This is a genomic window from Glutamicibacter sp. BW80 (assembly GCF_002332385.1).
In the GTDB taxonomy this organism is placed as follows: domain Bacteria; phylum Actinomycetota; class Actinomycetes; order Actinomycetales; family Micrococcaceae; genus Glutamicibacter.
Genome location: NZ_NRGV01000067.1, coordinates 1 through 55,230 on the forward strand (window position 1 = coordinate 1; position 55,230 = coordinate 55,230).

The following is a 55,230-nucleotide window of genomic DNA, read 5'->3' on the forward strand; positions in this document are numbered from 1 at the left end:
CCGATGTCCAGAACCCTGAGATCTCACTCTGCTGATGTATATACCACATCAATTCTAGTGAAATTAAGGGAAATGTTGATAGTATTCCAATTCTCTAGAGACTCGGAACTACAAAATCAGATTCAATACTGCAAATGAAATAATTTACGAAAGACCACCATCTAGCTTAAGCTGTCCATGATTCTTTCAAATCTTGACCGTTCAACTGAATTCATTTGCTCGCGTTTGGCTCGGAAGTGTTCATCTTGCCACAATCTGAGCATGTCGGAAGAATGAAGTTTGAAAAGACTGATTGTTTTCTTTCCTTTTTCGGAAATCCCAGAAATTGGTTCTGGCTTAGATAGTGGTGACGGGTATCCGCCCTCGAAATGATCAGATGCCTCATCCATATATGGGTGAAATATTTCGAATATCAAGTCAGTGTAGCGCCTCATTGGTCTAATTCGGCTTGAAGTTGAAAGTGTGTCCTCGTCACCTTTCCTGTCCTCATTACAAGTGGGGCACGATAAGGTGAAATTCCGAGGTTCATATGTCCATTCTGGATATTTTTTCCATGGCGCAAAATGATCAATTTGCGGGACGCGATGCGCGGAATCATTTCCCACAGGAAGTAAGCAATAAGCACAGCGACCAGTCTGCGCGTGGTGTAGTTGTTGCCGTGCTATACGTTTGAATTCTTTTACTTTTGGTGTGGAGGATGTCCATTTTCTTCTCATACCCTTCTGAGCACCTGCTTGCAGGGTAGAGATCGAGGGGTCTTCCATAAGCCCTATAATGGGGAAATTTCGCAAAGTACTTAGATCTCTCGTGCAATAGCCTGCAAAACGCTATTCAGCTCTACAGTGTCAGAATCCGCTATTTTAGATAATCTTTCATATGAATTCTTAATCAGATCCTTGTCATGGCTTTCGATACCCGCAATTTGTTCTAAGAGAACTTGAACGTCGCGCTGCACAGCCGTGTTACCCGCGACAGTGGAGCCAAATACACGATATAAAATATCATCTATTGAACGAGCTGCGACGGAGTCTGGATACTCGATAAACTCACCCCATTTGCTGCCGGGGATCAAAATGTCGTGCGCCTCGGAAGCGACGAATGGGGAATGGGTCGCGAGAAGAAAGTGGCACTTGTAGGCGGCGGGGATAATCTCCGAAATCATAACTATGATTTTTTGTTGCCAATTGGGGTGTAATCCAACTTCGGGTTCATCGATTAATACGAGGGATTGCGGTTCGATGTTTGCCGCAATTCGAGCTATTGTGGAGAGCAATAATTGCTCACCGGTGCTTAGTTCTTCTACTGGAAAAGATCCAAATTTTTTTGAAACCAATAATTCTATAGAAGCGCTATTAGTTTGCCTTAGCATTCTATAAACAGTCGAGGGTTTAACGTTAAAATTTTGGCATATTGAAAGAAGTTCCTGAAGGGAAATGCTAGACAGTCGAAATCGACTTGAAATGTCGGATCCATAAGAGATAGCCTTATTTGCCCATTCTGAAATATCGAGTGCAAATGAGTCAACCAAAACCTCGGAAGAGATCGATTCGAACCCTGGCTTATGAACTCTACGGGTATTTTCGGCATGTTCTTCGTTGCGGCTTGCAAGGTAATTGGATATTGTCTTCTCTAGATTTATTGAAACCTTCCCATTTATCATGAAATTTATTTCTCCTAGATCAAGATATTTCTTGATCATACGTGTATATGAGGAGAATAAATTAGGGTACAAAAGTAAGTCCAGCAACGAAGACGTCGTGAGGTAATTCAAAGACCCCGTTGTGAACATATTGTTATTTCGTTTGTGGCCGAGGTATTTATAACGCTCGTCAACCTTGCGGGTGAAAGGGAACGTGTCCGTGAGTAAATTTGACACGACAAGTAGAGCGGGATGGTTTTTCATCGTTTGTCTAGTTGGCAACGATGGTTGAACTTTTCCAGTTTCCTTTCGAGATGGGCTGATGTCTTCGTGAGACTGTAAGTAGCTAGATGCGATGTCAGTTAGGAGGCGGCTCTTTCCGCTACCGTTTGCACCGATAATCGCCGTGAAACGATTTTTCGATTCCGTGGCTATACTGCTTAGTTCGAAGGAGAACCTTTTGGTTTTATAAATTGTTAACATGGGACCTACTTATGATGCTAGAAGGTAGTTGTTCATTTTCAGATGCTGTTCTGGTGAATAGTGGTACGGAAGATGAGCTTCTAAAATCGATCAGAGGTCGTGAAGACTAGGGCTTTCTCCTTGAATTCAAGGCTGGTCACCGCGTTGGCGTGATTGCGTCCGGCGAGCCACAGCACCTCATTGGTGGTACCCGCATCCTTCAGCAGTCGGCGCAGATGCGGCATGGTCGTGGCCAGCTCATCGCGATCCCCGGCGACGAGCAACGTCGGAACCGTGGGCACCTTGGCGGCTGGCTCGTACGGCTCGGATTTGATCGCTTCGATCAGCTCGAATAGCGCGGTGAGATCGTTGCTGGGCTCGGCCGCGGCAATCTTCATGATGGTGGCGGTGTAATCATCATTGATTTCCTCGCCGGTAGCCTGGTTGGCGCGAGCCTGATCCAGGGCGAAGGCGGCCAGCGGATCACCGGCGCCGGGGCCGCCGATCACCAGATGCTCCACCAGGTCCGGGTTGTAGGCGGCGAATTCCCAAGCCAGGCGTGAACCCAGGGAATAGCCGATGACATCGACCGGACCCTCATCGCGTTCCATGACGATCGCGGCCAATGCCTGGCGAATCTGGCTCGGTGCCCAGCTGCCGCTATTGCGGCGGGGGTCCTCGCCGTGGCCCGGCAGGTCGATGAGCAGTACGTTACGTCCGGCATCGGTGAAATATTTCAGCCAGCGAGAACGCGCCCAATTCAATTCGCCGGATGAGGCGAAACCGTGGATGAAAAGCACGGATGGGCCGTTCACCTCAGTCTTTGCGGGAATCACTCGAAGATTAAGATCCAGGGTCATGCCTTCGATCATAGGTCATTTTGATCCGCGACTGTGATCTGGAACTAGCGCGGCAATGCTGTTAATGTCAGAATGACTCTAACCAATTCTGCAGCACTGGAAATGAGGCAAGGCATAGATGTCATCGGCACCCGGTTGGGCCAACGTCGACGAGCGGCGCAATCTCCCGCCTGCCCTCGCGGTTTCCACCGTGATCCTCGGGATCCGGGAGGGGCAAGATGGCGGACCGGACAAGCTCTGCCTGCCGCTGGTGCGCCGGATCCGCCAGCCGCACGCCGGAAGGTGGGCGTTGCCCGGTGGTCCGGTGGAACCCCGCGAATCCCTGGGCCAAGCCGCCGGACGGAGCCTGGCCGGCACCACCGGCCTGCGGCCCAGCTACCTCGAGCAGCTCTACACCTTCGGGGATATCGACCGCTCGCCCACCGGGCGGCTGGTGACCATCGCGTACTTCGCGCTGCTCAACGCCGACCAGGTGGGGGCCACGGTGCGCGACGAGAACGTGGCCTGGTTCGATATCGATGACCCGCAGATCGCCCAGCTGGCCTTCGACCACCGCAAGATCGTGGACTATGCGCTGTGGCGGCTGCGAAACAAGACCGAGTACGGGCAGATCGCCCACCGGCTGCTCGGCGAGCGGTTCACCCTGGCGGCCCTGCGCGGAGTGTACGAAGCGATTCTGGGACGGCGCCTGGACCCGGCGAACTTCCGGCGCACGCTGAAGAGCACCGCGACCATCGAGGCCACCGACGAATACCTCGCCGGCGGGCAGCACCGCCCGCCGCGGCTCTACCGCTATGTGGGCCACGGGCCGGATCCGCTGGAAGTCGACCCGCAGCAAAGCTAAGCACCCCCGACTCACCGATTTTTTGGCAAGGAATGGACAACACACCATGAGCACGCAACTCACCGAAAACAACTCCGGATCCGTGGCGCAGAACATCACCCGGCTGACCCTGCTGGCCCCGGGCTCCACCTGCTCCACCGAACTGGCCTCCAATCCCTGGGACACCCCGGCCGGATACGGTCCGGGCGCCTCGCAGGAGGACAAGATCCCGTCCGGCTACCCGGTGCAGGGCAGCCTGCCGGAGGAATACCTCAAGGCCAGCGATGCCGAACTCGATACCCGCATCCGCGCCGCCAAGGAAACCCTGGGAGAGCGCGCGGTGATCCTCGGGCACTTCTACCAGCGCGACGAAGTGGTGCAGTATGCGGACTTCGTGGGCGACTCCTTCCAACTGGCCAATGCGGCGCTGACCCGTGACAAGGCCGAGGCGATCGTCTTCTGCGGCGTGCATTTCATGGCCGAGACCGCCGACATACTTTCCAAGCCCGAGCAGGCGGTGATCCTGCCGAATCTGGCCGCGGGCTGCTCCATGGCCGATATGGCCGACGGCCCCAGCGTCCAGCAGTGCTGGGATGAGCTCACCGAGCTGTACCGGGATGAAGAAGATGACGGCCGGATGCCGGTGATTCCGGTGACCTACATGAACTGCTCGGCCGAGCTGAAGGCCTTTGTGGGACGCAACGGCGGGCTGGTGTGCACCTCCTCGAACGCCGCGACGGTGCTTGAATGGGCCTTCGAGCGCGGGCGCCGGGTGCTGTTCTTCCCGGACCAGCACCTGGGCCGCAATACCGCCAAGGCCATGGGGGTGCCGCTGGAAAACATGCCGATGTGGACCCCGCGCAAGGCGCTGGGCGGAAACAGCGAAGAAACCATGCGCGAGGCGCAGGTGATCCTCTGGCACGGGTTCTGCTCGGTGCACAAGCGCTTCAACACCAACCAGATCGCCAAGGCCCGTGAGGACTACCCGGGCGTGCGCGTGATCGTGCACCCCGAATGCCCGATGGAGGTGGTGGATGCCGCCGATGAGGCAGGGTCCACCGACTACATCCGCCGGGCCATCGCCGAGGCCACCGAGCCGACCGTGTTCGCCATCGGCACCGAGATCAACATGGTCAACCGGCTGGCGGCCGAATACCCGCAGCACACCATCTTCTGCCTGGACCCGGTGATCTGCCCCTGCTCCACGATGTACCGCATCCACCCGGGCTACTTGGCTTGGGTTCTTGAAGAGCTCGTGGCCGGCCGCGTAGTCAATCAGATCCGCGTGCCTCAAAACCAGCAGGCAGACGCCAGGATCGCCCTGGACCGCATGCTCGCGGCCAAGCCATGAATGAAAGCACCGGGAAGCGGATCGTCATTATCGGTTCCGGGGTCGCCGGGCTGAGCGCCGCACTGGAAGCCGTGCGCCTGGGCTTGACGGTGACGGTGCTGACCAAGGACGCGCTCGGGGACGGGAACAGCAAGCTCGCCCAGGGCGGGCTCTCGGCGGTGACGGCACAAGGTCTGGCCGCCGGGGACAGCGTGGAGACCCACGTGGCGGACACTTTGAAGGCCGGGGCCGGGCATTGCGGGCACCATGCCGTGCAGGAAATGTGCGGCGCGGCCGGGAGCCTGGTCGCCAGCCTGGAAGAGCACGCGGTGGCCTTCGACAAGAACACGGATGGAAGCTACCAGCTGGGGCTGGAGGCGGCGCACAGTGCGCACCGGATTCTGCACGTGGATGGGGACGCCACCGGTGCGGGGTTGATCCAGGCGCTGCGACGGGCCGTGCGCTCCGCCCAGGCGGCCGGGCAACTGGAGATCATCGAGCACGGGCTGGCCGCCGAGCTCGAATTTTGCGCCCAGCGGCTAAGCGCGGTCCGCTACCTGCATGGCGAAGAAGAGCTAATGCTGGAAGCCGACGCGGTGCTGCTGGCCACCGGGGGATTGGGCACGCTCTACCAGGCGAGCACCAACCCGAAGGGCGCCACCGCGGACGGGATCGCTCTGGCCGCCCGAGCCGGCGCGGTGATCACCGACGCCGAATTCATCCAATTCCACCCGACCCTGGTGGACCCCTCGGCCTACCCAGGCGCCGGAATGATCAGCGAGGCGGTGCGCGGCGAGGGAGCGGTCCTGATCACCGAAACCGGTGACCGCTTCATGCCGGGGATGCACCAGCGGGCCGAGCTCGCCCCGCGCGATGTGGTCGCCCGGGCGATCCACGCGCAAAACCTTGCCGGGCACCGGGTATTTCTCGACGCGCGGGGTGTGGAAGCCGCGCGCGGAGCCGGGTTCCTGGCGCGGCGTTTCCCCTCGATCTCTGCGCGGCTGAAGGACGCCGGGCTGGACCTGGCCGCGGAGCCGATTCCCGTGGTGGCCGCCCAGCACTATGCCATGGGCGGGATCCACACCGATACCCACGGACGCAGCAGCGTGCCCGGGATCTATGCGGCGGGGGAATGCGCGAACACCACCGTGCACGGGGCGAACCGGCTGGCGAGCAATTCGCTGCTCGAAGCGATGGTCTTCGCCCGCAAGGCGGTGGCGGCCATGGCCCGGGACGAGCCCGGAAGCGCCTGCGAGCTGGATAACGTGGAGCTCGGCGCCTTGCCGCCGGGGCGCAACGACGCGCCCTTGGAACTGCCGCAGCTGCAGGCGCTGGCCAGCGTGCACCTCGGCGTGCACCGCACCGGGCAGGGCCTGCAAGCCTTGATCCGGGTGCTGGGCTCCAGCGCCCCGGTGGCCCAGGGGCGGCGCGAACTGATCGAACTGGGCAACCTCTGGATCACCGCGCGGATAGTCGCCCAGGCGGCCGCCGCGCGCGGGGCCAGCCTCGGCGCGCACCATCGGCTCGACGGCGCGAGCCCGGGCGAGCACACCACCACACGATACGGCTGGGTTCTGGATGCTGCGCAGCACACCGGCAGCCGGCCACAAAGCAAGGAAGTCAACGCGTGAACCAGCCAATCCACCCGGTGCCCACCGCGGCCATCGACCGCATCCTCGAATTCGCCTTTGCCGAGGACAATCCGCGCGGGGATCTGACCGCTGATACCATCGTGCCCGCCGGGGCCAAGGCCACCGCCGCGGTGCGGGCCCGCGAGGCAGGGGTCATGGCCGGCGGCGCCGTCTTCGCCCGGGCGATGAAAATGGTCAACCCGGAGATCCACGTGGTCCAGCTGGTCAAGGAGGGGCACGTCTTCGAGACCGGGGATAGGCTGCTGACGGTGGCCGGTCCGGCCGCCTCGGTATTGACCGCCGAACGGGTGGCGCTGAACCTGCTGCAGCGGATGAGCGCGATCGCCACCGCCACGCGTCAGCTGGTGGACCTGGTGGCGCACACCAACGCAAGGATCGCCGATACCCGCAAAACCACCCCGGGGCTGCGCGTGCTCGAACGCTATGCGGTGCGCTGCGGCGGCGGAGTGAACCACCGCGACAACCTCTCCGAGGCGTTCATGGCCAAGGACAACCACCTGGCCTTGCTGGATGACGGCGAGGAACTTACCACGGCGTTGAAATCGGTGCGCGCCCGGCTGGGGCACACCACCGCCATGGAGGTGGAGGTGGACTCCATCGACCAGCTTCCGGCGGTGCTGGCGGCGAAGGTGGATGTGATCATGCTGGATAACTTTGCGCTGGCGGATCTGCCGGCGGCCATCAAGCTGATCGACGGGCAGGCGATCATCGAGGCCAGCGGCAATGTGCGCGCCGAGACGGTGGCGGGCATCGCCGAGACCGGGGTGGATATCATCTCCTCCGGGGCGATCACCCACTCGGTGCAGGCCATCGACCTGGGGCTGGATATGGTGGTTGCATGATCTACATGGATGCCGCCTCCACCGCTCCTCCGCGCCAGGAGGTGCTGGACCTGGTCACCCCGCTGCTGACCAGCAACTTCGGCAATCCCGCCTCGCTGCACGAGCTGGGGCACCAGGCCAAGCGCGCCAACGACTGGGCTCGCGCGCAGGTTGCGGCCGCATTGGGCGTCACCGAGCCGGAAATCTACTTCACCTCCGGCGGTACCGAGGCGGATAACACCGCGATCATCGGCGCCGCGCTCGCAGCGGCGCGCGGCAAGGTCGTGGTGACCAGCTCCATCGAGCATCCGGCGGTGCTCGAGGCCTGCGCCTATCTGGTGAACTTCCACGGATTTGAGCACCGGATGATTCCGGTGGATGCGTATGGGATGGTGCGCCTCGATGAGGCGGCGGCGCTGATCGACGAGCAGGTAGCCGTGGTGTCGGTGATGGCGGTGAACAACGAGGTGGGCACGATCCAGCCGATCGCCGAAATCGCCCAGCTGGCTCGGTCAGCCGGGGCGCTCATGCACACCGACGCGGTGCAGGCCGCCGGCTGGCTCGATCTGGCGCAGCTAGCCTCGCAGGTGGATGCCTTGAGCCTGTCCGGGCATAAGATCGGTGCGCTCAAGGGCAGCGGAGTGCTGTACTTCTCCAAAGATCACGCGCTGGTGCCGCTGCTGCACGGCGGCGGGCAGCAGGGCGGGATGCGTTCGGGCACCGAAAATCCGGCCGCCGCGGTGGGCATCGCCCGCGCCCTGCAGGTCTGCGCCGAACAGCGCCTGGCCGGCACAGGAGACGGCTACGGCGAGTACCTGATTGAACGCATCAGCAAGGGTCTCAACTCCAAAGAAGAAGGCCTGGTCCAGCTGACCGGGCATCGAGCGCAGCGTGTGGGCGGGATCGTTTCCTTCGTCTTCCCGCGCACCGCGGGGGAGACCGTGCTGATCGAATTGGAACGCCGCGGGGTGCTCTGTTCCTCGGGCTCGGCCTGCTCGGCTGGAAGCACCGACCCCTCGGCGGTATTAACTGCAATGGGCTACGAGGCGCAGCTGGCGCACACCGCCGTTCGGCTGTCCTTCACTCGGGGGATTAAGGAAAACGAAATCAGCCAGGTAGCCAGCGCCGTGGTGGCCACGGTCAAGGCGCTGGTGGGCAACTGATCGCCCGGATCATCCGATCCCGAGCGGGCTTGGGCGAACTATGGCGGCTGTGATTCCACGACTTCATGAGGATCGTGCTGGTCGAAGGTGAAAGTGACGCGGTGGCGGTGCGGACGTTGGCCGCGAGACTGCAGATGCCCGTCCCGCAGGTGCTGCCGGTGGGCGGATCCAAGGGCGCCCGCCGTGCCGCCGTGCAACTGGAGGGCGCGCAGTTGTTCGGCCTGGTGGACGCCGCCGAGCGGCGCGATTTCGAACGCGTACTGGCAACGGTGTTCGTCTGCGACCCCGATCTGGAATTCGAATTCATCCGGGCGCTCGGACCGCTGGGCGTCGAAGCGGTGATCGCCGGGCAGGGGGAGCTGGGGTCCTTCTGCCGCCTGCAGGCCCAGCCCTACCAGCGGAACCAGCCACTGGAACGCCAGCTGGCCCGATTCTTCGGCGGGCGCAGCGGCAACAAGGTGCGCTACGCGCGGCTGCTGGCGCAGGCGGTGCCGCTGGAGGACCTCCCGGCTCCGCTCGCGGCCTTGCTGGAGCGTCTTTGTTCCCCGCTTCCAAAGGGCGAAGTCTGAGGCAACGAGCGCGGCGGAGATCTTTCAACCGCAGCGCGACCCGGCGGAGGTTTACTCAATAGCGCCGCATTGAGCGGCGTAAATTGTGCGGGTTTGTTCGGAATCGAGCAGCATCGGTGATTTTCGTACACTGGGCACCAGTTTCTCGTTACCTTGATGAATAGGTGCTGACTGGGGCGCTTATTCAATGAGAAGGTTTGCGGAAGGGAACAGACGAACGATGGCTATCACTCGTGAGCTGTATGCGAAAAGTTTGGAAAGCGAGCACGGAACGTGGGCCGTGTGGGGCGATGCGTCGGGAACGGCACCGGTTACCGGGGAGAACTTGCATTTTCCCTCTGAAGATCCGGGAATGCTTGACGTGTTGCATGCCGAGGTCGTTGTGGTGGCGCTGAACCGCGGCAGCAAGCGTGCAGCCGGAGGACCTCCGAATTTTCACACCAGTGTGAAATCCAATGACCATATTCTGGGAGAGGCGTTCCGCGGAACCGCTGTCTGGGGAGCCTACATGACCGATCTGGTCAAGGATGTCTTCGACCCCGATGCCAGTCAGGCAGTGCCTGCGGCATCCGATTTCGACGCGCTGCTGGCCGAAGTGCACGCGCTGGGGGCCACCAGTCCGACCTTACTAGTTTTGGGAAAACAGGCCCATGACTTTGTGCAGCAGCTGGCGCTCGAGCGCGGCTATCCTGGCAAGGTAGTTCTGCTGCCACACTACTCCGGCGCGAACAATGGCAATATCTCGCGATACTACAACGAGAGATTCGGGCCAGGGACCGCCTCGGAAGTGACCCATGGAGAGCGATACCGCAAGGTCGTCCAAGGCATATTGGACGGGCACGTAACCGCACCCCAGTAACGACGGAGGACTACTATTCGCTCGGCGGTGACATCCGCTTCGGGATCCGCATTCCGGAGCATGGCTAATCAATAAAGCATCAAGGCAGATCCTCATAAACGCTGGGGTCTGCCTTGATGCTACCGGGATTATTGTGTGCCGCGAGGGATCCTACCTAAGATAAGTTCCCGAGACCCAGCCCGTCTTCGACTTGTACTTCACCGGGTACCAGCCGGACTTCTTCGAACCGGTGACTTCGACCTTTTTGCCCTTCGGGATGGTCAGGATGATCTTTTTCTTGGTGCTGTTGCCGGTGCGCATATTCAAGTTCGCCGTGGTCTGCTTGGTGCTGGACTTTTTCTTTGGCGTGCTTTCGGCCTTCGGCTTGGACTTCTTCGGCGCGGAGGTATTGGCCACGTACGTCCCGGAGACCCAGCCGGTTTTCGACTTGTAGGTCACCTGCAGCCAGCCGGAAGTGCTCTTGCCCGTGGCCTTGACGCTCTTGCCCTTCGGGATCGTGAGGATGACGCGGTTGCTCGTTCCGGCACCGGTGCGCATGTTCAGATTTGCGGTGGTCTTCTTCGCCGAACCGGTATTCTTCTCCGGCGCCGGTTTCTTCTTGGTTTCGGTTTTGGGCTTCGAGGTCTTCGGCAAGGACACGTTGCTCAGGTAAGTGCCAGAGACCCAGCCGCTCTTCGAGTTGTAGCTGACCTGGTACCAGCCGGATTTCTTCGAGCCGGTGAGCTTGATGGTCTTGCCTCGCGGGATCGTGAGGACAACTCGATTGCTGGTCCCCACTCCGGTGCGCATATTCAGGTTCGCGGTGGTTGTTGCGGTGCCCTTGCCGGACTTGGGAGGGCTCTTCTTGGTGGCGGCCACACCGTGGAAGTGCTCCAGGGTCTTGGCGCCCGAATTTGTGTAGGACTTGGCCAACGAGGTGCCGACATAGCGGAAGTGCCAGGGCTCGTACGCGTATCCGGTGACCGCCTCCTGGCCTTTGGGGTAGCGCAGGATGAAGCCATACTTGTGGGCGTTTTTCTTCGTCCATTTGCCGACGGGGGTATTTTCGAAGCAGGACTGCAGGGCGCAGGCACCATTGCTGTTTCCTACGTCTGCGGCTAGTCCGGTCTGGTGCTCGCTGGTGCCGGGCCTAGCGGAGATGCGTTCGGCATACTTCTTGCCATACATCCTGGTGTATTGATTGAACAGCTGCGCTTGGCGGTCATAGGAGCGGTAGCCGCTGATCAGCTTGATGTGGACCCCGGACTTCTTGGCATCCTTGACCATCTTGTTGTAGGCGTTGGTCGCCTCCGGGCGCAGCCTGATGCCGGTTCCCGGCACCTTGCTGGTCTTCGGTACGTACTTCGCTGGCTTCAGCGGGTAGCTCTTATTGACGAAGACATCGAGGTGGCTTGGATTCCGGTCCAGCGTCCTGGCCGCGGCCACGGGCACCGAGGTGTAGCTCGCAGCGGTCTGAACCGCGCTTGATTGGCCGGAGGCCATGGCCGGTCCGGGCAGTACTCCGAGCGCGAGTACCGTGCTGACGGAAAGAGCCATTAAAAGCTTCGTGCGAGAATATTTGGGCATCTCGTGTCGCTCCGTTGTCCGAGTGATGATAATTCATTCGACCATCCTTGACCATGTGTGGGCAAGGGTTCAAGCGACTTATTGCGCGAAGTTCGTCTGCCGATTGTTGTTTATTGCGACGAGTGACAATGCAAAATTCACCTATAGGGCATGGATTTAATCTGCGTGATCCCACATGGACGTGAGATCCTGTGAACTATCGAGTCTTCATCGGACCCACAATTTTGGTAAGTTATCCATCATGCAGATCAGGCAAGAAGTCTTTGATGACAGGGCGGGAATCTACGCTGTGACGCATGCGGCCTTCAGTAAGGACGACCATTTGGTCGAGCCGATTGAGGTCGGATTAGTGCAGCGGCTTTTTGATTGCGACGCCTATTCGCCGACCTTTTCGCTGGTGGCGACGAACGACAAAACGGTGATAGCACATGTGATCGCCACCTGGGGTTCGGTCGATGGCAAACATAGCCTGCTGGGTCTCGGGCCTCTTGCTGTAGCTCCCGAATACCAGAATATGGGCGCCGGGACCGCGCTGATGCAGGCCATCGCGGACCGCGCGGAAAACGAACGCATTTCCGGGATTGTGTTGCTGGGAGCGACGAAGTACTACCAGCGCTTCGGCTACGAGCCGGCCATTGCCCGCGGCATTATTCCCACGCAGCCTTCGTGGGGAGATAACTTCATGGTTCGCGTTTTTGATGAGCGAAGCTTGCCCGCCGGAAAATACCGGTACGCCTCCCCATTTGGGTGTTGAGCTAGCTCTTGAGTTCCAGGGTCCGGGCTAGTTCTCCCAGGGCTCCGGGAACCACGGAGTAATAGGCCCAGACTCCGCGCTTCTCACGGTGCAAGAGGCCCGCGTCCACCAAGATTTTCAGATGGTGGGAGACCGTGGGCTGCTTGAGCGCCAGCGGTTCGGAGAAGTCGCAGACGCAGGTTTCGGCTTCGGCGCTGGAAGAAATGATGGACAGGATGCGCAGCCGGTTTGGATCGGCCAGCGCCTTGAAGCGCGCGGCCAAGTGCTCGGCATCGGACGCGTTCAGCGATGGTTGGCCGCTTTCGGGCACGCAGCAACCGGGGCCCTGTGCCGGGTCGGTGCGGTTGGTTTCGAGTACGACGTTTTGTGGCATCCCTGTGTTTCTTCCTGAACGGCTACGGCAGATCGATCATATTGACAACCTTCGATACACCTCATCATACTAGGTATATCGATATTCTTCGATGTCTAATGATTTGGATGTACACGTGAGTCAATCTGCAGCGCCCGTTGACACCGCCAAGGTGGCAGCAAAAATGTCCACCCTTGATCGCTATCTAGCCGTCTGGATCCTCGCCGCAATGGTCCTGGGCCTGGCTCTGGGGCGCGTGATTCCCGGGCTGGGCGAGGCATTGGACTCCCTGCAAGTCGCCGGAGTTTCACTGCCTATCGCCATCGGCTTGCTGGTGATGATGTATCCGGTTTTGGCCAAGGTGCGCTACGACCAGACGCATCGGGTGATCGGCGATAAGAAGCTGATGATTACCTCGCTGCTGATCAACTGGATCCTTGCCCCGGCATTCATGTTCGTGCTGGCCTGGGTATTCCTGCCCGATTTGCCCGAGTACCGCACCGGCCTGATTATCGTCGGCCTGGCCCGGTGCATTGCCATGGTGCTGATCTGGAACGATCTGGCCTGCGGTGACAGCGAAGCGGCCGCGGTGCTGGTGGCGATCAACTCGGTGTTCCAGGTATTCGCCTTCGGCGTGCTCGGCTGGTTCTACCTGCAGGTGCTGCCGGGCTGGCTGGGGCTGGAAACCACAAGCGCCGAATTCTCCGTCTGGGCCATTACGCTCTCGGTGCTGGTCTTCCTCGGCATCCCCCTGCTCGCCGGATTCCTCACCCGCACGCTGGGCGAAAAGGCCAAGGGGCGCGAATGGTACGAGTCGCGCTTCCTGCCGAAGATCGGCCCGTTGGCGCTCTATGGCTTGCTGTTCACCATTGTGCTGCTCTTCGCGCTGCAGGGGGATACCATCATTTCCCGTCCGTGGGATGTGGCCCGCATGGCGGTGCCGCTGCTGACCTACTTCGTGGTGGTCTTCGGGGCCAGCATGCTGATCGGCTGGACGCTGAAGCTCGGATACGCGCGCACCACCACCTTGTCCTTCACCGCGGCCGGCAACAACTTCGAACTGGCCATCGCGGTGGCCATCGCCACCTTCGGTGTCACCAGCGGCCAGGCGCTTGCCGGTGTCGTCGGACCGCTGATCGAGGTGCCAATTCTGGTCGCCCTGGTCTACGTGGCGCTCTGGTCACGCAAATTCTTCCCCACCCAAGTCCTCGCCAACTCGGCACCTAGCAAAGGCTAAGATCTTGTCTACTTCTCTAAAGAAGCCATCGGTCCTGTTCGTCTGCGTGCATAACGCCGGCCGCTCGCAGATGGCAGCAGCGTTCTTGTCCAACCTCTCCGATGGACGCATCGAGGTCCGCTCGGCCGGCTCGGCTCCGGCCGCGGAAATCAACCCGTCCGCCGTGGCCGCAATGACCGAGGTGGGCATCGACATGTCCGCCGAGGTGCCCAAGGTGCTGACCACCGAAGCGGTCAAGGAATCCGACGTGGTCATCACCATGGGCTGCGGAGACACCTGCCCGGTCTTCCCGGGCAAGCGCTACGAGGACTGGGTGCTTGAGGACCCTGCAGGGCAGGGCATTAATGGGGTGCGTCCGATCCGCGACGAGATTCGCGCACGCATCGAAAACCTCATCACCGAATTGCTCGAAAACAAAGCCTAGAGTTTGTAGCGAAGGAACATCATGGAATCCCAGTTCCCCGTTGCCGTCATCGGCGCCGGCCCCATCGGCTTGGCGGCCGCAGCACACCTGCTCGAACGCGGACAGGCGGTGCGCATCCTGGAAGCCGGAGCATGCGCTGGAGCCGCCATCAGGCAGTGGGGGCATATCAAGCTGTTCTCCACCTGGCGCTACAACATCGATGAAGCCAGCCGCCGGCTGCTTGAAACTCCGACCGAACACTACGCTGGCGACTGGGAGGCACCGAATCCCAAGCGCCTGCCTACCGGGGACGAGCTGGTCTCCGATTACCTTGAGCCGTTGGCTGCCCACCCGCAGCTGCGCGAAGTCATCGGCTACGGGCAGCGGGTCACCGCGGTCAGCCGGGTGAGCGCCGAGGGCAGTGGGCTGGACAAGGGACGCTCGGCGGACCGCGATGATTCGTTGTTCCTGGTCCGGGTCGAAACCGCGGACGGCGAGTCCGAACTGATAGCGCGTGCGGTCATCGATGCCTCCGGCACCTGGGAAACTCCAAATCCGATTGGCCGCGCTGGGCTCAGCGCGCTCGGTGAGGACGCGGCGAGAAGCGAAGGTTTCATCACCTCGCCCTTGCCGGATCCGCTGGGCGCCGACGCGCAGCGCTTCGCGGGCAAAAGGGTGCTGGTCCTCGGGGCCGGGCATTCGGCCGCGAACACGTTGATCCTCCTGGGGCGGCTGAAGCAGCAGAATCCGGAAACCCAAATCTTCTGGGGACTGCGCGGGCAGGCTAATCCGGTGCGCCTCTATGGTGGCGGCTCCGCCGATGAACTGCCGGCTCGCGGCCAGCTGGGCACAAGCCTGCGCCGCCAAGTGGAGACCGGACAGGTGACCTTGCTCGAACACGTCTCGGTGCGCGCGCTGCACGCGGCAGAGAATTTGCAGGTGCTGCTTGCCGATGGGCGCGAGCTCGAAGTTGACTTCGTGGTGCCTGCCACCGGCTTCCGTCCGGATCTGGGCATGCTTTCCGAGCTGCGCCTGGACCTGGATCTCGCGGTGGAAGCGCCGCGTGAACTGGGCCCGCTGATCGATCCCGAGTTCCATAGCTGCGGCACCGTCTCGGCCCACGGGGAACGGGTGCTGGCGCACCCGGAGAAGAACTTCTACATTGCCGGCATGAAGAGCTACGGCCGTGCCCCGACCTTCCTGTTGGCCACCGGCTACGAGCAGGTTCGTTCTCTGGCCGCCGCCCTGTCCGGGGACCGCACCGCGGCGGATCAGGTGGAACTGGATTTGCCGGAAACCGGAGTGTGCTCCACCGACACCGGCAACTCCTGCGATGTGCCTGCGGCCTCCGCCGCCGAAGCGCCAGCGCAGGAGGACTCCTGCTGCTCGGCTCCTGGGCCGGTGGCTTTCGGGTTAGCCACCGGAACCCAGCACGGATTCGCAGAACTGGTTGAACGCCAATAACCTCAACCGTTGACGTGCGCGGGGCTGCGGGGTAAGGATGCAGTATGGAAACTAATCTGCCCTCTGAACCGCTGTCCTTCGACGTTACCGGCCGCATCTCCACCTCGTGCCACGAGGTCTATGAAGCCGTGGCGGATCCGGAAAAACTCTCCGCCTACTTCACCACCGGAGGTGCGCAGGGACGCTTGGAAACCGGTGCCGAAGTCAGCTGGGATTTCCACGATTTCCCGGGCCGCTTCCCGGTGCAGGTGCTCGAGGCCATCCCGGACGAGCGCATTGTGCTGAAATGGGCGGGCGAGGGCGTCGCTGCGGATGACGGATTGAACACCGTTACCTTCGAATTCGAGTCGATCGACGGTGATGCGCGAACCAAGGTGAAGATCACCGAGTCGGGATGGCTCTCCTCGCCGCAGGGGCTCACCGGGGCCTTCGGCAATTGCGAGGGCTGGACCGGGATGCTCTGCGCGATGAAGGTCTGGCTGGAGCATGGAATCAACCTGCGCGAGGGCTTCTACAAGTAGACGCGGCTACTCCATCAACGGCCGGATCTCCACGCTCCCGTAGGGCAGATGCGGCATGCGCCGGGCAATTTCCTGGGCCTGCAGTTCACCGGAGACCTTGATCGCGTGCACGGCGAAGACGATCTCCGCGTCGGTATCCAACTCGGCGTTGGTTTCCTGCGAGCACACCGAGCCGCGGTCCTGGAGGGCGTAGGCCGAGATCAGGATGTCTTCGGAGCGCAATTGGGCATCCAGCGATTCCCACTGGAGCATTTCCGCATCGAACTCTTCGCTCGGCGGTTGCGGGCCGCTGCCCGGAAGATAGCGGTGGATGAGAAGGTGCGTTGCGATGTTCATGAGAACTCCTGCACGTCAGTTGGTTGCTGCCACAGACGATACCGGATCGGGCCTGCAGATACAGGGGGAGGTGTTCCGGTTGGGCAAATCGTCGCCGGGAATTCACTTCTCGATGAATGCTGGGCTTGGCCGCGATCCGTCGTTGCTGCCGGCTGCGAGAACCGATTGACTATGCCAAAAGGGCTGCCAGTGCAACCCTGGCAGCCCTTTTGGCATGAACCTGTAGTCCTTACTCCACCGCGTTGCGCAGTTTGGTGCTCAGCCGCTGGAGCTCGATGAATTCTTCCTCGCTCAACGCCTCGCCCATCAGCTGGTGCAGCTGTTTGACGTGGGCCCGGCCGATGTCCCGCTGCGTGGCCAGGCCTGCTTCGGTGAGCCTGATCCGGCTTGCCCGCTGATCGGTGGGATCGGTGCACCGGGAGACCAGCCCGCGCTCTTCGAGGCGGGTGATCATCCGGCTCAGGCTGGGCTGGGAGATCAGCAGGTGCTTATTCAAATCCACCAGTCGGGTCTCGTTCTCCGGTGCGTGGCGCAGGTTGAACAACACGTCGTACTCCCGGATGGAGAGCTTGGCGAATTCGGGCATCGCGGTGATCTGGCGCATCACCGCGACCTGCGCCCGGAACAGCGCCTCCCACGCGTCGGTGGTGACCTTCAACGAGGCCTGGGTGCTACTGGTCCCGGTCACTGACTTCTGGCTCCTTCGGGGCGTTGGCTTGCTCGGCTTCCAGTTTAGCCTTGCGGGCAGCCACGCGGCCTGGGTGGGTTGGGGCGTCGGCGATATCCGGGGCCGCCCGCGATGCCATTTCCTTTTTCAGCTCCGGCAGCACGTACTCGCCGAACATATCCAGCTGGTTCAGCACGGTCTTCAGCGGCAACCCGGCATGGTCGATGAGGAACAGCTGGCGCTGGTAGTCGCCGAAGTACTCCTGGAAGCTCAGGGTCTTCTCCAATACCTGCTGCGGGGAGCCGACGGTGAGCGGGGTCTGCGCGGTGAAGTCCTCCATGGACGGGCCATGTCCGTAGACCGGGGCGTTGTCGAAGTACGGACGGAATTCCTTGACCGCCTGCTGGGAATCCTTGGCCATGTAGAACTGGCCGCCCAAGCCCACGACCGCCTGGTGCGCCTTGCCGTGGCCGTAGTGCTCGTAGCGCTCGCGGTAGAGGTCGATCAGCTGCTTGTAGTGCTCCTTGGGCCAGAAGATGTTGTTGGCGAAGAAGCCGTCCCCGTAGTAGGCGGCGATCTCTGCCACCTGCGGGGTGCGGATCGAGCCGTGCCAGACGAACGGCGCCACGTCGTCCAGCGGGCGCGGGGTGGAGGTGAAGTTCTGCAGCGGGGTGCGGAATTTGCCTTCCCAGTTCACCACGTCTTCATCCCAGAGGCGGCGCAGCAGGTTGTAGTTCTCCACGGTGAGGTTCACCGAGTCCTGCATGTTCTTGCCGAACCATGGGTAGACCGGACCGGTGTTACCGCGGCCCAGGACCAGATCCACGCGTCCGTTGGACAGGTTCTGCAGCATCGCGAAGTCCTCGGCGATCTTCACCGGGTCGTTCGTGGTGATCAGCGTGGTCGCCGTGGAGAGGATGATGCGTTCGGTCTGCGCGGCGATGTAGGCCAGCGTGGTGGTGGGCGAGGAGGAGAAGAATGGGCGGTTGTGGTGCTCGCCGATGGCGAAGACATCCATGCCGATCTCTTCGACCTTCTTGGCGATGGCTACCGAAGCGTCGATGCGCTCTTTTTCGGTAGGCATCTTGCCGGTGGTCGGGTCGCGGGTGATGTCGCTGACTGAAAAGACTCCGAATTGCATGTCCGCTCCTAAGTTGTCGAGATAGGCTGTGTGCTTACCTCTAATTTATATGCGTATGCATGTAATAACAAGTTGATGCGTCAAATATTCCCTGAGGTGGAGTGTGGCGTCGGGCACGCGCCTGTGCGAGAGTTCGGAAAATTGCGCATTCGAAGCAGTGCCACCCTATGCGGATTGAATGCTTGGTAGTTGCCGGCGAGTGCGGGTCGCGGTGGTGGGTGGCGTGTTGACCGGGGATCCGTGGCCCGCATTTCCGAACCTCGGTAGTGGCCAACCCGCCCATTGCATCGTTGCGTGCCATCGGGATCGTCGGCTGAAGCTTGGGCCGAGCCTCATTCGTTAGTTGGTGATGAGGTGAATTCTAGGCATCGCAATGTAGCTATTTGCCCTCACTGTATGAGATAATGTTTATAAGTAGCTACATTAGGAGCTTGAATGCTTGAGGCTCAAAAGCTCGGTGCAAGCCTGCAGGAATGGCGCATTATTCTTGGGTTGACTCAAGAACTGGTTGCCGAGCGGGCCGGCATCTCCAGGAGCACGCTGATCAAACTAGAACAAGGCGCAGGAGCAAAACTCGAAACCTTCCTTGTAGTCGCCAAGGTTCTCGGCATTGTCGACCGTATAAATGATGCTGTAGAGCCACTCAACACCGACTTGGGTCGTGCCAGATCACGACTGCTTAGTCGCCAGCGTGCACCAAGGGGGAGTTCATGAGCCCGCGGAACCGCATAAAAATCAGGCGTGTCGAGGTACTGACTGGCGAGACTGCAACGGGCACTTTGACGATCGAGTCCGATGCCTTCTCACCACTGGAGCATATAGCCTTCACGTACTCCGACTCCTGGCTTGCCTCTGACTGCTCCTTCGCTATTTCGCCCGAACTTCCGTTGATCAAGGGGCCGCAGCGCCCCACCTTGGGACGGGAGATGTTCGGCTCGTTCATGGATGCTGCACCGGATGCATGGGGTCAGCGACTCCTCCATGAGGAGGCACGGCTGCATTCCAAGGCAACTGGCGTACCAGCACCGAGGAATACGCAGATATCCCGGCTCTTCATGGTCAACGACCAGACGAGGCAAGGCGCACTGCGGTTCCGGGAAAACGGAAAATTCCTCTCTAGCTGGGGACAATGGGCGGGTGTTCGCGACCTGCCAGAGCTTGCCGAACAGTCACGCGCTTACGAGGAGACCGGGTACATAGACGAGCAAAACAGCTTGCTCATCGGGGCTGGATCATCTCCTGGAGGTGCTCAGCCAAAAGCTTGGGTTCGCGACGCGGATGGGTCGATGTTGCTCGCCAAATTCCCAAAGACCTCGGACCTGGGCAATGTCCAGCTCTGGGAAATGGTAGCGATACGCCTGCAGCAGCGAGCTGGAATCGAGGTCCAACCTTCCCGGCTGATGAGGCTGGATGAATACCACCAGATCTTCCTCACCAAGCGTTTCGACAGGACGGGCGATGAGCGCATACCGTACATGAGTGCACGCACGGCCCTCCAGCTAAGCGACGGCGAGCACCCAAGCTATGTCAAGCTTGCCCGTGAAATTTCGATGCTCTCATCCAACCCCGTGGCAGATTCCAAGGAGATGTTCAGCCGAGCAGCGTTCGGCGCCATGGTCAACAATATCGATGACCACATGCGAAATCACGGCCTGCTCAAGATTGGCAGGGGCTGGAGGTTGTCGCCGTCATTCGACGTGAATCCCATGCGGACAGGCACCTCCGACACTCCTCTCGTGCCGGGTGGGGATACATTCGACCGGAACGTACTCGAACTGCTGGACCACCTTGACTCGTTCCGGCTCACCCGTACCGAGGCCGTCACGCGCCTGCGCCAGATCAATGAAGCTGTCTCCCATTGGGCCGAGGAGGCGATCAGGCTCGGTGCCGAGGCCGACGCGGCCGAATCAATGCACCGCGCCTTCGAGGGCTCGAACCGCAACCGAGTCGCGGGCCTCAAAGACATTTCGCCACCCACTGCCATCAGCCTCGGGGAAGCGGCTGGAGAACCCGGAGATTCCGGCCAGCCGAAAACCGGACAGGTGTGGATCAAAGCCCACCACCGCGCAGGCAGGTACGTCCCAGGACACTACCGGTCCCGCCCTAAGTAGCAGCAGCACTGGATGGACGGGCAGCTTCCACCGGTCGCTGCTCGGCGCGCTGGGTTGCAGGAATGATCTATCCATGACGTCCTACGAGTTTTCTCTGGCCGAACTTCCGCCGATGTCAGCTAGGGATCCTCGGACCAGCTGCAAGTGCCAACAGCGAAGGCGTTTCGCGGGGTGGTTCAGCCTCGCTGGGAATCCACTTGGTTTGTCAAGGGAATCCCGATAATGCGGACGGACGGTATAGGGATAACTGGCACGAACCTGATCAGTTCTGGGAAAGCCGGCGGGCCTTCATCCCTGGTCTTCCAGAACGGATGAACGACCAATGGCCTGAATTCGGATAGCTCCTCTTCGGCATGCTTGAATATGGGTCGACCATTGTTGTCATGTCATCTGATGGCGTTTAAATCCCTGCCGCAACCTCGACGAACTCAGTTTCGATGAACGTGTCGAGAAGGCCGCGTGCTGCGATGAGATCAACGGGCTGCTGCGTCGTGAAAAGCCACCTTTTGGGATGAGCGGTGCGTTCAACATTCTCCGCCCCTGCCGGCAGCATGCGAAGCATGTCGTGAGCCGCTACGGGTGGACCAGCCCCGCGCGATAGGCAATCAGCGCGGCATCCACGCGGTTGCGCGCGCCGAGTTTGAGCAGGATTGCGGTCATATGCCCCTTGACCGTCGCCTCGGTGAGCACCAGCCGGGCGGCGATCTCCGCGTTGGTCAGGCTCGCTCCCACCAGCGCCAGGACCTCGCGTTCGCGCACGGTCAATCCTTGGACCAAGGACAGGGCGCGGGTCAGCGAGGCGGTATCGATGCCGCGCACCTTGTCGATCACCCGCCGGGCAATGCGCGGGGAGAGCGCCGCGGCGCCCTCGGCCACCGCATGGATCGCGCCGAGCAGTTCCTCGGGCCCCGAGCTTTTGAGCATGAATCCGCAGGCTCCGCCGGACATGGCCCGGTCGATGTAGTCCTCCTCGCCGAAGGTGGTCAGGATCAGCACCTTGGCCTCCGGGGCCTGGGCCAGGATCGCTTCCATGGCGCCCAGCCCATCGAGCTGCGGCATGCGGATATCCATGAGGATCACCGATGGGTCCAGGCGTGCGGCCAGTTCGATGGCGCGCACCCCGTTCTCGGCTTCGCCGATAATCGAGATGCCTGGGTCGCTGGCGAGGATCGCGCGCAGCCCGGCGCGGATTAGCGCGTCGTCATCCACCAGCAGGACGCTGACGGGGGTATCCATGCTCATCTGCAGCTCCTTTGGCTAGCCGGCGGGGTAGAGGTGGTCGGTGGATACCAGCACGTCATCGGTGAAGCACAGGCGGAACATCTCGCTGCCCAGATCCAGCAGGCCGGTCCGCGCCGCATAGTAGCGGCACTGCGCATTCTCGGGCGCTGCCGGCTCGTCGATCACGGGCAGCGGCTCATCCAGGCCCGGGGCGCGGACCAGCGAAGCAACCTCGCCCGAGTCCATGCCCACTTTGAGCTTCTGGTACTCCGACGGGTGCAGGGCGGTGGCTTGGTAGGTGGCATGCTGCAACAGCAGCAGGGCCGCGGAAATCACCGTGACGGCGAGGATCGGCAACAGCACCAGCATCGAGGTGCTGGTGCGCTTCACCGGAGAGTGCACCCCGGCAGGCGCCGGGGGCGAGGGTGCCTGGGGAATGGAAGCGCGCAGTTCGAAGCGCTCCCTCGTGCGGTGCACCGCCAGCGAACCGCCGGCGGCTTCGAGGGCGCCGCGCAGCGAAGCGATCCCGGTGGCCCCGGGCCGGACCGGCGGGACGGGGCCAGCGAGCTGATTGGAAATTCTCAGCACCGCCTGCTCCGAGCGCGTATCGAGTTCCAGCTCCACCTCGGTGTGCGGCGCGTACTTCGCCGCATTGGTCAACGCCTCCTGGGCTACTTGGCGCAGCACGGCGGCCCACCGGAGGGATCCGGGGGCCTGCGGTGGTGGGCCATGCCGGGTGAAATTGATCTTCATGCCCTTGGCCCGGGCTTGTTCGACCAGCTGCGCCAGCGATGAATCTGCCGGACCCAGCGGCGCTTGCTCGCCGTCCTCGTGCAGCACCCCGATGATCTGGTGCAGATGCTCGATGGACTCATCGGCCTGCTCGCGGATCCGCGCCGCCTGTGCATGGGCTTCCGTGCCCTTTTCCAGGGTTACCTGCAGCCCGCCGGTGGACAGTGCCAGCAGCGCCAGATCGTGGCCCAGCTGATCATGCATGGCTTCGGCGATGCGTGCCCGTTCGCGCAGCTCGGCCTGCACCACCACATGCCGGCGTTCCTGGCTTCGGAACAGCACCGCATTGCGCCGCGCCCGGCCGGCCCACCAGGGCAGCAGCGCAAAGAGCACCAGGCCGGTGAGGATATTCAGCGCAAAGGTCAGCAGGCTCAGGTGGGAGGACAGCGCCAGTGTCACCCCGGCGGCTAGCGTCCCCGACCCAAGGGCCAGTAATCCATGGGCCAGGGAGGAAACATGCCGTCCGGCCAGGTAGCTGCAGGCCGCGGCCAGGGGAGCGAGCACAACCCAGGCCCCGTTCGTGGAGATGGGGACCAAATAGGCGCAGAGAGCCAGCAACATCAACAGGAGCGGCTGCTTCCACGAGGTAGTCATGAACAACATGCTACTCAGCGAGGGCGCAGCCGAACACCGACCAAGGTAGGGGATCGCCGGCACCACAGTGCGGACGTATGGCCGGTGTGCTCGCCTGCGCAAATTCCTAGGGTTGGAACAGAACCCAAGGAGCACACCATGATCACACTCGAAGCATTGAGCAAGGACTTCGGCGCCACCCGCGCAGTCAATGCGCTGACCGCAACCATAGAACCCGGGCAAGTGACCGGATTCCTCGGACCCAACGGGGCCGGCAAATCGACCACCATGCGCATGATCCTCGGATTGGACGCGCCAAGCAGCGGGCAGGCACTGGTCAACTCGGTTCCCTACGCGCAGCTGCGCTACCCGCTGCATACGGTAGGTGCGCACATCTCCGGCACGGCGGGGCACCCCGGGCACACCCCGCGCACCTTCCTCAAGTCCCTGGCGCAAAGCAATCGGATCCCGGTAGACCGCGTGGACGCGGTGCTGACCGAAGTCGGCTTGCAGCCGGTGGCCGGCAAACGGATCGGAGGTTTCTCCCTCGGCATGCGCCAGCGGCTGGGAATCGCCGCCGCCCTGCTGGGCGACCCGCAAATCCTGATCCTGGACGAGCCAATGAACGGGCTGGATGCCCAAGGCATCTCCTGGATCCGGCAGCTGATGCGCACCCGGGCCGAGCGCGGCGGAACCATCTTCGTCTCCAGCCACCTGATGAGCGAGGTGCAGCAGGTCGCGGACCAGCTGATCCTGATCGGACGCGGGGCGCTGATCGCCCAAGCACCTACCGGGGAGTTGATCAGGCAATTCACCCAGCAGGTCATCACGGTGCGCTCGCCGCAGCTAGCCGCGCTCGCCGGGCTCCTGCGGCAACCGGGCATCGAGCTGAACGCCGCCGAGGACCGGCTGGAGGTCGTCGGCCTGCCGCTGGAAAATATCGGCGCGCTGGCCTTCGCCCATGGCATCGAGCTGCATGAACTGAGCATTGCCCACGGATCGCTGGAAAACGCCTATAACCAATTGACGCATGACACGGTGGAATACTCCGCCGAATTAGCAGGGGGAGCGGGAAGCAAATGAGCACGCTGCAGATCAATGAATCCGCATCCGGATACCTGGGCGGAGAGCTGTTGCGGGCTGCCCGCGCCGAGGCCACTAAATTCTTCGGGCTGCGTTCGCTGCTCTGGCTCTATGCCTCGGGAATCGCGCTGACCATCGCCTTCGGGTGGCTGCTTGGCGCCAGCGCGAAAGCCAGCGGGGACAATGGCTTCGACACGGCGATGCCCGCCCCGCTGATGGTCTTCGCAACCCTGCAATTCGGCCAGCTGTTCTTCGCTGCCGCAGCCGCCCTGCACATCACCAACGAGTACTCCAGCGGGACCATCACCACCTCCTTGCAAGCGGTACCGCGTCGCTCGGTCATGCTCGGCGCCAAGGCGCTGCTGCTGTCCGGGCTCAGTTTTGGTGCCGGGGTGGCCATGATCGGCTTGGGCACCATCCCGGCAGCGCTCAGTGCGGGGCAGTACGGCGCCTTCGCTCTCTCCGACCTGGTCTCGGCTTGCCTGGGCGCCGGTGCTTATCTGGCGCTATTGAGCTTGATGGTGCTCGGCCTCGGGCTGCTCTGCCGGAACTCGGCGGGAGCGATCGTCTCGGCGATCATGCTGGTGATCGGGCTTCCGCAGATCCTGCAGCTGATTCCGTTCGAGTGGGTGCAGACGCTGGCCCAATACCTGCCGACAAACGCGGCGACGTTCATGGCCACCGGTGCCACCGAGCCCTATGGGCCGCCGGCGGCGCTGCTGGTGCTGATCGGCTGGACCGTGGTCCTGCTCGGAGCCGGATATTTTGCGCTGAAGCGGCGTGACACCTAGCCGCGGTCGGCACTTGGGAACCTGCCAACGCAGTTGCGCCACGGCAGCTGTAGCTATGCCTTGGACCGGAGCTGCGCCCGATCGCGCCATGCGGCGGTGCTCCAGAGCGCAAGCGCGATCAGCACCGGTTGGAAGAACAGCCGGGTGAGCCGTTTCCCGTCGGTATCCAGTCCGAACGCGTCGCGTCCCTCCTGCCATTGCGCGAAATTGCCGGGGAACACCGCGACGAAGAAGAGTGCGGCAATCCAGCCGACGGCCACCCGCTTCCTGACCAGCGCCAGCAAGGATAGCCCCAGCCCGATTTCGGCCACGCCGGAGAGGAGCACCGTCAGGTCCGGATCCAAGGGGACAAAGTCCGGGACTTGGGAGCGGAATTCCTCGCGGGCAAAGGTCAGGTGGCTCACCCCGGCGAAGCCAAGGAATGCTCCGAGCCCAATGCGCGCGCCGTGCCGGGCGAACCCCAGCGGCTTCGCCGCCGGCGACTTAGTCATCGCTGACGGTCACCGTTACGTCGATGTTGCCGCGGGTGGCGTTGGAGTAGGGGCAGACCTGGTGAGCCGCGTCGGCCAGTTCCTGGGCCTGGGCATGCTCCATATCGGGAATGACCACTTCCAATTCGACCGAGAGCTTAAATCCGCTCTCTCCATCGCGGTGCAGGTGGACTCGCCCGCCGACGCTGGAGTTCTCGATCTTGACCTTGCGGCCGCGTGCCACCACGTTCAACGCCGAGTGGAAGCATGCGGCATATCCCGCGGCGAACAGCTGTTCCGGGTTCGTTCCGGTGCCCGAACCGCCCAGTTCTACCGGGGAGGCCAGGGCCAGGTCGAGAGTGCCGTCGTGGGCCTGCACTCGGCCCTCGCGTCCTTGGCCGGTGGACAGCGATTCTGCGGTGTATAGGGTTTCCATGGAACTGCCTTTCGGAGGTGGTGAAAGTTTGTAACGTGTTTCCCGGACTAGTTGTCCGGTGAGGTTATTTCCTGCATGGACGCGGTGATGCGGTGCAGGGCTGCCAGCAGTGCCTGCGCGCTCTGGAGATCCGGGAGTCCGGTGCCGCAGGCAATCTGCGCCGGAATATGTGCCAGTTCTTTGCGCAGGGATGTTCCGGTGGGGGTCAGGCTGACGTTGACGACGCGGCTATCTTCCTCGTCGCGCCGGCGTTTGATGAATTCCTTCTGTTCTAGCCGGCGCAACAGCGGGGACAGGGTCCCGGAGTCCAGCTGGAGCATCTCGCCGATTTCGCGCACCGGCTTATCGCCTTCGGACCACAGCGCAACGAGCACCAGGTACTGGGTGTAGGTCAGCTGCCATGGGGCGAGCAGTTCGGTGTACGCCCGGGTGGTTGCCCGGCTCGCCGAGTAGAGGGAGAAGCAAACCATTTCGTCAACTATTGCCATGAAATAATGATTGCACGCAATTCAATTGCGCGCAACTTAAATTCTTGATCCCTAGGGATTGATGCCGCGCGGGCTACCGATCGGGCTCTTGGCGATGGCGCCGAATTGGTTATGGATTCGGGGTGCTTAGCTAGCTGGAAGCATCGGGAGAGCTCCAGCCCTGTAGCTTGATCCGGTCACGTTTCGCGCGGTTCGGCTGGCATCGCTAAGCTGGGATTCATGAGCATCGGCAATCACCTGGCGAATGCCGGCGGGCGTAGCTACCCCCGTCTGGCAATAGTTCGCTCGCTGCTGCTGATTAGCGCGGTGGTTTTCGGTTTGTTCTCGATGCACGTAATGAATCATGTACTCCCGGTTGAATCCTCGGCCCCGCTGGCGCAGCCGCATGCGGCAGAAGCCATGCCCCTGCATCATGCTCCGCTGGCGGACCCGGGCCATCCCTCCGAGCAGGGCTGCGCCGACTGTCCGATGGGCCATGAGATGGCCGCCGCAGGTTGTGTTTTGGCGCTGCTGATCATGCTGTTGTTCCTGCGGCCACCGCATACCGTAGCCGTGGCCCGGACGGTGTTCCTGCGGACCTTGCGCGCAGCTTCGAAGCTTCGTGGGGTTGCCCCGAACAAACCTGACCTGACTGCCTTGGGGATCTGCAGAACGTGAGCACTTGGCGGGTCCATTGACCTGCCGCCAACTAGTACCGGCGCCGCCGCAGGCAGGCGCCGCTCACGTTCCAAACCCATCAGGAGAACCACCCATGAACAAGCAGACCCTCTTTTCCAGCGCCCTCGCACTGGGCGCGATGCTCGCCCTCGCCGGTTGCGCAGGGGAACCATCAAGCACGCCGGCGCCGAGCGCCTCGGCTTCCGAAGCGCATTCCGGGCATTCCATGGAGCAGTCCCCATCGGCCAACGACGCCGATATGGCGTTCGCCTCGGGCATGAAGATGCACCACGAACAGGCGATCGACATGTCCGACATTTTGCTGGGCAAGTCCGGGGTTCCCGCCGAGGTGGTGGCCCTGGCCGAACGGATCAAGGCGGCGCAAGGCCCGGAGATCGAACGCATGGACCGCTGGCTTTCCGAATGGAACATCCCCGAGGGGATGGACCACGGGGGAATGGACCACGGCGACGGAATGGTTCCGGAAGATGAAATCAAGGCCTTAGAGGACGCGACGGGGTCCGAAGCTGCCCGGCTCTTCCTTGAGCAGATGATCATGCATCACGAAGGCGCCGTGGTGATGTCCGAGACCGAGACCAAAGAAGGAAGCTACCCGGCGGCCATCGACCTGTCCAAGCAGATCGTTGATTCCCAAACCGAGGAAATCAACGAGATGAAGCAGCTGCTTGAAACGCTGTAGCCAGGGATTGAAGACAGAAAGGTTGGGATTGACCGTGCCCAAAAAATTTGAAGGCAGCAAAGGTAGGCGCGCCGGGATTGTGGCCGCGGCGGCCGGCTCGGTGCTTGCGCTGGCCGCGTTGACCGGGTGCAGCACTGCACCGGCGCCCGTCGCGCAGCCCGAACCTACGGTGGTTGCGGCCGAGGACACCGGGGAGTTCCTCGCGGAGCTTGGCCTGGCCGGGCTCGATGCCAGGGCGGCGATCGATCGGCTCGACCGGATGCCGGTGGCGCAGCGGCCCAGCGACTTCACCGCCTCGGTGCAGCCGGCCCAGCTGGTGCTCACCGATGCGTCGGGACGCACCGCGGATCTGCCGATGCCGCAAGATGAGTACTACCTTTCGGCGGCACCCTATGTGAGCCAGACCCACAGCTGCCATTTCCATAGCCTGACCACCTGTCTGGGGGAGCTGGCGGGAAAGGAAGTCCAGGTGAAGGCAACTGACGCCGACACCGGCGAGGTGCTGGTGGAGAAGGGCGTAAAAACCTTCGACAATGGATTCCTTGGACTCTGGGTTCCGCGTGGAATTAATTTGGATCTGGAATTCAGCTACGAAGGCAAAACCGCGAAGACCACCGTGTCCACCGCTGGCAGCACAAACGCCACCTGCCTGACCGAGCTGCCGCTGGTCTAATACAGCGCGTCTGCACAACCAAAAAAGCATTCGGGCCTGCAACCACATCTAGTGGTTGCAGGCCCGTATGCTTGGCGCCGGAGAACCTAGTCCTTGGGCTCTTGGGCCGCCTTGTTCATCAATTCCTCGAATGCCCGGCGCTCCTTGCGGGAGACGGGGATCTGGCCGGTCAGCGGATTGACCACCTGGCCCGGAACCGCCTTGGGATTATCCGGATCCGCCGGCTTGGCGTCCGCCACCCTCGGCTCGGGCTTGGCCTGCTTCTTGTCCTTGGCCTGTACCGGCACCTGCTTGGCCCCCGGGGTGATCTTCGCGGTGGCCCCGTTCATGGCCAGCGCAAGATCCTGAGCTCCCGTGTGCTGCTCGGCGGAGTGCTTGCGTCCCGCGCGGCGCAGCTCGCGCTTCTCCTTGCGCGACTCCACCAGGCGGTAGAGCACCGGTACCAGGATCAAGGTCAGCAAGGTGGAGGAGACCAGGCCGCCGATGACCACGACGGCCAGCGGCTGGGAGATGAATCCGGACTGGCCGGTGAGTCCCAGGCCCATCGGGATCAGCGCGAAGATGGTGGCCAGCGCGGTCATCAGAATCGGGCGCAGACGCTGGCGGGCACCTTGCATGATGGCCTCATCCAGCGCCATCGCCGGCCGCTCGGGGGTATCGGCCCGATACTGGTTGATCAAATCGATCAGCACGATCGCGTTGGTGACTACGATGCCCACCAGCATCAGCATGCCGATCAAGGACGGCAGTCCCAGCGGGATGCCGGAGATCAGCAACAGGCCGATGGCCCCGGTGGCGGCGAACGGAATGGAGACCAGCAGGATCAGCGGCTGGATCAGCGACTTGAAGGTAGCCACCATGATCACGTAGACGATCGCGATGGCCGCCAGCAAGGCGAGGTAGAGCTGGTTGAAGGATTCGGCCTGCTCGGTGGCCGCGCCGCCGATTTCGGCACTGGCGCCCTCGGGCAAATCCACCGAGTCGAGGCGCTCGGTGACGTCCGTGGAGACCTTGCCCAGCATGTTCTCCGCCGGGGTCAGCGTGACCGTGGAGATGCGCTCGCCATTGGAGGTGGTGACCTGCTGGACGACCTTGGTGCGTTCCACCGCCGCCAAATCCTGCAGCTGCACCAGGCCGGCGGCGGTGGGGATCTGCAGTTCGCGCAGCTTGGCCAGCCCGTTCAGATCCATGGGCTCGCCGATCTGCACGGTCATGTCCGTGTAGTCCAGGCGCAGGGTGCCCGCCGGGACGGCGGAGACCTGGGAGGCGACCAGACCGGAAAGCTGCGTCTCGGTCAGCCCCGCCTCGGCTGCCTTCTCGGCATCGATATCGATGGAGACCTGCTCGCGTTCCGCCGAGAGGTTATCCGCGATGCCGGTGACATGCTCGGTGCCGGCCAGCGCTTCGCGCAGCTGCTCGGTGGCCTCGCGCAGAATATCCTCATTCGGGGCCTTGACCTCCACGGTGACGTCGCTGGACATCATCGCCGAGGAATTGGAGCCGAAGCTCAGGATGACATCCTCGGACATATCGAGTCCCTGGATCTGGTCGCGGACCGTATTGCCCAGCGCTTCCTGGTCGAGATCGGGGTCGGTGATCGCGGTGAAGCTTGCGGTGTCCGCGCCGGAGGCGAACATCGCCGCCATGCCGCTGGCGGTGCCCACGGTCATCTGCACATCTTCCAGGCCCTCGATGTCTTGCAGTTTTGCTTCCACCTTCTCGGCTTCGGCCAAGGTGGTCTCCAGCGCGGTGCCCGAAGGCAGCTTCGCGGTGATGGAGATCGAGTTCTCCCCGGTGGAGCCGAGCAGGTTGGTGTTCAGCAGCGGAGTCATCATCACGGTCCCGGCCAGGATCAGCACGGAGGCCAGCAGCGTGATGACCGGGTGCTTCTGCGTGCCGTTGAGCACCGGCACGTAGGCGCGCTGCAGCCAGGACTTGTCCTCGGCCACGTGGACGGTGCGGGTTGCCCCGGTCCCCGGGCGGTGCGGCAGGAACCAGTAGGCGAGCACCGGAACGATGGTCAGCGAGACCAGCAGCGAGGCGAGCAGGGCGATGGCCATGGTCATCGCGAAGGGGCTGAACAGCTCCCCGGCCATGCCGCCGACCATGGCGATCGGCAGGAACACCGCCACGGTGGTCAGCGTCGCGGCGGTAATCGCCCCGGCCACCTCCCTGACCGCCAGCAGGATGGACTGGGCCTTGGATTCGCCGTGGGCCAGGTGGCGCTTGATGTTCTCGATCACCACGATCGAGTCATCCACCACGCGGCCAATGGAGATGGTCAGCGCGCCCAGGGTGAGCATATTCAGCGTGTACCCGAACACGTTCATGCCGATGAAGGTGGCCATCAAGGACAGCGGGATGGAGATCGCGGTGACCAGCGTGGAGCGCACGGAGAACAGGAAGATCAGGATGATGATCACGGCGAAGCCCAGGCCCAGGGCGCCTTCCAGCGCCAGGTGGCTGATGGAGTCCTCGATGAAGGGCGCCTGGTCGAAGATGGTGGTCATCGTCGCCTTGTGGCCGAGCTCGGCTTCCAGATCCGCGATCATCGCGGTGACCGCGTGGGAGATCGCGACGGTATCCCCATCCGGGGTCTTGGTGACCTGGATGGACAGGGTCTCATCCCCGTTGGTGCGCGTGACGCTGGTGGCCTCGTCGGCCTGCACGGAGACCTCGGCGAGATCCTTGAGCAGCACCGGACCGGTCTCGGTGACCAGCGGAATGTCTTCGATCGCAGCCAGGGTGTCAGGGGAGGATCCGGCGATCACCGGAAGCTGCAGCCCGTCGACGTCCATATTGCCCACCGGCATGGGGGAGCCGGCGTTCTCGATGCCGTCCTTCAGGTCGGCAACGCTCAGCCCGGCGGCGCTGAGCTTGTCGTCGTCCGGGATCACCGCGATGTGCTGGGAAGCGCCGCCGGAGACTGCGGCTTCACGCACCCCGTCAATCTTCTGCAGCTTAGGCAGCGCGATGCGTTCCACATCATCGTTCAGCGCTTGAAGCGACTCGTTCGAGGAGACCGCGAGCATCAGCACCGGAAGGTCGGCAATGGAGCCGGCCAGCGCCGTGGGTTCCACGTCTTCGGGCAGCTGGGTCTTCACGTTGGAGATCGCGCGTTCCACCTGCGCGCGGGCACGGTCCATATCGGTGCCGTACTCGAAGGTCAGCGCGATGCGGGTGAACCCGGTCTGCGAGGTGGCGGTGGAGGATTCCAGCCCCTCGACCGCCTGCAGCGCGGTTTCCAATGGGGCGGCGACCTGTTCGTCGACCACCTCGGGGCTTGCACCCATCTGGGTGGCCATCACGGAGATCTGCGGGAACTCCAGCGAGGGGATCAGTTCCTGTTTCAGCGATCCCATGGAGATCACGCCGAAAACGGCGGCGAAGATCGTGATAAGCGCGATGAGCGCCCGGTTCTTCAAAGACAAGATGGCCAAGCGCTGCATGCGTGTGTGGTCCTAGCTGTGTCGCAGTGGGAGGGGCTGAGCACAACTTTAGTTGGTTGTCATTGCTCAACAGTCACCGAGAGATGTTAAGCACGCAAAAATCATCCGAATGGATTACCCAGGAGTGGCCTGCAACAGCGGTGCCGGAGGAGATAGCGGGTTTTTTGGGGCGTCTACTGTTCTCCGCGCCATGCCTTGAGGAACCATGTGCCAGCGCCGCATGGAAGGAATTTGCGCCTGTAGAACCCCAGGCTCTGTTTGGCGCGTTGTCGACGTTGTCCCGCCGCAGGACAAGGCCTGCACCTCGCACTGAGTCCGAAGGGTCTCGCAGACGTGCGCCGAGCGTGTGATGGTGACTTCGGCCCGAGAACTTTGGCTGCGGCGCCCACCACTCTTAGACGGAAGTGGGTAGGGAAGAACCGGGAAATCGAGTTAGCGGCGGTACGTGGATTATTGGCCATCGAGAACGGCTATTTACTCAGGGGCCGCATCATTTCCGCGAGCGCCACCGATGGCTGTGGGATTGGGCAGCCGAAGTTCACCGCGGAACTCCGGTACGGCTGGCGCCGCACCAAACGCACTTGGATGGTTTGCCCGACATGGAAGGGCTCCGTTGGAGCCGTTGCCTTGAGGTATGAGGTAGGCAGGAACGTTGCGAATATGAATGCTCGTTGGAGGAGTCCTCAACGTTGCGGAACATTCATGGATCCACAGAGGCCGCCTCCGCGGAGGGCCAACGCCTAGTTGTGTTTGTTTTTTCGCTTTTGGTTTATGGCTTCTTCGGCAACGATAGGAGCATCTTCGCGGCTCGTCCTAGAATATGCGACGTCATCGCCGCCATAGAGCTCTGCGGCTATTTCCGTAGCCGCATCCACGTTTTGAATACCCAGCTTTCCAGTAAGAAGCTGAGGTCGGGCATGTCCCGATCTCGAGCCGAACTGAGCTTCATTGCAAGCAGCGTTTCAGGCGAAGCGATATATGCCTCGAGCCCTTCACCAAGGTTGATACTGACCCATTTTGCTCCTGCGGGGATGAAAGCGGTCGCACTGGAGTTCAGCCACCCGGAGGGAAGATTGCGTTCCTGAGCCATTAATTCAACTACGCGCTCAACGTCGGCTGGGGGTGTATAGGAGGCATCAATGTCTTGGGTCACCCGACGCTCGTTTCCCGTGAAGGCGATGGCCGCCCCGCCGACCAGTCGGATCGTCGGGGTGATTCCCTTGGCACGCAGCCTGCTCCCAAGCTCGCCAAGCAGTTCGCGAATCTCATCGATGGTGAAGTCTTTGCTCACGCCATCTCCAGCGAATTATCTTTGAGGAAAATATTAAAATCAGCCAATGTCTTCGGGGTGCGCTTGATTGTCAGTTCTCTGAATGCGTCGCTCATGCTCCGCGTGTCACTACCTGGAAACCAAGGGTCCTGCAGTTTTACACCCCACCGAGGTTTTTGTGCAGAAACGCCTTCAAGTGCGATTCGCGCGCCCGCTGCAAGCAAAGCATCAAATCGTTCGCTTCCGGTGGGGCCGGGCTTCTTGAGGTGCTCCGGCTTCATCATTTTCAATTGCTTCAATGAATCCATTGCAATTCGTAAAGCGAATTCACTGTCACCGGAGGACAGCTCGCGGGCAACATCGCGGGCCGCCTCGTCGAGGACCGCCTGAGGCGTCGGAGCCGGGGCAGCCCAGCGGATGTTCAAGGCGTCGGCAACTCTAAGCGAAGCGCCAAGCTCAGCTGTCTCTTTGCCGGATTCAAGCTCATAGATGAATTTTCGGGAAAGCCCGGTTTTGTTTGCAAGCCCCTGCTGGCTCAACCCGCTTTGAATCCTTGCGCCACGGATTGCTCGCCCCAGTTCTTGCGCGGTACTAATCGTTCCCATATTTACATTATGACACCGTTCGCTCACAAAATGCAGATATGCGCGTAGGTAGATTGGAAGCGGGCGTAGGTCGTGATGAGAGTTTCATGGAATTTTCACTCATAGATATCGAGCGTCGTTGCGTTGTGGTTTGGTGGTTATTTCCGCGCACACCCCAAAACCATCCCTACGGCGGTTCATGAATCTTCATTGGCGCACAGACTAGGCCCCAGGGGTGCTAGATCATCGGCCGCCGGCACTGGACATTCTAATTCGCTCTGGCATCGATGTCGGGATAGTACCCTCGCCCTAATGATTTGTGGATGAACGCTAGTAGGAGATCCTTACAAGCGGGGACGTTCCTCCAAGGGCCTCAAAGATTCAAGTACACGGAACGGCGATCCTGACGTAACGAATTACGGCTGCCAGCAAGCAGGTGCTAAAACTGCCAACTGATCGGGTCCCATAGTGGGATTCGAGCGCATACTCGGTGTATGGGAATGCCCCACGGAACTTCGCAGATGGGTAGGACGGCCATGGACCGGGACACTTTACGCAGCGTGCAGCGGCCGTTGAAACAGCTTTACCGCGAGCAGCCGCAAGCCGGAAGCATCGTATTGGAGGCCACCGGAACTCTCGGAGAAGAAGGACTCTCCTGTTCGGTGCAAACCGGTCAGGCGCTGGTGAGCGCCGGCCTGCACCCGTCCACCGGCGGGGATGGGACGCTGGCCTGTTCGGGGGATCTGCTCCTGCAGGCGCTGGTGGCCTGTGCCGGGGTCACCCTGGCTGCGGTCGCGATCAACCGCTCGCTGAGCGTTGCCGGCAGCGTCCACGCGAGCGGTGTGCTGGATGTGCGCGGCACCTTGGGGCTGGACCCCGAAGCCGCGGTGGGATTCAGCTCGATCAAGTTGTCCTTCGAGCTGCACACCGAGGCCAGCGAGCAGGACATAGCGCAGCTGATCGAGGCGACGGAAAAATATTGCGTGGTGCTGCAGACCTTGCGATCCCCGCTGGCCATCGAGGTCACTGCGTCGGCGGAATGACAAAGGCCCGGTTCGCTTCCCTGGCCGCTAAGCGGCAGGAAGCAAACCGGCCCTTGCCCCCGTTGGCTAGCTCAGTTCCAGGCTCTTATCGGTAGCAGCCTTGACCTCGGCGTAGAGCGCCGGGTTTTCGTTCAGCTTGGTGCCGTAGGAAGGGATCATTTCCTTCAGCTTTGCTTCCCAGCCTGCGAACTGCTTCGGGAAGCAGCGCGAGAGCAGGCCCACCATGATCGGAGTCGCGGTCGAGGCGCCTGGGGAGGCACCGAGCAGACCGGAGATCGAACCGTCCGAGGAGGTGATGACCTCGGTGCCGAACTGAAGGACGCCGCCCTTCTTGGCATCCTTCTTGATGACCTGTACGCGTTGGCCGGCGGTAATCAACTCCCACTGGGAGCCATCTGCTGCGGGGAAGTACTCGGCCAGGGCCTCGTCCTTCTTGGCACGTGACTTGAGCACCTCCTTGATCAGGTAGGCGGTCAGCGACATGTTGTCCTTGCCCACTGCAAGCATAGGGATGATGTTATGCGGGCGCAGCGACAGCGGCAGGTCCATCTGTCCGGTGGACTTCAGGAAGTTCATCGAGAAGCCGGCGTACGGGCCGAACATCAGTGAACGCTTTCCGTCAACGAATCGGGTATCCAGGTGCGGCACGGACATCGGTGGGGCGCCGACCGAAGCCTGGCCATAAACCTTTGCGTGGTGCTGGTTGATGATCGCTTCATCGGTGCAGCGCAGGAACTGACCGGAGACCGGGAAGCCGCCGAAGCCCTTGATCTCATCGATGCCGGACTTCTGCAGCAGCGACAAGGCGCCGCCGCCCGCGCCGACGAAGACGAACTTGGCCTTCACGGTCTTCACAGCGCCGCTGGCGTTGTCCTTGACGGTGATTTCCCAGCCGGCGCCATCGCGCTTGAGGGTCTTGACCTTGTGGCCGTAGTTCACCGACGCGCCTGCGGCACCCAGCGAGTTGGTCAGGTCCTTGGTCAGGCGACCGAAATCAACGTCGGTGCCCGAGGCCACGCGGGAGGCGGCGACCTTCTGCGAGGCGTCGCGTCCCTTGGCGACCAGCGGAGTCCACTCGTTGATGGTGTCTAGATCGGTGGTGTGCTCCATTTCGCCGAACAATGCGTTCGGCTTCAGCGCGTCATAGCGCGCCTTGAGGTACTTGGAGTGGTCCTCGCCAATGACGAAGGACATATGCGGCAGCGCGTTGATGAAATCCGCGTCTGCGACGCGCTTGTTCTCAACTGCCCACGAGTAGAACTGGCGGGATACCTGGAACTGCTCGTTGATGCCGATTGCCTTGGCTGGGTCAACCGTTCCGTCGGCCTTGGCCGGGGCGTAGTTCAGTTCGCACAGTGCCGAGTGACCGGTACCTGCGTTGTTCCATGGTGAGGAGGATTCCTCTCCGGCCTTGTCGAGGTTTTCGAAAAGACCAATAGACCAGGTTGGTTCCAGCTGGTTGATCATGGTGCCAAGGGTGGCACTCATGATGCCGGCACCGATTAGTACTACGTCAAAAGATTCGGTTGACGTTTCAGAAGGCACGAGGATCTCCATCGACAGTGATACTTTGCTCTACTACAGACTAGACCTAGTAGACCACCGGTTAAAAATCGTTAACTGGAAAGTGCAGGTGAGTTAGTCATCTGCACGTCCAGATAGCTCTCATTGAGCATGGGCGAGGAAGGGTAGTAGGTGACGTTCGGGTTGAAGGCCAAGGCGGAAATCGGAAATACCAGTGGGACCAGCGGTAGATCGGTGTTCAGCGTGGCCAAAATGGCAGTCATGGCCGCCGTGCGTTCCTCGCCAGGAGGCAAGGAGCGGGCAGCCAAGGCCTGTGAGTCAAGTAACTTGGAGGTGTATCCGAACTCATGCTCCTTGGCGTCGAGAATTCCGGAGATGAAGTCATCTTCCAGGCGATAGCCACCGGAGAAGCCCAAGAGGTGCATCCCGTTGAATTCCTCCGAACGCACCGTATCCACATATCCGTCGGTCCACGCAATGGGGCGTGGCTTGATCCGGATGCCTACCGCAGCCAGGTCTTCGGCCAATTGGGCGAAGGTGCGCTCGGGCAGCGGAAGGTAGTTTCGCGAGACCCGCAGCGGGTAGGCGAACTCGATGATTTCGCCCTTGTAGTCGATGTCCGCCAGCAGCTGCTTGGCCTTATCGGAGCTGTGGTTCAGCGTGCCCTCCGGATCCGGGACGCCGAAGGCCGGCGGCAGGATGCTCTGCGCGGATTTGGAACCCTGCAGGAAGAGGTTGTCGGCCAACCGTCCACGGTTGACCGCGTGGGTGATGGCCATGCGGAATTCGGGTTTGGCCAGCCATTCGTTGCGGTGATCCAGTCCGAGATACAGCACCGAGAACGGGTCGCGCTGCACGACGACTTTCGCGTTGCGCACCAAGGTACGCATGATATCGACCGAAACCATGTCGAAGCCGTCGATTTCCTCCGCCATCAGCGCGCTTTCGCGGTTGTAGGGGGAGGGGACCGGGGAAACCACCACTACTTCTGGATGGTTCGGGTTGTTGCTGAGCTTTGATTTGTCCCAATAGTCGGCGAAAAGCTCCAGATTCACGGTGCCCTCGTCGTTGGATACGAACTTGTAGGGGCCGGTGCCGGAAGGCGCGGTGAGCAGCGCTTGGCTCGGGTTGCTTTTTGGGCCCCCGGCGAGGGAATCCGGTGCGGCGATCGCCATACCCGGCAGGGTGAGCGATTCGATGAGCCCGGCACGGCGTCGACGCAGCTTCAAGGTGAGAACGTATGGCTCCGTGGCCTCGACTCCGGCGAAATAGCTTGCGCTGCCGCCGAGGGATTTTCCGGTGAATAGGTCCTGAGCGTAAATGGCCTTGAGCTTCTCCAGCTCGGCCAGGCGCTGGGTCTCGGCCGCCTTCTGCTCCTCGGTGACCGTGGTGCCCTGGTCCAGCTTGAGCTTCAGCTCCGCCTCGGTAGGCAGCTTGGGAATGTCTTTTTCGTGGTGGAAGACGTGCATGAAGCCCTGGCTGGAGCGCAGCTGCAGATCCTTGGGCAGCTTGACCCAGCGGTTGAAGTTCGCCACGACGGCTGCGGCATTGAATTCGCTGCCGTCGTGGAAGCGCACCCCGCGCCGCAGCGCGAAGGTATAGCGCAGCCCGTCTTCGCTCTCGGTCCATGATTCGGCGAGGCCGGCAATGGGGCTGCCGGTATTCGCATCGATGGAGATCAGCGTCTCGTAGATCTGGCGGGTGATGCGGAAGGATTCGTTGTCATTGGCCAATGCGGGATCCAACGACACCGGGGGAGCGGAAGCTGCCAGACGCAGGGTACGCGGAATTGCAGGTTCACTTGCCGACGGGCTGGCGGAGGCTACGCCTTCACCGTTCTTAGAGGTGCAGGAAGCCAACGCCAGTGTTGTCGCAGCGAGCGATCCAGTGAGCAGCAAGCGTCGCGTCACGAGATGTTGTTGCTTCGAAGGCACGGTTGTGGCTCGACTTCCTCTTGATTGCTTTCGGTTCCCAGCCGCGGTGAACCGGCGGCTTTCGCGGCGGTAAACGGTTTGGGTATTTATCAAAGATAGCGCACGCCGCTAGCGGCACCCCCAGTAACTCTCGGGGTGCCGCTAAGTGGAATCAAATTGTTAGCTAAAAAGCATTAACTAGTGATCTGATGCACAGCGTTCTGGCCAAGTTCGCCTTCGGACCAGGCCGGGAGCTGCTTTTTGAGCAGGCGCACCATCCGCGGGAAGAAGGCGCCGGTGTTTCCGCCGTTATGCGGCAAGATCAACGCGTTCGGGCATTGCCACAGCGGGTGGTCCGCCGGCAGCGGCTCTGGTTCGAAAACATCCGAGGCCACCGACAGCCGGCCGGAGGAAACTTCGGCGACCAGCGCATCGGTGTCCACCACTGGACCGCGGGCCACGTTGACCACCAGTGCTCCGTCGGGAAGTTTGGCGAGCAGCTGGGCATCCACCAGATGGTGCGTGGAGTCATTCAGCGGAACAATCAGAATCAGCACCTCGATTTCACCGGCGTGTGCGGAGAGCTGGTCAATGGAGAGCACCTGGCCGTGCGCGTCGGTGCGGGCGCGGGAACCGAAGCGCAGCAGGTTCACCTCGAAGGGATCCAAGCGTTTGCGGATCTCCTCGCCAATGCCGCCGACGCCTACTAGGCCCACCGTGCGATCGGCCAAGCCGGGCCACTGCATGGGGTTCCACGCCCCTTCGCGCTGGTCGCGTACCGCCTGTGGGAAGCCCCGCAGTGATGCGATGGCCAGCCCTAGTGCCATCTCTGCGGTGGCTGCGGCGTGCACCCCGGCGGCCGTGGTGATGCTTGCCCGGTCGCCAACGAGATCAACCAGTCCGTCGTAGCCGGTGGTCTGCGTTTGAACGTGGCTGACGTTTGGCGCCCGATCGATGTTGCGCAGGCTGTGCGGTGAAGCCATATAAGGGAAGATCGCTATGTCGATCTCCTCCAGGTTCGTGGATGGCTCGTTGACCAAGTCCCAAATAACTGGCTTGAGGTTGCGTGGCAGCTCGCCGACAGCGTTGAGGAGTTCTTGAGTGGGAAAGGAAACCGTGCGTTGGCTGTTCATGGGTTCACTGTATAAAGCAGGAGATGCCTATGGAAATAACCCCAAGTCATCTGCTGTAACGAAGGTCACCGGCCGGAGGGCCCCTCTCGTTTTGCACTCTCGCCGAAAGCTGGTAAAGTTTTATCTCGTTGCGAAAGCGCGAAGCATAAAAAGCTTCTAGAACATCGCAGCGGGCGCCTCTAGCTCAATTGGCAGAGCAACTGACTCTTAATCAGTAGGTTTCGGGTTCAAGTCCCGAGGGGCGCACAGTGAGAAAGGTCGGACTTCGGTCCGGCCTTTTTGCGTACCCGGATCAAACTTCGGCACCTAGCCCTGAAATGCGGGCCGTAAACCTCGGGTCGGATTTCTTCTCTCACGGCCGACTTTGATCGTCCCCTCATTTGCCCCAGCCTCAACGCTCGTTAGCCGTTCATCGTTTGGCTCATGGCAGAGAGGAATGAACAGCGGACCACGACTATGGGGGAGCGCCATGCCCGAGCCAGAACGTGAATACCAAATCAATGTCCTGCGGGAATTTCGAGGCACAGAATCCATCACCATTTCAAACTGGACAAAAAGAGGCTGGGAAGTAGCCGAGGTAATGGCACTGGCTGCTGTTAACGATAATTACCTTGCGTCGGCCCAGGCAGAAGCTCCCGAAGCACGCCTAAGTGATACTTGGCGTGTGCGTTGCCGCGCTGTTCCTGAAAGGTGGAATCTTGGCATGGATGGAAGGTCACCGCGAAGTCGAACCCGCTGAACGGGCACCGCATCGGTCAGTAAGAGTAGGTGAAGGAGCTGTCGCCAAAAAGACGGAGAAAGTGGAAGTACGAGCCGAACCCGCGTTTGCTTCTGGTGGCTACGGAATGTTTCTGCGTATTTATCCTCATAAATAACGAATAGTTGAAGCTCACAGTTAGAATCACGGCAGTTGGAGAAGTGCAGAGTTAGTACCTATGGGGGCGAAATGTCTGAATCGGAAATTGATTACCACTCTAAAATCGTGAAAACGATCCGAGGCGCGGAGTCCAGGGCGATTTCGAAGTGGACAAGTGAAGGGTGGGAACTCGTAGAGGAAAAGCGCGGACGACTCCAAACTCAAATTACCTTCCGTCGCCCAAAGCGCAAGTTGTCTAGACGAGCGATGGTAGTTCTTGGCGGAAGTATGGCCGCGTTATTTATTTTTATTGGTGTCATGGCCGTTCTCGAAAGTGGAAATGAACAAGAACCAATTGCGCCAGTTGCTCGTGAATCGGAGCAATCAAATGAAGAACCAATAATCGATGCGACCGCGGAAGTGATAGACGCAGAGCTGCCGTCCGGTGATTCGTTGCTGACCGAAGTTCCAAGTGCAGCACCCGCAGAAGAAATCTTGACCGTGGACAACAGCAAAGACTTAGCTGAGCTTCTGGCTGGGAGCGATTCCGGTCCTGTGGTTGAAAAGTTCGCAGCGAAGTACAAGGACCAGTTGATTGAATTCGATGCCAGCGTTTGGGCTCTCGCGCAACATGGTAACTACAAAACTCGGTATGACATCTTGATCGCTGCCGGGAACTTTGATGAAAACCGGTCGCCTGGCCCAAGCTTCCAATTTCGTGATGTCAATACCACTAACGACCTGCACTACACCAATGAGAGCCCCACAGGCACTATTGGCATCCGAGACAACATCCATGTAGTTGCCAGGGTCGGAAAATATAGCCCGGATAGTCTTCTGTTCCAACTGGAACCAATCGAAACTAGCTTTAGATGAGCCGCCAGCCTTTCTGCGGAACTGTCCTTGCTGGATTCTTCCGCGGCCTCATCTTGCGCGTGTAATCCGATAAATATTCCCCTTCTCGAATCCGTTGCACTTTTGGAACCCATAATTTCTCAGAGTCGAGGAATCAGTTTCTTCAGCATGGGCTATTTGCTTGGTCCGAGCCTGCAGATGACTAAACACTAGATCTCGTGGAATTAATTCATAAGTTCCCGCAGGACGATTCAGAATGTGGTTCAAACCACGCAGGAAATTTTAACGAATTTCCTGCCCTGCGACCCCAGGGGATCCGGTAAGTCCTATCTGACTAGGTGTTTGTAGGGTTCCAAGGGTGCGGGCAGTCGATTTTCCTTTTTGGGTGCCTTCTGCCTATGATTATCTACGTCGCAACGACATGAACCGGAAACGGACTAGTCAGAGCGAAGTAAGCGCCTCTAGCTCAATTGGCAGAGCAACTGACTCTTAATCAGTAGGTTTCGGGTTCAAGTCCCGAGGGGCGCACAATGAGATCCGACCTGAACTATCAGGTCGGATTTTTTGTATATCCACGGAAAAGGGGTTCTACGAATGAGCAATGAAGCCACTACGCCAACTCGCTTGGCTGCGGGGGATCAGGCGCCAGACTTCACGTTGAGCGACGCCGAGGGCAATGAAGTGACCTTGTCCAGCCTCCGCGGCAAGAAAGCCATCGTGTACTTCTACCCGGCGGCCTCCACGCCAGGCTGCACCAAGCAGGCCTGCGATTTCCGCGACTCGATCCAGTCCCTGAAGGCTCTGGGCTACGAAGTTCTCGGAATCTCCCCGGATGGGGTCACCAAGCTGGCAAAGTTCGCCGCCAAGGAAGAGCTCAACTTCCCGCTGCTGGCCGATGAGGACCATGCCGTCGCCGAAGCCTATGGCGCCTGGGGTGAAAAGAAGAACTATGGCCGCACCTACGAGGGGCTGATTCGCTCGACCGTTGTGGTCGACGAGCAGGGTCTGGTTTCCCTGGCGCAGTACAACGTTCGTGCCACCGGTCACGTTGCAAAGCTGCGTCGTGACTTGGGGATTGATCCCAAGTAGAACCATGGTTCGCCGATTTTATATCTGCGAATTATTCCGCTAGACTAGTTGAGGTCGAGTTACCGGACTTCAAGTCAGGTGTAGCGCGAGCGAGTATGGCGGAATTGGTAGACGCGCTGGATTTAGGTTCCAGTGTCTTCGGACGTGAGAGTTCAAGTCTCTCTACTCGCACCAACCAAACGAAACCTCCCGAACTGGCAAAGTTCGGGAGGTTTTGTGCATCCTGCAAGGTGGCCGCTGGCGTGCGGAGCGGTGCAACAGCCCGGATCCTGCTTATTGCCGCAGGCCGGGGGAGTAAGCTTTGGAAGAGTTATCCCGCGATCGGGATCGCTGTAGGTGATTATTCAAGGGGTGGAATGTGGAGCGCGAAAAGCTGCCCATGATGTATAGCTTTGCCCAGTCGGATCCGGAGCAAGCGCTCATCCCCCGCGCTGGCATCCCCGCACAGGACCTCGCTCAGATCGAGCGCATCATGGCGGAACTGGGACGGCTGCGTGCGGTGGAGCGGCGCATCATGCACAGCGCGCAGAGCTTCATGAAGCTCAACGAAACGGATATGCGCGCCATTCGCCAGCTCATTTCCGCCAAGCATGCCGGGCAAGCGGTGACCCCTGGTTTGCTTGCCCGCCATTTGGGGGTCACCACCGCCTCGGTGACCAAGATGATCGACCGGCTCGTGGCCGGAGGGCATGTGGTGCGCAAGGCCCATCCCACCGATCGGCGTTCCTGGCAGGTGGAGGTCAGCGAGGAAACGCATCTGGCCGCCCGCGAGCAGCTGGGCCGCCACCACGCCAAGCGATTCGACGTGGCGCTGGGGTTGAGCCCCGCAGAGCGCGATGTGGTGATCCGCTTCCTCGCCGGCACCTCCGAGGCCCTGCAGGACAGCCTCTACGGGGTCGACCCCGAAGCACCAGAGCCCGGCCGGTAGCTCCTTAGGCCGGGCTGCTCTCGTTTTCGGCGTGCGTGATGATGCTGCGCAGCATCGAAGAGAAGATCAGGCCATGGAACGGGTACACGGACCACCAGTAAAGCCTTCCGGCGAGACCGCGCGGGAAGAAGATGGCCCGTTGGGTCAGCCGCACCTTTCCGGCCTCCTGGTCGCTGAGCCGGAATTCCAGCCAGGCCCGTCCGGGCACCCGCATTTCGGCGCGTAGGCGCAGCAGCTGGCCCGGTTCCAGGGCTTCGACCCGCCACCAGTCCACCACATCTCCGAGCGCCAGCTTTTCGCGTTGCCGCCGTCCGCGGCGCAGGCCCACCCCGCCGGCCAGCTTGTCCAGCAGCCCGCGGGCCTTCCAGAGCAGCGGGAAGGAGAAGTAGCCGGACTCTCCGCCGATGCGGCCGAGCACCGTGAACAGCCCGGCGGCGCTTGCCGTGCTGTCCTGGGACCGCTCATCGACATAGACCCGGTGCCCGGCCCACTCGGGGTCCGAAGGCAGCGGGTCCGCGGGGGCCGACACGGGGTGCGCCGTCGCCCAATTGGTGTCCACCGAGTCGGTGCGGATCTTCTCCAAGGCCAGCGCGACCGCGCGCGGATAGTCCGTCAGCCCGCCGTCGGGGCGGTCAATCAGCTCATCGATTTCCCGGTTGCGCACCAGGCAGTCGTGCTGCAGCGAATCAACCAGCGCGCCGGCGAGGGTATGGGGCAGCGGAGTGACCAGATTAACCCAATGCGAGGCCAGCCGCGGAGTCAGCAGCGGAAGCGGTATCACCCACGGCTTGCGCAGTCCCGCCTGGACGGCGTAGCTGCGCATCAATTCGGCGTAGCTGTAGGCAAGCGGGCCGCCAATGTCATAGGTCCCGGCGCTTCCGGCCGGTAGTTCCGCGCAGCGCGCCAGATAATGCAGGGCGTCGCGCACCGCGATGGGCTGGACCTGGTTCAGCACCCAGCGCGGCGCGGGCATCACCGGCAGCACATCGCTCAAATGCCGGATCATTTCGAAGCTCGCAGATCCCGAACCGATCACCAGTCCTGCCTGCAAGGTGAGCAAGGGGACCGGGCCGGATCCGAGGATCCGCCCCACCTTGGCCCGGGAGGCCAGATGGTCGCTGAGTTCGCCCTCGGGGTGCAGCCCGGAGAAGTAGACCAGCTGTCCCACCGACGCCTCGGTGGCAGCTTTCAGCATGCTTTGCGCGCAGCGCTCCTCGGCGGCCATGAAATTCTTCGTGCTGGACATCGAATGCACCAGGTAATAGACCACGTCCGCTCCGGCGCAGAGCCGGGCGACCGCCGAGCCGTCCTCCAAGGTTCCGGTGATGACCTCCACCTGCTCGCGCCACGGGACGTCGCGCAGCCGTTCGGCGCTGCGCGTGAACACCCGCACCCGGTGCCCGCGTTCGAGCAGCAGCGGAACCAGCCGCCCGCCGATGTAGCCGGTCGCGCCGGTGACCGCAATGGTGCTCATGATTGCCTCGATTTCTCTCGGGTGCCCAAGCGCAGTGCGATTCCTCCCGCGCTGAGCAGCAGCAGGACCGCAATCGCCAGCGCGCCGTAGCCGACCAGTTCGGATTCATTGGTCCCGGTGAGCCGGCTATGCCCAATCCAGGCGATGCCCCAAGCCATGGCCAGCGCCGTGTAGAGCTTTCCTGCACAGTACCAGCAGACCGCCACCGCGATGAGTGCGGCAACCACCAGCAGGGCCAGCGCCGCCACCCGAGCCCACGCGGCGTCTTCTCCCACGCCCCAGGAGGAGAGCAATGCCGAGACATTGGCAATGCTGGCCACGTTCACCCAGCCCAGGTAGACGCCGAAGGTCAGCCACATGATCCAGTGCTCGGCCCGCGTGCTGCTGGGGAAGCGCACCAGCCGGACCAGGATCCAGAGCAGCACCAGCAGCAGCGCGAAGATCACCACGGCGCTCAGCGCCAGCAGGTCGAATTGCACCACCGCGATCCAGGCCGCATTCAGCAGCGCGGAGGCCGCCACCGGCAGGCGCAGCGCCCTCAGGGTTTCCGAGCGCCGCCCGGCGGGCAAAGCCTGGTAGACGGCGAACACCGCAAGTCCCAGATAGATGAAGCTCCAGATGGAGAACGCCGGCCCGGACGGGGACAGCAAGGTCGAGTCGGCACCGAGGTAGCCGCCGGCGGCATCTTGGATGGAGGTGCCGCCCAGGGCGCCGCTGCCGATGAAGGCCGCCGTGATCGCCGCGCCCAGGGCGGCGATTTCCAGGATCACCGTAGGCCAGGAGGCCAGCGATGCGCTGCGTTGTGGTTCTTTCATGATCCGCTCCTCGCGGTTGGTGGGGCAAAAATCTTGAAACTGGAGTCGACAAATGAAGATACTTAAACCATGATGTATCTAGCGAAGCTAATAATCAACCTAGCGAGAGAAGTTCTTCATGGCTACCACTGCGGACCCCAGGTCTTCTAGCGTGCTGCGTCTCATGCGCCAATTCCAGCATGCCTACGCGGCGGCCGAGGACGAATACCGCAGGGAACTGGGCCTGAACGACACGGATCTGCGCGCGTTGAACGCGCTGGGAGTCAACCGGCAGCTCGGTCCCGGACAGCTTGGCGCCAAGCTCGCGGTGTCCACGGCGGGAATCACCTCCGTGCTGGACCGGCTCGAGGCCCATGGCTACATCCGCCGCGAGGACCATCCCCAGGACCGGCGCAAGAAGATGATCTTGCATGGAGAGAACTTTCCCGGCCTCCCGGAGCAAGCCGCGGGAAGCCTGCGCGGAATCTACCGGGCCTTCCGGGAACTGGACGAGCAGCAACAGCACACGGTGCTTGGCTTCCTGCATGATGCCTGCCAAGCGTTGGAATCCGACACCGAAACCCACCTATGGAGCAAAGGGCCATGACCATCCACGCCACCTCACACACGGCACCATCCAGTAAAGACCCCGGATTGCCCGGCTTTGCCGATGCCCGGACGCTGGCCGAAATCCGCCGGCATCTGGAAACCATCCTGAACCGGGCCACGGCGCGGGCGAGCGCCTATTCCCCGCACACCGCGCAGCTCTGGGAGCAGATCGCGCGCAGTGTGGAACACGGAAAACTCACCCGCCCGGCGCTGGTGTTCCTCGGCTACCAGGCGTTCGCCGGCCGGGATCCGGGCCGTGCCAAGGATCTGGCCTGCGCCTTCGAGCTGCTGCATACCGCCTTGCTGATGCATGACGATGTGATCGACCGCGACTACATGCGCCGCGGCCAGCCGACCCTGTCGGCGCACTACCGCGACCAGGCGCTGGCCGCCGGACGCGGCACGGCGGATGCCGAGCACGTGGGCAACAGCGCCGCGGTCATCGCCGGGGACCTGCTGCTGGCAGAGGCCATCAAACTGGCCGCCCGCGCCGGGCACGGACTGGACTGCGAGGGAGCCGTGGAGGACGCCTTCGCGCAGGCCATCGCCCAGGCCGGGGCCGGTGAGCTCGAAGACCTGCTCTACTCGCTGCTCGATGCACCGGCCACCACCGGAGAGGTGTTGCGCATGGAAGAGCTCAAAACCGCCGCCTACTCCTTCCAGCTGCCGCTGCAGGCCGGGGCCCTGCTCGCCGGGGCCAGCGCGCAGCAGGCCGCGCGGCTGGGCGAGGTGGGCTGCCAGCTGGGCATTGCCTACCAGGTGATCGACGACGTGCTGGGGACCTTCGGGAAGCCGGAATCCACCGGAAAGCCCAACGATTCGGATCTGCGCGAAGCCAAGAGCACCATTCTGACCTCGCTGGCCAGCGAACAGGAAGGCTTCAGCTCGCTGCTGGCCGCCTACCGGGCCGGGCACAGTGATATGGCCACCGTGCGCCACGCCCTGGAAGAATCCGGAGCCGAGCAGTTCGCCCGGAAACTCGCCAACGAGCTCTGCGCCTCCGCCACCCGTTCGGCCACCTTCCTGCGCCTGCCTGCCGCCGCGCAGCGCATGCTGCACGAATGCACCGCCCTGATCCTCTCCCGGAGAAACTGAGCCATGGAACCCACAGATCTGCAACGCTACGCGGACACCGCCCAGCGCAGCGCCCGCGTGGTGATCGGCTCCTACTCGACCTCGTTCTCGCTGGCCTGCAAAATGCTGGACCGGGCCACGGCCAGGCATATCGCCAACATCTACGCCCTGGTGCGGCTGGCCGACGAGGTGGTCGACGGGGTAGCCCGCGAAGCCGGGCTGGATGCCCGGCAGGTCGCCGCCGCGCTGGACGCGCTCGAAGCGGAAACCGAGCAGGGGCTGGGCAGCGGATACAGCACCAACCTGCTGGTACACGCATTTTCCGCAACCGCCCGGGCCACCGGCATCGGCACGGAGCTGACCCGCCCGTTCTTCGCCTCCATGCGCGCGGATTTGCTGCGCAGCACCCACGACGCCCAATCCCTGGAGCAGTACATCTACGGGTCGGCCGAGGTGGTGGGGCTGATGTGCCTGCAGGTGTTCCGCGCCATGCCCGGAAGCCAGCGAAGCCGCACCCCGGAGGCCACCGCCGCAGCCCGGAGCCTGGGCGCGGCCTTCCAGAAGGTGAACTTCCTGCGCGATCTGGCCGCAGACAGCCAGCAGCTGGGACGCAGCTATTTCCCGGGCACCCCGGCCCAGGGTTTCTCCGAAGCGCAGAAATCCGCGCTGGTGGCCGAGATCTACGCCGACCTTGCCATCGCCGAGCGCGGCATCTCACTGCTTCCGCCCGGCGCGGCACGCGCGGTGCGCATGGCACACGATCTGTTCGCCGAACTGAACCGGCAGCTCGAACGCACCGCGGCCAGCGAGCTGCTCACCCGGCGGATCTCCGTCTCAACCCCGCGCAAGGCCCTGATCGCGGCCAGGACCATGCTCGGCACTATTTCTTGGAGCACTAAATGAGCACTTCTCCCTCCCGCGTCGTGGTGATCGGCGCCGGGTTCTCCGGGCTGGCCAGCGCCGGACTGCTGGCCGCCAGCGGGCACCAGGTGACCGTGCTCGAGCAGCACCCCACCCTCGGCGGACGTTCCGGCCGCCTGCACCGGGAGGGTTTCCGCTTTGACACCGGACCCTCGTGGTATCTGATGCCCGAGGTCTTCGAGCATTGGTTCAACTTGATGGGCACGGGCGTGGAAGAGCATCTGGAGCTGCGCGAGCTGCCGGTGGGCTACCGGACCTTCTTCGAAGACGGCGCCGCGCCGGTGGACATGGGTACCGGCGACGCGGTCCGGGAGCTCTTCGAGGAGCTGGAGCCCGGATCCGCCGCGGCGCTGGATAAATACCTGGCCCAGGCCGGCACCAGCTACGCGCTGGCGCTGAAGCATTTCCTCTATGACGACTTCCGCTCCTTGAGGGGACTGCTCAACCCCGGACTCGCGCGCCATGCGCGGAGCCTGGCCCCGCTGCTGGCCAGCGACCTGCACGGCTACATAGCCAAGCGGTTCGCCAATCCGCAGCTGCGCCAGATCCTCGGATACCCGGCCGTTTTCCTCGGCTCCAGCCCGCGGCGCACCCCGGCCCTGTACCAATTGATGAGCCACCTGGATCTGGTGGACGGAGTGAAATACCCGATGGGCGGATTCGCGGGCCTCGCCGACGCCATGGGCCAGCTGGCCATCTCCCGGGGCGCCACCGTGCACCTGGGCGCCACGGCGACGAAGATCGAAACCGCGAAGCGCCCCGGACCGGCGGTGGAAGCGGTGCGCTGGGTCGATGCCGCGGGCAATCTGCAGCGCACCGAAGCGGACTTCGTCATCGGCGCCGCGGATCTGCACCACCTGGAAGGCGAGCTGCTGGACCCTCAATTGCACAGCCACCCGGCGAAAAGCTGGAAGTCCAAGGACCCGGGGCCCAGCGCGGTGCTGCTCTGCCTGGGCATCTCCGGCCAGCTCCCGGAACTGGAGCACCACAACCTGCTGTTCACCCGCGACTGGGATGATAATTTTGCCCGGATCCACGAAGGACGCGAACTTGACGAGCAGACGAGCATCTACGTCTGCAAACCCAGCGCCACGGACCCGGGCGTGGCCCCGGAAGGACATGAGAACCTGTTCATCCTCGTTCCCGCGCCGGCGCTGCCCGAGTGGGGCCGTGGGGGAGCCGACGGGCAAGGGGATTTCATGGTCGAGCAGGTCGCGGACGCGGCCATCGACCAGCTGGCCGCCTGGGCACGGATCCCGGATCTGCGCGAGCGCGTGGTGGTGCGCCAGAGCATCGGACCGGCGGATTTCCTCACGCAATACGGCGCCTTCCGCGGTTCCGCCCTCGGCCTGGCCCACACCTTGGGGCAAAGCGCGATGCTGCGCCCTGGCAACCAGAGCAGCAAGGTGGCCGGGCTCTACTTCGCCGGCAGTTCGGTGCGCCCGGGGATCGGGGTGCCGATGTGCCTGATCAGCGGGGAGCTGGCCGCCAAAGCGGTGAACGGCATCGGCACGCCGGGCGCCATCGACGAAGCCCAGTGGGCGCAGGTGTGCGGAGTGGGCCAATGACCTATCTGCTGATCTTGCTGGGGCTCATCGTTTGCATGGGGCTGCTCGACGCGCGCTTTAAGCTCTTTGTTTTCGCCAAGCCCTGGGCCGCGCTGGCCAGCCTGGTGCTGGGGACGGTCTTCTTTCTGCTCTGGGACGTGATCGCCATTGCCCAAGGCATCTTCCTGCACCTGGACTCGGCGCTGATGACCGGGATCATGGTGGCCGAGCAGCTGCCGCTCGAAGAGGTGTTCTTCCTGTTCTTCCTGTGCTATTCGACAATGATCGTGGTCAACGGGGTTGCGCTGCTGCGCCGGCCGAAAGCCGCTGCGCGGCCACCCCGGGAAGGAGCAGGAAATGTTTCTTGAATTGGGTTTCTGGTTTACGGCCAGCGCCGCCCTCGCCCTGATCGCGGCCCTGCTGTACCGGCGGATCAGGCCGGCCGCAGCGCTTCCGGTCTTGGCGCTGGGACTGCTGATCATGGTGCTGCTCACCGCGATCTTCGACAACGTGATGATCGCGGCGGGCCTGTTCGACTATGGCGAGCAGACCTTGCTGGGCGTGCGCATCGGACGCGCCCCGCTTGAGGACTTCCTCTACCCGTTGTGCGCGGTACTGCTGATGCCCGCCCTGTGGTGGCTGCTTGGCGGGAAACCAACGGCAGAGCATCAAAACCAGGGGAGCAGCAAATGATCCGCGCAATCCTCGCCACCTCCCGCCCCATCTCCTGGGTGAATACCGCCTACCCCTTTGCTGCGGCCTATCTGATTGCCGGGCAGCGCATCGACTGGCTGCTGGTTCTGGGAACGCTCTTCTTCCTGTTCCCGTACAACCTGCTGATGTACGGGGTCAACGACGTCTTCGACTACGAGTCGGACCTGCGCAATCCGCGCAAGGGTGGCGTGGAGGGCGCGGTGCTGTCCAGGGATGCGCACCGCACGATCCTCTCCGCCTGCCTGATCATTTCGCTTCCGTTCATCGCGGTGTTGGCCCTTGGCGGGACCGCGCTGTCCAACGCGGTGCTGGCGGCCAGCGTGGCCATGGTGCTGGCCTACAGCGCACCGCGGCTGCGCTTCAAGGAACGCCCGGGGCTGGACTCGCTGACCAGCGCGGTGCATTTTGTGTCCCCGGCGGTCTACGGCTGGGTGCTGGCCGGCAGCGGCTTGACCCTGACCCAGTGGTGCGTCTTCGGCGCGTTTTTGCTTTGGGGGATGGCAAGCCATGCCCTGGGCGCCATCCAGGACATCATCCCGGACCGCGCCGGGGAGCTGGGCTCCATTGCCACGGTGCTCGGCGCGCGGATCACGCTGTATCTGGTGCTGTGCGCCTATCTTCTGGCCGGGGCGGTGCTGCTGCTGGGCCTGTCCTGGCCTGCGGCCGGCGCGGGCCTGCTGGCAGTTCCCTACGTGCTCAACGTACTGCCGCATCTGGCGGTGAGCGATGCAAGTTCCCCGGCGGTGAATGCCGCGTGGAAGAGATTCCTCTGGATCAATTACCTCTGCGGCTTCCTGCTCACTATGCTGATTATTTACACCACCATGTTCGCGTAGCCCAATTGGCAGAGAAGGAAGTACAGCATTCTATGGACGTCATCTTGCTTTCCGAGGATGGCGAACCGATCGGTTCGTGCCCGAAGGAATTAGTGCATACGGAGAACACCGCGCTGCACCAAGCCTTTTCCTGCTACCTGTTCAACGCCCAGGGGCAGCTGCTGGTGACCCGCCGCGCCCTGTCGAAGCTGACCTGGCCAGGGGTTTGGACCAACTCCTTCTGCGGCCACCCGGTGCCGGGCGAGGAACTGGTGGATGCGGTGCGCCGGCATGCGGCTCATGAGCTCGGTGCGCAAATTGCCGACCCCCAGGTGGTGCTCGCGGAGTTCGCCTACCGGGCCGTGGACGCCAGCGGAATTGTGGAGAATGAACGCTGCCCGGTCTTCATCGCCACACTGGAAAATGAGCTGGCGCCCAACCCGGAGGAAGTTATGGACTACCAGTGGGTCGAGCCGGACAAGCTGGAAGCCGCCGTGCAAGGCACCCCGTGGGCTTTCAGCCCGTGGATGGGCTGGCAGCTGGCCGAATTCTCGCCGCGCCCCAATCCCTGAGTCCTCGCGTTTTCCCGCGTCCCGAGCAGTGCGTTGCCGCCGAGCCAAGCCAGGGGTTTGGTAGGGCACTGTACCGTGGGTTGTATGGGGCGGTCCGTTGTGGCCTGTCCCACACAGAAAGAGAAAACCACGCATGGATTCGACAAAAGACCTTTCACTAGGTGTCATCGCAACTTCGCAGAAGACGGACGAACGGCGCCTGCCGATCCACCCGCTGCACTTTGAGCGGATCGATGAGAACTTCCGAAAGCGGATGATGGTCGAGACCGGCTACGGTCTACCCTGCGGCATCGACGACGAACAACTCGCCCCGCTGGTCGGCAAAATCGCCACGCGAAGCGAAATCATGCAAACCGCAGACATCCTGCTCCTGCCCAAGCCGCAGCACGCGGATCTCGAAGAAATGCGGGTGGGGCAAACGCTGTGGGGCTGGCCGCACTGCGTCCAGGACGAAAAGCTCACGCAACTGGCGGTGGACAAGAAACTGACGCTCATCGCCTTCGAAGCGATGAACCACTGGGGCAGCGACGGAAGCTTCGGCCTGCACGTCTTCCACAAGAACAACGAGATCGCCGGCTACGCCTCGGTGCTGCACGCCATGCAGCTATGCGGGGTCACCGGAGACTACGGGCGCCGGCTCTCGGCGGTGGTCATCGGCTTCGGCGCGACCGCTCGCGGGGCGGTCACCGCACTGCGCGCCCATGGCATCAACGAGATCCAGGTGCTCACCTCCCGCGCCGTGGCGGCCGTAGCCTCGCCGATCCACGCGGTGACGATGGTGCAGTTCGAACACGAAAGCGGGCCGCACCTGAGCGAAGTGATCACCGACGAAGGCAAGGTTCCCTTGGCTCCGTTCCTCGCCGAGAGCGACATCGTGGTCAATTGCACCCTGCAGGATCCTAACGCCCCGTTGATGTACCTGAGCACCGAGCAGCTGGATGCCTTTTATCCCGGAAGCATCATCGTTGATGTTTCCTGCGATGAAGGCATGGGCTTCGACTGGGCCAAGCCGACCTCCTTTGCCGAGCCGATGTTCAAGGTGGGGCCGAATATCAACTACTACGCGGTGGATCATTCGCCGTCGTATCTGTGGAATTCGGCCAGCTGGGAAATCAGCCTGGGGCTGCTTCCGTTCCTCGAGGAGGTCATGGGCGGTCCAGAGCTGTGGAAAGAGAACAAGACGATCACACGCGCCATCGAGATCCAGGACGGCGTGGTCAAGAATCCAGCCATCCTGGAGTTCCAGAAGCGCCACGCGCAGTATCCGCACGAGCTGGCGCGAAGCTAAGTAATAATCCGGGCGGACTACTCCCGCAGTTGCCGGGGGTAGTCCGACCAGGCGTGCGGGATGAAGCCTAAGGCAAATACAGCGAAGCGCAGCGGCAAGTGTGCCCCTGCGCTTCGCTGTGCAAAGTCGTGAAAATGCCGGTGGCTAGACGAAGCTCTCGGTTCCTTCGATGGTGTTCATGAAGTGGTCCATGAAGTCCGCGAAGTCGCGGGCATCGACTTCCTGGTCGATCAGGGCTCCGAGCGTCACCGCGTCATCGATGTGGATGTCGATGCTGGGGTGGCTGGGAATGCTGAAGCGGAACACGCGTCCGGTGGAGGTGGCCACCTCATAACCGCCGTCGTTGAGCAGCGCCAGCTGGTTCACGTTGGTGTTGTTGATCGTGATCGCCGCTTCGGAAGCGCGCAGGTCCGCCGAGGAGACCGGGGCGAGGACAAGTTCCGCTGGCTGACGTCGATATCCAATGACCTTGAGCCCGCCAGAGCCAGCAATGCCGGTCCCTGCTACCAGGTTGTAGCTGGCGAAGTTAGGGATCTGCGTATCAAAGGCCTCGTGCAGGAGGCGCTTGACGTGGTCGGTAGGATTTTCGTCTGGGCGTGGGTCCATAACTCACACTCTACCGATAATGCTGGACAATTTGATCAGTCTCCTCGTTTAGCGAAATATGTCATTGTCGCGTCATGGGTTGTCCAATTGGTCATATTGACTTCTAGAATTTGATTTATGAGCCAGGAGACTACCCCAGACATCAAACCACGTTCCCGTGTGGTCACCGATGGTATCCATGCGGCCCCCGCACGCGGCATGCTGCGCGCGGTCGGCATGGGAGACGACGACTTCGTCAAACCGCAAATCGGCATCGCAAGCTCGTGGAATGAAATCACCCCGTGCAACCTCTCGCTGAACCGGCTGGCGCAAGGCGCCAAGGAAGGCGTGCACTCCGGTGGCGGCTTCCCGATGCAGTTTGGCACCATCTCCGTTTCGGACGGCATTTCCATGGGCCACGAGGGCATGCACTTCTCGCTGGTCTCCCGTGAAGTCATCGCCGACTCGGTCGAGACCGTCATGATGGCCGAGCGCCTGGATGGCTCGGTGCTCCTGGCCGGCTGCGACAAGTCGCTGCCCGGCATGCTGATGGCCGCCGCCCGGCTGAACCTCTCCTCGGTGTTCCTCTACGCCGGCTCGATCATGCCCGGCTGGGTCAAGCTGGAGGACGGCACCGAAAAGGACGTCACCCTCATTGACGCCTTCGAAGCCGTGGGCGCCTGCGCCGCCGGCAAGATGAGCGAAGAAGACCTGGGCCGCATCGAACGGGCCATCTGCCCGGGCGAAGGCGCCTGCGGCGGCATGTACACCGCTAACACCATGGCCTCCATCGGCGAGGCGCTGGGCATGTCCCTGCCGGGCTCGGCGGCCCCGCCCTCGGCCGACCGCCGCCGCGACATGTTCGCGCACAAGTCCGGCGAGGCGGTGGTGGAACTGCTGCGCAAGGGCATCCGCGCCCGCGACATCCTGACCAAGAAGGCCTTCGAGAACGCCATCGCCGTCACCATGGCCTTCGGTGGCTCCACCAACGCGGTGCTCCACCTGCTGGCCATTGCCCGCGAAGCCGAGGTCGAACTGACCCTGAGCGACTTCAACCGCATCGGCGACAAGGTGCCGCACCTGGCGGACCTGAAGCCCTTCGGCCGCTACGTGATGAACGACCTGGACCGCATCGGCGGGGTGCCGGTGGTCATGAAGGCGCTGCTGGATGCCGGCTTGCTGCACGGTGACTGCCTGACCGTCACCGGCAAGACCATGGCGGAGAACCTCGAGCACATTGCCCCACCGGATCCAGATGGCAAGATCCTGCGGGCCATGGACAACCCGATCCACAAGACCGGCGGGGTGACCGTGCTGCACGGTTCGCTGGCCCCGGAAGGCGCGGTGGTGAAGTCCGCCGGCTTCGACGCGGACGTCTTCGAGGGCACCGCGCGCGTCTTCGAACGCGAGCAGAGCGCCATCGAGGCGCTCGATGCCGGCAAGATCCAGGCCGGCGACGTAGTGGTCATCCGCTACGAAGGCCCCAAGGGCGGTCCGGGAATGCGCGAGATGCTCGCCATCACCGGCGCCATCAAGGGTGCGGGCCTGGGCAAGGACGTATTGCTGCTCACCGATGGCC

Annotated in this window: 56 protein-coding genes and 3 tRNA genes (1 of these 59 only partly in view); 36 read left to right on the forward strand and 23 right to left on the reverse strand. The window is 62.1% G+C overall.

What is annotated here, in order from left to right; translation table 11 throughout:
* Window positions 1-161: 161 nt before the first annotated feature.
* From CIK76_RS19170 to CIK76_RS16690, 3 genes are all read right to left on the reverse strand, one after another.
* Window positions 162-764 (reverse strand): HNH endonuclease, encoded by a 603-nt coding sequence (locus CIK76_RS19170; protein ID WP_141393597.1) that lies wholly within the window; start codon window positions 762-764, stop codon window positions 162-164.
* Window positions 765-796: 32 nt separating this feature from the next.
* Complete coding sequence (locus CIK76_RS16685) at window positions 797-2,122, reverse strand: ATP-binding protein (RefSeq protein WP_096288510.1); 1,326 nt, start codon at window positions 2,120-2,122, stop codon at window positions 797-799.
* An 80-nt stretch (window positions 2,123-2,202) separates the two neighbouring features.
* Window positions 2,203-2,961 (reverse strand): alpha/beta hydrolase, encoded by a 759-nt coding sequence (locus tag CIK76_RS16690; RefSeq protein ID WP_176484277.1) that lies wholly within the window; start codon window positions 2,959-2,961, stop codon window positions 2,203-2,205.
* Window positions 2,962-3,079: 118 nt separating this feature from the next.
* On the opposite strand from CIK76_RS16690, the gene CIK76_RS16695 reads away from it, so the two are divergent.
* From CIK76_RS16695 to CIK76_RS16725, 7 genes are all read left to right on the forward strand, one after another.
* Window positions 3,080-3,805 (forward strand): NUDIX domain-containing protein, encoded by a 726-nt coding sequence (locus CIK76_RS16695; RefSeq protein ID WP_096288514.1) that lies wholly within the window; start codon window positions 3,080-3,082, stop codon window positions 3,803-3,805.
* Window positions 3,806-3,851: 46 nt separating this feature from the next.
* Entirely contained in the window at window positions 3,852-5,135 is a 1,284-nt protein-coding gene (gene nadA / locus CIK76_RS16700; RefSeq protein ID WP_096288516.1) for a quinolinate synthase NadA, read from the forward strand.
* A complete protein-coding gene (locus CIK76_RS16705) occupies window positions 5,132-6,745 on the forward strand; it encodes an FAD-dependent oxidoreductase (protein ID WP_096288519.1) in 1,614 nt (537 codons plus the stop codon). The genes nadA and CIK76_RS16705 overlap by 4 nt, the downstream gene beginning before the upstream one ends.
* Window positions 6,742-7,608, forward strand: a complete 867-nt coding sequence (gene nadC / locus CIK76_RS16710; RefSeq protein ID WP_096288521.1) for a carboxylating nicotinate-nucleotide diphosphorylase — start codon at window positions 6,742-6,744, stop codon at window positions 7,606-7,608. The genes CIK76_RS16705 and nadC overlap by 4 nt, the downstream gene beginning before the upstream one ends.
* Entirely contained in the window at window positions 7,605-8,750 is a 1,146-nt protein-coding gene (locus CIK76_RS16715) for a cysteine desulfurase family protein (RefSeq protein ID WP_096288523.1), read from the forward strand. The genes nadC and CIK76_RS16715 overlap by 4 nt, the downstream gene beginning before the upstream one ends.
* Before the next feature lie 65 nt (window positions 8,751-8,815).
* Window positions 8,816-9,319 (forward strand): hypothetical protein, encoded by a 504-nt coding sequence (locus CIK76_RS16720; RefSeq protein WP_096288526.1) that lies wholly within the window; start codon window positions 8,816-8,818, stop codon window positions 9,317-9,319.
* 220 nt (window positions 9,320-9,539) lie between these two features.
* Window positions 9,540-10,178: a hypothetical protein gene (locus CIK76_RS16725; RefSeq protein ID WP_096288528.1), complete on the forward strand. Its 639-nt coding sequence runs from the start codon at window positions 9,540-9,542 to the stop codon at window positions 10,176-10,178.
* Window positions 10,179-10,328: 150 nt separating this feature from the next.
* On the opposite strand, the gene CIK76_RS16730 is transcribed toward CIK76_RS16725, so the two are convergent.
* The gene (locus CIK76_RS16730) at window positions 10,329-11,714 is read right to left on the reverse strand and encodes a D-alanyl-D-alanine carboxypeptidase family protein (RefSeq protein WP_176484278.1); all 1,386 of its coding nucleotides are present in this window, start codon (window positions 11,712-11,714) and stop codon (window positions 10,329-10,331) included.
* A gap of 271 nt (window positions 11,715-11,985) precedes the next feature.
* Between CIK76_RS16730 and CIK76_RS16735 the strand changes: the two genes are divergently transcribed.
* A complete protein-coding gene (locus tag CIK76_RS16735; RefSeq protein ID WP_176484279.1) occupies window positions 11,986-12,498 on the forward strand; it encodes an N-acetyltransferase in 513 nt (170 codons plus the stop codon).
* Window position 12,499: 1 nt separating this feature from the next.
* Here CIK76_RS16735 and CIK76_RS16740 read toward each other — a convergent pair whose 3' ends face one another.
* The gene (locus CIK76_RS16740; RefSeq protein WP_096288535.1) at window positions 12,500-12,871 is read right to left on the reverse strand and encodes a metalloregulator ArsR/SmtB family transcription factor; all 372 of its coding nucleotides are present in this window, start codon (window positions 12,869-12,871) and stop codon (window positions 12,500-12,502) included.
* 163 nt (window positions 12,872-13,034) lie between these two features.
* Here CIK76_RS16740 and arsB point away from each other — a divergent pair, with 163 nt between their 5' ends.
* From arsB to CIK76_RS16760, 4 genes are read left to right on the forward strand one after another with little or no spacing between them, the layout of a single operon-like run.
* Window positions 13,035-14,087 carry an ACR3 family arsenite efflux transporter gene (gene arsB, locus CIK76_RS16745; RefSeq protein WP_255248525.1) on the forward strand — a complete coding sequence of 351 codons (1,053 nt, stop codon included), beginning with the start codon at window positions 13,035-13,037 and terminating at the stop codon, window positions 14,085-14,087.
* 4 nt (window positions 14,088-14,091) lie between these two features.
* Entirely contained in the window at window positions 14,092-14,511 is a 420-nt protein-coding gene (locus tag CIK76_RS16750; RefSeq protein ID WP_096288540.1) for an arsenate reductase ArsC, read from the forward strand.
* Window positions 14,512-14,532: 21 nt separating this feature from the next.
* Entirely contained in the window at window positions 14,533-15,954 is a 1,422-nt protein-coding gene (locus tag CIK76_RS16755) for an FAD-dependent oxidoreductase (RefSeq protein WP_096288543.1), read from the forward strand.
* Between the two features lie 44 nt (window positions 15,955-15,998).
* Window positions 15,999-16,475, forward strand: coding sequence for an SRPBCC domain-containing protein (locus CIK76_RS16760; protein WP_096288546.1), 477 nt, complete (start codon window positions 15,999-16,001; stop codon window positions 16,473-16,475).
* Window positions 16,476-16,481: 6 nt separating this feature from the next.
* Here the strand turns inward: CIK76_RS16760 and CIK76_RS16765 are convergent, their stop codons facing one another.
* From CIK76_RS16765 to CIK76_RS16775, 3 genes are all read right to left on the reverse strand, one after another.
* On the reverse strand, window positions 16,482-16,811 hold the full coding sequence (locus CIK76_RS16765) for a hypothetical protein (protein ID WP_096288549.1): 330 nt from the start codon (window positions 16,809-16,811) through the stop codon (window positions 16,482-16,484).
* Window positions 16,812-17,040: 229 nt separating this feature from the next.
* On the reverse strand, window positions 17,041-17,499 hold the full coding sequence (locus CIK76_RS16770; RefSeq protein ID WP_096288552.1) for a MarR family transcriptional regulator: 459 nt from the start codon (window positions 17,497-17,499) through the stop codon (window positions 17,041-17,043).
* Entirely contained in the window at window positions 17,483-18,619 is a 1,137-nt protein-coding gene (locus CIK76_RS16775; RefSeq protein WP_096288554.1) for an LLM class flavin-dependent oxidoreductase, read from the reverse strand. Before CIK76_RS16775 ends, CIK76_RS16770 begins: the two co-directional genes overlap by 17 nt.
* A 435-nt stretch (window positions 18,620-19,054) precedes the next feature.
* On the opposite strand from CIK76_RS16775, the gene CIK76_RS16780 reads away from it, so the two are divergent.
* Window positions 19,055-19,333: a helix-turn-helix transcriptional regulator gene (locus tag CIK76_RS16780; protein ID WP_096288557.1), complete on the forward strand. Its 279-nt coding sequence runs from the start codon at window positions 19,055-19,057 to the stop codon at window positions 19,331-19,333.
* Window positions 19,330-20,730 (forward strand): type II toxin-antitoxin system HipA family toxin, encoded by a 1,401-nt coding sequence (locus CIK76_RS16785; protein WP_096288559.1) that lies wholly within the window; start codon window positions 19,330-19,332, stop codon window positions 20,728-20,730. Before CIK76_RS16780 ends, CIK76_RS16785 begins: the two co-directional genes overlap by 4 nt.
* 400 nt (window positions 20,731-21,130) lie before the next feature.
* Here the strand turns inward: CIK76_RS16785 and CIK76_RS19490 are convergent, their stop codons facing one another.
* From CIK76_RS19490 to CIK76_RS16795, 3 genes are read right to left on the reverse strand one after another with little or no spacing between them, the layout of a single operon-like run.
* Window positions 21,131-21,292, reverse strand: a complete 162-nt coding sequence (locus CIK76_RS19490) for a hypothetical protein (protein WP_176484280.1) — start codon at window positions 21,290-21,292, stop codon at window positions 21,131-21,133.
* Window positions 21,293-21,303: 11 nt separating this feature from the next.
* Window positions 21,304-21,972, reverse strand: coding sequence for a response regulator transcription factor (locus CIK76_RS16790; protein ID WP_096288562.1), 669 nt, complete (start codon window positions 21,970-21,972; stop codon window positions 21,304-21,306).
* 15 nt (window positions 21,973-21,987) lie between these two features.
* On the reverse strand, window positions 21,988-23,337 hold the full coding sequence (locus CIK76_RS16795; RefSeq protein ID WP_176484281.1) for a histidine kinase: 1,350 nt from the start codon (window positions 23,335-23,337) through the stop codon (window positions 21,988-21,990).
* A gap of 138 nt (window positions 23,338-23,475) precedes the next feature.
* On the opposite strand from CIK76_RS16795, the gene CIK76_RS16800 reads away from it, so the two are divergent.
* Window positions 23,476-24,399 carry an ATP-binding cassette domain-containing protein gene (locus CIK76_RS16800; RefSeq protein ID WP_096288568.1) on the forward strand — a complete coding sequence of 308 codons (924 nt, stop codon included), beginning with the start codon at window positions 23,476-23,478 and terminating at the stop codon, window positions 24,397-24,399.
* A complete protein-coding gene (locus tag CIK76_RS16805) occupies window positions 24,396-25,190 on the forward strand; it encodes an ABC transporter permease subunit (protein ID WP_096288570.1) in 795 nt (264 codons plus the stop codon). The genes CIK76_RS16800 and CIK76_RS16805 overlap by 4 nt, the downstream gene beginning before the upstream one ends.
* A gap of 53 nt (window positions 25,191-25,243) precedes the next feature.
* On the opposite strand, the gene CIK76_RS16810 is transcribed toward CIK76_RS16805, so the two are convergent.
* Genes CIK76_RS16810 through CIK76_RS16820 form a run of 3 tightly spaced genes read right to left on the reverse strand, consistent with a single transcriptional unit; the run spans window position 25,244 to window position 26,584 of the window.
* On the reverse strand, window positions 25,244-25,681 hold the full coding sequence (locus tag CIK76_RS16810) for a hypothetical protein (RefSeq protein WP_096288573.1): 438 nt from the start codon (window positions 25,679-25,681) through the stop codon (window positions 25,244-25,246).
* On the reverse strand, window positions 25,674-26,096 hold the full coding sequence (locus CIK76_RS16815) for an organic hydroperoxide resistance protein (RefSeq protein ID WP_096288576.1): 423 nt from the start codon (window positions 26,094-26,096) through the stop codon (window positions 25,674-25,676). The genes CIK76_RS16810 and CIK76_RS16815 overlap by 8 nt, the downstream gene beginning before the upstream one ends.
* 47 nt (window positions 26,097-26,143) lie before the next feature.
* Window positions 26,144-26,584 (reverse strand): MarR family transcriptional regulator, encoded by a 441-nt coding sequence (locus tag CIK76_RS16820; protein WP_176484282.1) that lies wholly within the window; start codon window positions 26,582-26,584, stop codon window positions 26,144-26,146.
* Window positions 26,585-26,803: 219 nt separating this feature from the next.
* Here CIK76_RS16820 and CIK76_RS16825 point away from each other — a divergent pair, with 219 nt between their 5' ends.
* The 3 genes from CIK76_RS16825 (at window position 26,804) to CIK76_RS16835 (ending at window position 28,614) form a co-directional block, all read left to right on the forward strand.
* Window positions 26,804-27,241, forward strand: coding sequence for a hypothetical protein (locus CIK76_RS16825; RefSeq protein WP_096288579.1), 438 nt, complete (start codon window positions 26,804-26,806; stop codon window positions 27,239-27,241).
* A gap of 94 nt (window positions 27,242-27,335) precedes the next feature.
* The gene (locus CIK76_RS16830) at window positions 27,336-27,941 is read left to right on the forward strand and encodes a DUF305 domain-containing protein (protein ID WP_096288581.1); all 606 of its coding nucleotides are present in this window, start codon (window positions 27,336-27,338) and stop codon (window positions 27,939-27,941) included.
* Window positions 27,942-27,975: 34 nt separating this feature from the next.
* Window positions 27,976-28,614, forward strand: a complete 639-nt coding sequence (locus CIK76_RS16835; RefSeq protein WP_217990424.1) for a CueP family metal-binding protein — start codon at window positions 27,976-27,978, stop codon at window positions 28,612-28,614.
* Window positions 28,615-28,700: 86 nt separating this feature from the next.
* On the opposite strand, the gene CIK76_RS16840 is transcribed toward CIK76_RS16835, so the two are convergent.
* The 3 genes from CIK76_RS16840 to CIK76_RS16850 all read right to left on the reverse strand — a co-directional run bounded on the left by CIK76_RS16840 (window position 28,701) and on the right by CIK76_RS16850 (window position 33,938).
* Window positions 28,701-32,063, reverse strand: coding sequence for an efflux RND transporter permease subunit (locus tag CIK76_RS16840; RefSeq protein WP_096288584.1), 3,363 nt, complete (start codon window positions 32,061-32,063; stop codon window positions 28,701-28,703).
* Window positions 32,064-32,916: 853 nt separating this feature from the next.
* Entirely contained in the window at window positions 32,917-33,354 is a 438-nt protein-coding gene (locus tag CIK76_RS16845) for a DUF6036 family nucleotidyltransferase (protein ID WP_096288587.1), read from the reverse strand.
* Entirely contained in the window at window positions 33,351-33,938 is a 588-nt protein-coding gene (locus CIK76_RS16850; protein ID WP_096288590.1) for a helix-turn-helix domain-containing protein, read from the reverse strand. Before CIK76_RS16850 ends, CIK76_RS16845 begins: the two co-directional genes overlap by 4 nt.
* A 473-nt stretch (window positions 33,939-34,411) precedes the next feature.
* On the opposite strand from CIK76_RS16850, the gene CIK76_RS16855 reads away from it, so the two are divergent.
* A complete protein-coding gene (locus tag CIK76_RS16855) occupies window positions 34,412-34,960 on the forward strand; it encodes an OsmC family protein (protein ID WP_217990425.1) in 549 nt (182 codons plus the stop codon).
* Between the two features lie 66 nt (window positions 34,961-35,026).
* Here the strand turns inward: CIK76_RS16855 and CIK76_RS16860 are convergent, their stop codons facing one another.
* The 3 genes from CIK76_RS16860 to CIK76_RS16870 all read right to left on the reverse strand — a co-directional run bounded on the left by CIK76_RS16860 (window position 35,027) and on the right by CIK76_RS16870 (window position 39,530).
* Window positions 35,027-36,517 carry a malate:quinone oxidoreductase gene (locus CIK76_RS16860; protein WP_176484283.1) on the reverse strand — a complete coding sequence of 497 codons (1,491 nt, stop codon included), beginning with the start codon at window positions 36,515-36,517 and terminating at the stop codon, window positions 35,027-35,029.
* A 59-nt stretch (window positions 36,518-36,576) separates the two neighbouring features.
* Window positions 36,577-38,418: an ABC transporter substrate-binding protein gene (locus CIK76_RS16865; RefSeq protein WP_217990426.1), complete on the reverse strand. Its 1,842-nt coding sequence runs from the start codon at window positions 38,416-38,418 to the stop codon at window positions 36,577-36,579.
* A gap of 173 nt (window positions 38,419-38,591) precedes the next feature.
* On the reverse strand, window positions 38,592-39,530 hold the full coding sequence (locus CIK76_RS16870) for a 2-hydroxyacid dehydrogenase (RefSeq protein WP_096288600.1): 939 nt from the start codon (window positions 39,528-39,530) through the stop codon (window positions 38,592-38,594).
* Between the two features lie 173 nt (window positions 39,531-39,703).
* Between CIK76_RS16870 and CIK76_RS16875 the strand changes: the two genes are divergently transcribed.
* From CIK76_RS16875 to CIK76_RS16900, 6 genes are all read left to right on the forward strand, one after another.
* A tRNA-Lys gene (locus tag CIK76_RS16875) sits at window positions 39,704-39,776 on the forward strand.
* A gap of 700 nt (window positions 39,777-40,476) precedes the next feature.
* Window positions 40,477-41,262, forward strand: coding sequence for a DUF4839 domain-containing protein (locus CIK76_RS16880; protein ID WP_096288603.1), 786 nt, complete (start codon window positions 40,477-40,479; stop codon window positions 41,260-41,262).
* A 434-nt stretch (window positions 41,263-41,696) separates the two neighbouring features.
* Window positions 41,697-41,769 (forward strand) — tRNA-Lys (locus CIK76_RS16885).
* Window positions 41,770-41,835: 66 nt separating this feature from the next.
* On the forward strand, window positions 41,836-42,330 hold the full coding sequence (bcp, locus tag CIK76_RS16890; protein ID WP_096288605.1) for a thioredoxin-dependent thiol peroxidase: 495 nt from the start codon (window positions 41,836-41,838) through the stop codon (window positions 42,328-42,330).
* An 89-nt stretch (window positions 42,331-42,419) separates the two neighbouring features.
* Window positions 42,420-42,504: transfer RNA gene (locus CIK76_RS16895), tRNA-Leu, on the forward strand.
* Window positions 42,505-42,688: 184 nt separating this feature from the next.
* Window positions 42,689-43,258, forward strand: a complete 570-nt coding sequence (locus tag CIK76_RS16900; protein WP_255248526.1) for a MarR family transcriptional regulator — start codon at window positions 42,689-42,691, stop codon at window positions 43,256-43,258.
* Window positions 43,259-43,262: 4 nt separating this feature from the next.
* Here CIK76_RS16900 and CIK76_RS16905 read toward each other — a convergent pair whose 3' ends face one another.
* A complete protein-coding gene (locus CIK76_RS16905; protein WP_096288607.1) occupies window positions 43,263-44,732 on the reverse strand; it encodes an SDR family oxidoreductase in 1,470 nt (489 codons plus the stop codon).
* Window positions 44,729-45,547 (reverse strand): tryptophan-rich sensory protein, encoded by an 819-nt coding sequence (locus CIK76_RS16910; protein ID WP_096288609.1) that lies wholly within the window; start codon window positions 45,545-45,547, stop codon window positions 44,729-44,731. The genes CIK76_RS16905 and CIK76_RS16910 overlap by 4 nt, the downstream gene beginning before the upstream one ends.
* Window positions 45,548-45,665: 118 nt before the next feature.
* Here CIK76_RS16910 and CIK76_RS16915 point away from each other — a divergent pair, with 118 nt between their 5' ends.
* The 9 genes from CIK76_RS16915 to CIK76_RS16955 all read left to right on the forward strand — a co-directional run bounded on the left by CIK76_RS16915 (window position 45,666) and on the right by CIK76_RS16955 (window position 53,066).
* The gene (locus CIK76_RS16915; protein ID WP_096288611.1) at window positions 45,666-46,133 is read left to right on the forward strand and encodes a MarR family transcriptional regulator; all 468 of its coding nucleotides are present in this window, start codon (window positions 45,666-45,668) and stop codon (window positions 46,131-46,133) included.
* Complete coding sequence (locus CIK76_RS16920; protein ID WP_096288613.1) at window positions 46,130-47,230, forward strand: polyprenyl synthetase family protein; 1,101 nt, start codon at window positions 46,130-46,132, stop codon at window positions 47,228-47,230. Before CIK76_RS16915 ends, CIK76_RS16920 begins: the two co-directional genes overlap by 4 nt.
* Window positions 47,231-47,233: 3 nt before the next feature.
* Complete coding sequence (locus CIK76_RS16925) at window positions 47,234-48,112, forward strand: squalene/phytoene synthase family protein (RefSeq protein WP_096288615.1); 879 nt, start codon at window positions 47,234-47,236, stop codon at window positions 48,110-48,112.
* Complete coding sequence (gene crtI, locus CIK76_RS16930) at window positions 48,109-49,698, forward strand: phytoene desaturase family protein (RefSeq protein ID WP_096288617.1); 1,590 nt, start codon at window positions 48,109-48,111, stop codon at window positions 49,696-49,698. Before CIK76_RS16925 ends, crtI begins: the two co-directional genes overlap by 4 nt.
* Window positions 49,695-50,045, forward strand: coding sequence for a lycopene cyclase domain-containing protein (locus CIK76_RS16935; protein WP_096288619.1), 351 nt, complete (start codon window positions 49,695-49,697; stop codon window positions 50,043-50,045). The genes crtI and CIK76_RS16935 overlap by 4 nt, the downstream gene beginning before the upstream one ends.
* The gene (locus CIK76_RS16940) at window positions 50,035-50,370 is read left to right on the forward strand and encodes a lycopene cyclase domain-containing protein (protein ID WP_096288621.1); all 336 of its coding nucleotides are present in this window, start codon (window positions 50,035-50,037) and stop codon (window positions 50,368-50,370) included. The genes CIK76_RS16935 and CIK76_RS16940 overlap by 11 nt, the downstream gene beginning before the upstream one ends.
* Complete coding sequence (locus CIK76_RS16945; RefSeq protein WP_096288623.1) at window positions 50,367-51,227, forward strand: prenyltransferase; 861 nt, start codon at window positions 50,367-50,369, stop codon at window positions 51,225-51,227. Before CIK76_RS16940 ends, CIK76_RS16945 begins: the two co-directional genes overlap by 4 nt.
* A 32-nt stretch (window positions 51,228-51,259) precedes the next feature.
* On the forward strand, window positions 51,260-51,778 hold the full coding sequence (idi, locus tag CIK76_RS16950; RefSeq protein ID WP_096288625.1) for an isopentenyl-diphosphate Delta-isomerase: 519 nt from the start codon (window positions 51,260-51,262) through the stop codon (window positions 51,776-51,778).
* A gap of 133 nt (window positions 51,779-51,911) precedes the next feature.
* Window positions 51,912-53,066, forward strand: coding sequence for a N(5)-(carboxyethyl)ornithine synthase (locus CIK76_RS16955; RefSeq protein WP_096288627.1), 1,155 nt, complete (start codon window positions 51,912-51,914; stop codon window positions 53,064-53,066).
* Window positions 53,067-53,210: 144 nt separating this feature from the next.
* On the opposite strand, the gene CIK76_RS16960 is transcribed toward CIK76_RS16955, so the two are convergent.
* Window positions 53,211-53,672: a hypothetical protein gene (locus CIK76_RS16960; protein WP_096288629.1), complete on the reverse strand. Its 462-nt coding sequence runs from the start codon at window positions 53,670-53,672 to the stop codon at window positions 53,211-53,213.
* 117 nt (window positions 53,673-53,789) lie between these two features.
* On the opposite strand from CIK76_RS16960, the gene ilvD reads away from it, so the two are divergent.
* Window positions 53,790-55,230: the 5' portion of a dihydroxy-acid dehydratase gene (gene ilvD / locus CIK76_RS16965; RefSeq protein ID WP_096288631.1), read on the forward strand. The gene runs 263 nt beyond the window's last position; 1,441 of the gene's 1,704 nt are visible here — the first part of the coding sequence; its start codon is at window positions 53,790-53,792; its stop codon lies off the right edge, out of view.

Bases quoted from the DNA above. Each gene is read 5' to 3' on its own strand.
- CIK76_RS16815 (WP_096288576.1), bottom strand. From the start codon at position 26,096: ATGGAAACCCTATACACCGCAGAATCGCTGTCCACCGGCCAAGGACGC.
- CIK76_RS19170 (WP_141393597.1), bottom strand. From the start codon at position 764: ATGGAAGACCCCTCGATCTCTACCCTGCAAGCAGGTGCTCAGAAGGGT.
- idi (WP_096288625.1), top strand. From the start codon at position 51,260: ATGGACGTCATCTTGCTTTCCGAGGATGGCGAACCGATCGGTTCGTGC.
- CIK76_RS16810 (WP_096288573.1), bottom strand. From the start codon at position 25,681: ATGACTAAGTCGCCGGCGGCGAAGCCGCTGGGGTTCGCCCGGCACGGC.
- CIK76_RS16705 (WP_096288519.1), top strand. From the start codon at position 5,132: ATGAATGAAAGCACCGGGAAGCGGATCGTCATTATCGGTTCCGGGGTC.
- CIK76_RS16960 (WP_096288629.1), bottom strand. From the start codon at position 53,672: ATGGACCCACGCCCAGACGAAAATCCTACCGACCACGTCAAGCGCCTC.
- CIK76_RS16850 (WP_096288590.1), bottom strand. From the start codon at position 33,938: ATGGGAACGATTAGTACCGCGCAAGAACTGGGGCGAGCAATCCGTGGC.
- CIK76_RS16760 (WP_096288546.1), top strand. From the start codon at position 15,999: ATGGAAACTAATCTGCCCTCTGAACCGCTGTCCTTCGACGTTACCGGC.
- CIK76_RS16740 (WP_096288535.1), bottom strand. From the start codon at position 12,871: ATGCCACAAAACGTCGTACTCGAAACCAACCGCACCGACCCGGCACAG.
- CIK76_RS16780 (WP_096288557.1), top strand. From the start codon at position 19,055: ATGCTTGAGGCTCAAAAGCTCGGTGCAAGCCTGCAGGAATGGCGCATT.
- CIK76_RS16755 (WP_096288543.1), top strand. From the start codon at position 14,533: ATGGAATCCCAGTTCCCCGTTGCCGTCATCGGCGCCGGCCCCATCGGC.
- CIK76_RS16805 (WP_096288570.1), top strand. From the start codon at position 24,396: ATGAGCACGCTGCAGATCAATGAATCCGCATCCGGATACCTGGGCGGA.
- CIK76_RS16915 (WP_096288611.1), top strand. From the start codon at position 45,666: ATGGCTACCACTGCGGACCCCAGGTCTTCTAGCGTGCTGCGTCTCATG.
- arsB (WP_255248525.1), top strand. From the start codon at position 13,035: ATGTCCACCCTTGATCGCTATCTAGCCGTCTGGATCCTCGCCGCAATG.
- CIK76_RS16735 (WP_176484279.1), top strand. From the start codon at position 11,986: ATGCAGATCAGGCAAGAAGTCTTTGATGACAGGGCGGGAATCTACGCT.
- nadA (WP_096288516.1), top strand. From the start codon at position 3,852: ATGAGCACGCAACTCACCGAAAACAACTCCGGATCCGTGGCGCAGAAC.
- CIK76_RS16795 (WP_176484281.1), bottom strand. From the start codon at position 23,337: ATGACTACCTCGTGGAAGCAGCCGCTCCTGTTGATGTTGCTGGCTCTC.
- CIK76_RS16765 (WP_096288549.1), bottom strand. From the start codon at position 16,811: ATGAACATCGCAACGCACCTTCTCATCCACCGCTATCTTCCGGGCAGC.
- CIK76_RS16935 (WP_096288619.1), top strand. From the start codon at position 49,695: ATGACCTATCTGCTGATCTTGCTGGGGCTCATCGTTTGCATGGGGCTG.
- CIK76_RS16860 (WP_176484283.1), bottom strand. From the start codon at position 36,517: ATGGAGATCCTCGTGCCTTCTGAAACGTCAACCGAATCTTTTGACGTA.
- CIK76_RS16715 (WP_096288523.1), top strand. From the start codon at position 7,605: ATGATCTACATGGATGCCGCCTCCACCGCTCCTCCGCGCCAGGAGGTG.
- CIK76_RS16955 (WP_096288627.1), top strand. From the start codon at position 51,912: ATGGATTCGACAAAAGACCTTTCACTAGGTGTCATCGCAACTTCGCAG.
- CIK76_RS16870 (WP_096288600.1), bottom strand. From the start codon at position 39,530: ATGAACAGCCAACGCACGGTTTCCTTTCCCACTCAAGAACTCCTCAAC.
- CIK76_RS16840 (WP_096288584.1), bottom strand. From the start codon at position 32,063: ATGCAGCGCTTGGCCATCTTGTCTTTGAAGAACCGGGCGCTCATCGCG.
- CIK76_RS16920 (WP_096288613.1), top strand. From the start codon at position 46,130: ATGACCATCCACGCCACCTCACACACGGCACCATCCAGTAAAGACCCC.
- CIK76_RS16800 (WP_096288568.1), top strand. From the start codon at position 23,476: ATGATCACACTCGAAGCATTGAGCAAGGACTTCGGCGCCACCCGCGCA.
- crtI (WP_096288617.1), top strand. From the start codon at position 48,109: ATGAGCACTTCTCCCTCCCGCGTCGTGGTGATCGGCGCCGGGTTCTCC.
- CIK76_RS16725 (WP_096288528.1), top strand. From the start codon at position 9,540: ATGGCTATCACTCGTGAGCTGTATGCGAAAAGTTTGGAAAGCGAGCAC.
- CIK76_RS16730 (WP_176484278.1), bottom strand. From the start codon at position 11,714: ATGGCTCTTTCCGTCAGCACGGTACTCGCGCTCGGAGTACTGCCCGGA.
- CIK76_RS16685 (WP_096288510.1), bottom strand. From the start codon at position 2,122: ATGTTAACAATTTATAAAACCAAAAGGTTCTCCTTCGAACTAAGCAGT.
- CIK76_RS19490 (WP_176484280.1), bottom strand. From the start codon at position 21,292: ATGCTTCGCATGCTGCCGGCAGGGGCGGAGAATGTTGAACGCACCGCT.
- CIK76_RS16825 (WP_096288579.1), top strand. From the start codon at position 26,804: ATGAGCATCGGCAATCACCTGGCGAATGCCGGCGGGCGTAGCTACCCC.
- CIK76_RS16690 (WP_176484277.1), bottom strand. From the start codon at position 2,961: ATGACCCTGGATCTTAATCTTCGAGTGATTCCCGCAAAGACTGAGGTG.
- CIK76_RS16820 (WP_176484282.1), bottom strand. From the start codon at position 26,584: ATGGCAATAGTTGACGAAATGGTTTGCTTCTCCCTCTACTCGGCGAGC.
- bcp (WP_096288605.1), top strand. From the start codon at position 41,836: ATGAGCAATGAAGCCACTACGCCAACTCGCTTGGCTGCGGGGGATCAG.
- CIK76_RS16880 (WP_096288603.1), top strand. From the start codon at position 40,477: ATGTCTGAATCGGAAATTGATTACCACTCTAAAATCGTGAAAACGATC.
- CIK76_RS16855 (WP_217990425.1), top strand. From the start codon at position 34,412: ATGGGAATGCCCCACGGAACTTCGCAGATGGGTAGGACGGCCATGGAC.
- CIK76_RS16925 (WP_096288615.1), top strand. From the start codon at position 47,234: ATGGAACCCACAGATCTGCAACGCTACGCGGACACCGCCCAGCGCAGC.
- CIK76_RS16940 (WP_096288621.1), top strand. From the start codon at position 50,035: ATGTTTCTTGAATTGGGTTTCTGGTTTACGGCCAGCGCCGCCCTCGCC.
- CIK76_RS16830 (WP_096288581.1), top strand. From the start codon at position 27,336: ATGAACAAGCAGACCCTCTTTTCCAGCGCCCTCGCACTGGGCGCGATG.
- CIK76_RS16695 (WP_096288514.1), top strand. From the start codon at position 3,080: ATGTCATCGGCACCCGGTTGGGCCAACGTCGACGAGCGGCGCAATCTC.
- CIK76_RS16790 (WP_096288562.1), bottom strand. From the start codon at position 21,972: ATGAGCATGGATACCCCCGTCAGCGTCCTGCTGGTGGATGACGACGCG.
- CIK76_RS16785 (WP_096288559.1), top strand. From the start codon at position 19,330: ATGAGCCCGCGGAACCGCATAAAAATCAGGCGTGTCGAGGTACTGACT.
- CIK76_RS16910 (WP_096288609.1), bottom strand. From the start codon at position 45,547: ATGAAAGAACCACAACGCAGCGCATCGCTGGCCTCCTGGCCTACGGTG.
- CIK76_RS16905 (WP_096288607.1), bottom strand. From the start codon at position 44,732: ATGAGCACCATTGCGGTCACCGGCGCGACCGGCTACATCGGCGGGCGG.
- CIK76_RS16720 (WP_096288526.1), top strand. From the start codon at position 8,816: ATGAGGATCGTGCTGGTCGAAGGTGAAAGTGACGCGGTGGCGGTGCGG.
- CIK76_RS16945 (WP_096288623.1), top strand. From the start codon at position 50,367: ATGATCCGCGCAATCCTCGCCACCTCCCGCCCCATCTCCTGGGTGAAT.
- CIK76_RS16775 (WP_096288554.1), bottom strand. From the start codon at position 18,619: ATGCAATTCGGAGTCTTTTCAGTCAGCGACATCACCCGCGACCCGACC.